This window comes from Terrabacter koreensis (assembly GCF_054783315.1).
Genome location: NZ_BAAGQU010000013.1, coordinates 1 through 56,315 on the forward strand (window position 1 = coordinate 1; position 56,315 = coordinate 56,315).

Here is a 56,315-nt window from a genome sequence, read left to right on the forward strand (position 1 = left end):
TCGGCGATGACCGTGCCGGGCATGTCCGGATGCTCGATCAGCAACTGCCTCACCAACGGCTCGAACGGTGTGAACGCCGTCGATACGGCCGGCCGCTCGTACTTCGGTGGCCGGTCCGACGCCACCGCCCGCGCCACCGTCGCCCGACCAATCCCCAGGTCCCGCGCGACCTGACGCTGCGGCACACCATCGGCGACCAGCCGCCGGAGCAGAGCCCAATCCTCCACTGAGATCACCCATCCAATCTGTCTGGGTGGCCTCGTTTTCGACCGTCGCTATGGCCTCATTTTCGAGCGTCGTCGACAGAGCTTGCGGGTCGTGCTTGATGGTCTGGCGGTGTGGGCCGTGCTGGGGCACTCGACCGCCTTGTATCGCTGCTCGGCCACGCTCATCTCCTTCATCAGGAGAGCGTCAATGGTCAGCCGACGCAGCTGTCAACCATCACCCGAAACACTGTCGGGCATCAGGCGAAGCCCGAAGGTCAAGCATCAGGCGAAGTCATACGACGTGTGGTGCCCCCGGCAGGATTCGAACCTGCGACACCCGCTTTAGGAGAGCGGTGCTCTATCCCCTGAGCTACGAGGGCGGGGCATGGCTGAAACCTCGATGGAAACCTCGTCGCAGCTGTAAACCTTGATGCAACCAGGCCCTGCCGGGCCGACCAACGGGAGACAGGCTACTGGACCGCGGCTGGCGGCCGGCGCGTGGCTGCCCACGGCGCGGCGGAGCGGACCATCGGCGGCAGCGCGTTTCAGCCATACTCCACGGGCGGGGCATGGCCGAAACCTTCGCTGAAACCTCGCCGGAAGGGTTGTCGTAAACCTCGCTGCCGCGAGGCCCTGCCGGGCCGGCCGCGCTGAGGCAACCTCCGGCGGGTTCCTGCGATGTGTTGGTGGCGGCGCTGGCATGCGAGAGGCTTCAGGTATGCCCACACGCACGTTCAGAGCAGTGATGGAGAACGGCGACACCTATGACGACCCTTCCGAGGACGTCCTCCTCTTGCTACTCGAGGACCTGGCTGCGGGTGACGGGTCGTGGGTCATCGTCGAGAAGGTCGTGGACGCGTCAGGTCAGACGTACGCGCAGGCGCTCCGGCTTTCCGACGGGTCGTTCCAGGTCGAGCGGCGGCGCGGCAGCGCCGACACGCACGAGGTGGCTGCCGCGCAGCCTCTACGAGAAGCGCACGAACTGCTGACCCGGTGGGCGTTTGCGCTGTAGCCGATCGGAGCCCCTGGCCGACGCTCCGTGTGTCCCGGTCGGTCACTGGTCCAATGTCGCCGGCGCCCACCGCTGCTGGTCCCGATGACCGCTGGGCGGCATGAGCATGCGAAGGCTTAGCTGCCTGACTGGTCGAGGATCATGAGCTTCTCAGGGTTGGGCATGGGTACGAATCCGACGCGGGCATAGACGTCGTGGGCGTCGAGTGTCGAGAGCAGCACCCGCTTCAGACCCAGGGGCCGGAGCCTGGCAACGACGGCCTCCGACAATCGGGTGCCCAGCCCTTGGCCGCGGTGGTCGCGGTCGACGTACACGTCGCAAAGCCAGGCGAAGGTTGCATGGTCGGTCGCGACGCGTGCATACGCCACTTGAGTTCCGTCGCGGGTGAACGCCCCGAAGTTCAACGAGTTGCGCGCCGCCGTCTCGACGGTCTCGCGGGTACGCCCGAGTGCCCAGAAAGCATCGGTGGACAGCCACTGATGAACACGATCGAGGTCCATGCGGGCGAGGTCGGAGTCGATCTCGTAGTCAGTGCTGCGGTGGGCGCTCACATCGCTATTTTGTCAGCCGCCTGTGCCGAGGTGCCTTACCTGGGTTGCCTCCAAGGCGGCCATGAGGTTCCTGAGCGTGGCAGGGTCGGGCGTTCGCCGGCAGTGCGGCGACAGGGGACGGCCGCCTTGACCAGGTCGGGTCGCCCGGCTCGTTGTAGCCCGGTTTGGGCGTTCAACGGTCCCAGAGGAGGACCTCCAGCGCGGCGACCAGACGGGAGCGCAGAGGCGCCTGTTCCTGGGCGAGTTCGATGAGGTCCTCGTTGCTCTTGGCGAGCCTCTCGAGCAGGGCGCCTGCCTCGTCCTCGTCGCGGATCATGGTCATGGCCAGTCTGCTGGCCGGGTCGGTCAGGTCATGCGGGGGGACCGGGTGGCGCGGCAACGCCGCGAGGAGCAGAAGGACTCGCTGCTCGGCGCGCGAGATCGTCGGCCACAGGGCCAAGAGGTCCTCGGAGGCGTCGGTGACGGTCACGCGCACCGCCTCGTGGTACGGCTCGGGGCGGTACCCGTACGCGCGCGCCTCGTCCAACGCGGCGGCTGCGAGGAACAAGGTGTAAAGGAGGTCCAGGCGTCGCTTCGGAGAGAGTTGAGGTGCCGCGGCCAGATGGGCGACGAGCCGTAATGCGGGCGCGGTGGAGCTGTAGCTGCTGCCCTGGTGAGTCACGGAGCCGACAAGGTCGTCCAGGTGCTTGCTCCACTGGTCGTTGTTGGCTGCAAGCCCGGTCAGCATCCGGGGGACGTCGGCGGCGTTGCCGTAGGCGTGCTCGAGCCGAGCCCAGTTCACGTCCTCGACGCCGGCCAGCCTCACCGGCTCCCCGGGCCCGTCCAGCAGGTCCTCGTCCACGGCGTCCGACTCGTGCCGCTCACGGTCGCCGGCCCGGGCCGGGCTCCCCGCCAAGGCTGTCAACCGGCGCTCGTGCACGGTGACGTCGTCGAGCTCGTGGACGAGGCCGACCCGCGTGAACGACCGCATGAGCGTTGCGGTGTGCCCGGTGCCGCTGCCAGAGGAGCGGCCCCCGAACCGTTGAGCCAGCATCCGCACCGCATGGTCCTCCTGCGCCTGCCACCAGCGTTCGTCGTCGTCGGGGAGGGGCCCGGTCGCGATGGAGGTGACGTCTCAGTGGCCCTGCTCGCGCGGTCGCATCGTCGGCTTGCCGAACCAGAAACTGGACGGGTCACGGAGCGCCCAGTCGACCTCCCGGACGGCGACCAGGGCGTGCCCACGGGCGGCGAGCTCGTCGGCCACGGCGCGTGCCGAAGCCTCCTCAGGGACGGTCACCGTGTACGTCTGGGCCAGGTGCGGCTGGTGCGGCATGAGCGTCGGTCACGACCAGTGGTTGGTGGGTGCGGCTTTGAGCCGGATTGCGGGAACCTCTGGCGATGGTGGCCACTCATGGACGGCGAACTGGTATCGGCCCTCTCCAACCACGAGGAAGTCGACATGGACCGCCAGCGGATTGCCGCTCGCGTCACGTGTCACGTACAGCGGGTACTCACCGTCGTCGCTGGGACTCATGACCCCGATGACGTTCTCCCCGTGCGCGGCCCACGGGAGCGTCGCATCGAGGACACCCTGCGGGTGCTGACCGGCCATGGTGGTCCACGCCTCGAATTCCGGGGACTCGGGCGGCAGGATCTGGCCGGCAGCGGCGAGGGCGTCGACGAGGCCCACTCCACCTCCGTATGTCGTGACGCCGTGCAACGTTGCGTCGACCCAGGTTCCGGGCGCCGGCTCGACGCTGACGGGCTCGCCGTCGGCCAGCACGAGGGATAGGTAGGCGGCATCACTGAACTCTGTGTCGTCATCCGAAGGATAGGTGGCCTGAGTGAGGATGACTGGGTAGACGCCAGGCTCGACCTGCACCTCGAGTGGACTGTCCAACGACGCAAACGGGTCGACCGCCCCCAGCCTGCCCGAGGGCACGGCCAGCGTCCCGATCTGCGTGGGGACCAGGTCGACCAGCTGGCCCTCGTCCCCAACGGCTCGCCCGGGCCTGGCGCCGAAGAACTCAGCCAGGCTCAGCGCGGTCTCGTGCACAAAGGGAGGTTAGCGGCTCGGATCCAGCGAGGTTCATCAAGCGATCGGGTTGCGGCACTTGCGCGGATGTCGCTTACGACGTGGAAAGACCCAGCTCGTCGAGCTGTTCGCGGACTCTCTCGTAGTCGGCGTCGGGGTTGAGTGCGGAGAGGGTCGAGGGGTCGAGCGGGTGTGACTGGCACACGGCGCTGAGGGCTGCTTCGCTGGGGCTCATCTCGAGGTGGTTCTGGGCGAAGCGCGCGTACGCGTCAGGGCTGTCCTCGAGGATCAGATGAAAGAGCTCCTCGGCTCCGTCAGGGTCCGGATCGTCCGCCGGCGGGGCGGCGTTCCCGGTATGCCAAGTCCGTCCGTCCGTGGACCAGAAGGCTGCGGTTGCCATGAGAACGTCAGCGAGCTGGAAGCGAGCGTCCCGGGTCAGGAGTTCGAACTGGGTTGGCATGCCGTCAAGGAGTCCCGGCCACGGCGAGACAGGTGTGAGTGTGAAGGGGTTCATCGCGGACTCGTGCGCGAATCCCCAGCCGAAGACTGCCTCGTCGGTGAAGGCGATGAAGTAGCGATCGCCTGAACCGTTGTCCATGCTGGCCAGTGCCACACCAGAGGGGTCGTGCGGATCGAAGCGGAAGTAGCGGTCTTCGGGGTCGTCTTCCGGGCTCATCGCGACGTCAAGGACGGCAAGGGCCAAGGACAGCTCGCGCAGGCGGTCTGGAGATGGAAGTCGTTCACGCAGGACGGCCATGGTCACGCGCGTCAGAGTGACACATTCGCTCGTTCAGATACGCGCACGACGGAAGTCCTCGGCGCGGCATCATGGAATGTCCCCACGACCGCGAGCGCTTCTGCACGAGTCGCCGATGAACGCCGTTACCATCCACGCGTGCAGGGGAACAGTTGGTAGCCATCAAATGGCGCGCAAATCCGCCCATCGAAGACCCAATCCCGTTTACCAAGGAGCGGGTGACGGCATGGGGCGCTGTCATCGCAACACTCACCGTGGTGGTCATCACCTCGCTACGGGCCTTCGAAGTCCCACTGTCAGAGAATGTGCACTTGTTGGTTGTCGCTGCGGCGCCCCCGTCCTGGCTGGCTCTGGGCCGCGGGGTCTACGCGTCGGCGTTGGCTCGTCTGGACATGGCACAGATTCGGCGGACCGGCAGGAGTGATTTAGTTACCGACGTTGTGGTCTGCGCGCTGGCAGGTATTGGTTGCGTGGTGCTCGCCATCGTCGGCGATTCGTGGTTGTGGCTGGGGTGCGCCCTGTTTGTGGCAATCGCAACCGATCAAGCGCGATTCCTACGAGCAAGCCGCGTCTCGTAGGACCGCGCGGGTCAAGGCCGGACCTCCTGCGGCGGATCCGGACGTTCCGCGTCGAGGGAGCTATGTCGGCTGCACTTGAACGCTTACGACGCGGTAACCGCGCTCGTCGCTCGCGTCCGGAGCGACTATGCACACATAAGGGCGGTCGCTCACGTCGCCACTGCCAGCTGTGCGGACGGTGGCCACTGCGGATACCCGTAGCCCTCCGTCAGCGAGTTCCTCGACCGACACTTGGGTCTTTTCCCACGACTGCCCGGACGTCAGCCCGAGCTGCGATTCGACTGGCAGTGAGCACTTGGCTACTGCGCGTTGCGTGTCCCCTGTTGTGTCAGCACACGCACTCAGCGCGAGCACAGCCAGTACCAGCGGCAGGCCCCCTGCAGTCCTCATGGGCGCGAAACTACCGGGGCCGGCACCGCCCTGCCGAGTCAAGCCCCAAGGATGGCAGATTGGGACGTTGGTCTTCGGTTGTCAGGACTGGCAGTCCACGGCGACCACGCGGGGGCCCGAACCGAAGCTGCCCTCGTCAACCGGCACGGTGGCGAACTTGATGGGTACCACCTGCGACCGAGAGGGGTGCCGTTCGGTCGGCGGCAGCAAGCAGTCGGGCCATCCTCCGTCGTGGCTCTCTCCTCGAGCGTCCACCCAGCGCGGGACGCCATCGCGTGCGCCGAAGGTCCAGTCCTCCTCGCCGTTAGAGGTGGCGGTGAACTGCGGGGAGGTCTCAGTGCCTCCGAGGGTCGCGGTGCCCTCGTGCCAGGTGACGTCATCGCCCGTGGCGCGTCCGAGTGCGAATGAGCCGCTGCCCAGGAGGGCAACGGCCAGGATGAGGCCGACGGTCCGGCGTGCGTGCATGGAGTTCTCCCTGTCTGCGTCAGCAAGTTCTACCGGACCGGCTGTAGTTGCGCCCGGTGGCGCTCGGAGAGCGGCAAAGTCGGACCTCATTCGTCGAGCGGCATGCCAGCGGTCTCGATTCAGCGTGGCGTAAGCCCATCGCATCGATGCGAGCGCGCCGTTAAGGGCGCCACCCGGGTTCGCGTCGCGATCGCCGGGGACCGAGCCGCGATGCGGTGGCCTACGGACGGCCGACGGGGTGCTCGGGCGCTCCACGCGTTCTGGCGCTTCGAGGGTGGGGGCACCCCTGTGCCCGGCCGCCAAGGCTGAATCGGCTGAGCCGCTGGGCCAACTTTCCCGGGACGCTCAACGCCATTGCCACGTCGGCCTGCTCGCTGCAGCCGTGGAGGTGTCGACCGTGAACAGAGAGCCGTGCGCGAGTCCGCATTACGCCTTTTCGTGACGATATGCTCCCCGCTGATGGTCAACGTGGCACGTTGCCATCCGTTCGTCCATATGAGTGAGGGAGCGCGCCCGCCTCTTCACAGCCAATCACAGGGGAGTAGCACATGAAGTTCGTCTCAAAGTTCGCCACCGTGGCCGTGGCCGCGGCCACGGCGTCCGTAGCGGTGGTGACGATGGCAGCGCCGGCCAATGCAGCAGACCACACCTTGTTCTCGGCGAGTGGGAAGGCATACGGCTGGTACGACGATTCGAACAATCGAATCGTTATCTGCGACATGGCCAGCGGGGACGGCGACGGGGCGAACGCCTCGATCCAGGGGGGTGGATGGGCCTGGGGTGGCAACATCGTTTACAACGGCTGCGTGTCAGAAGGTGGGATCGCCGATGGTGTGAGCGTCAGGATGACGGTCTGCGATTGGGTGTGGTCACCGGCAATGCAGATGCGGACGACCACGGGCTGTAGGAACGACTGGTTCACGTCCTGACCGGCCTCGCGCAGTTCTCGGGATCGGAGATCTGCTACGTCCGATGATCGGCACGTTCGACGAGCGGCACAACCCGATGCCCGTTCGACGAGCGGCAATAGCGGACGCCTACATGTCGGCCTGCGTGCGAGCTTGGTGTTGCGTCGGCGGAGGAGGTTGCGGCACGAGGGGCGACCGATCTCCAGCGTCGTCTGGGCCCTTTGGACGCGGCGAAAGGATCTCCCAGCCGCCGTGGTACCACATCCAGGAGTGAGCGAACCGGTCCACGAACGGTGTCCGGAACCAGATGCGGACCCAGAGCGGCACTTGATCCAAGCGGGCTGTGAGCCCATACGGTGGCGTCCAGTTCCAGGCAGGCCGCATGCCAGCGGGTGGCACCCACGAGCCTGGCGACATCTCCACGCCGTCGGTCATCCCATCACTCTCGCATCCCATCGGCGGCAGAGGCGAACGATGCACCCTGCCTACTTCTTCGGCTCTTCTCAGCGAGTTCGGGCGTTCGTCGGTCGGGACGTGGCCTCGAGGAGCACCGACGTTCCCGTTTGCGGGGCCGGCTGACCCGGGGCGCTGACGTACGCGACTACCCTGCCGGGTGAGGGGCGCAGGAGCCCGGTGCGGGCAAACTCCAAGACCGTTGCAGCAGAGGGCCCTTGGACGTACATCGTCAACTGCCCGTTCTCGACGAAGGGGCCATACACGGCCACTCCCGAAGGCAAGCCCCCGGCCCCGGCGCGACTGAGGGTCTGTGGCAGCTCCCGCCACCACGCGACCACAGGGTCCTCCGTGCCGTGGGCCCCCAAGATGAGTCGGACCTCGACCTGGTCCGGCCCGACAGGCACGCGCTGCTCGAGGAGTGGTGGGGGCAGGCCTTCTCCGGTGATGGTCCACGTGTCTGAGCTGCAGGCACCTTCGCGACGCGCGACCACGGTGCCCTGCAGGTCGCGAGCCACCAGCCGGTCCCGCTCGCACTGGTGGCTACTGCTCGCCATCCAGTAGCCCTTCGTGCCCCACACGAGGGAACCCCGACGCCCCACCACGCCCGGGGGTGTCTCGGAGTCGGCGTACTCGATGAGCAGCGGGCGGCCGCTTTCGTTGGAAACCTTGAGATACGGATACGGCTCCTGCAGCGAGTGGAAGAGCAGGATCATCAGTGCGAGGTAGCCGGCGACGCCCACGCCGATGACGATGAGCGCGATGCGCAGTGCTTTGCCGACCACGGCCCCAGTCCGGCCCATGACGCCCCCTGTCCTTGCGCCGCCACGCTAGTGGGGACCCCGGGCCGAGCCGGCCAAATCACGCGACAGTGTTCGGCGATCGTGTCGTGCCGGCTGCTGGTTGCGTCGGCCCATCCAACGCCGCGACGCGTTGAAACCGTAGCCGCAACGCCCTTCCTCGTGTGCCGGTCCTTTAGCGCTCATCGGCACGAGAGGAAGAGTGCTTCCGCGTTCCATGAGCCATGGAGCTCGACCGAGCCCACGGGCACGCGCGACACACTGACGCATGGTGCCTCCGGCGCATCGTCAGCCGGGGGCATGACCGGATCCGCCGGCGGCGAGCACTCCGTCGCGGGTGACCTCCAGGTTCGGGAAGGCTCGAAGGTCTGCGTCGGTGAGGTCGCGCGGTCCGTCGACATCGGAGCGGAAGGTGATGCGCGTCCCTGTCCGGCCCCGGTACGGGACCGAGGTCAGCTCGTCGTCGGGGATGCCGAAGCGGTACGTCTGCGACCAGGAGGAGCCGCCGCGATGGTTGTCGTGAACGAGTTCCTCACTCAGGGCCGAGACGGTCGACATGCCGCGTCGGGGGAGGCCGTCCGGAAGCCTCGGCGCTTGGACCACGTCGTTGAAGCGCACGTCCGCGGTCGCCATGACCGGCTTGCGCACGACGGCGCCGTCGCTGTCGGTGCGCGTGTCCGTGCCGCGCCCGTCGTCGTCGATGGTGACGGTTCCGTCGGATCGAACGGTCACCGTCACGGTGCCGATGTGGCCCAGACTGGCGGCCTCGTCCTGCGCGTACGCCAGCACTTCGAGCATCAGATGCCGACGGCCACCGGCGGCCTGGCCCCGACCGAGCTGGCGGCGGACGTGTTCCAGGTGGACACGGTCCACGTCGGCGGCCCAGCGGTGGGTGGTGGTGGTCCAGGTGGTCCGATCGGTCATGTCCCGAACCTAACGGGATCTCGAGGATGAGCTGTGGTCGCGGGATCGGCGGAGAGGTGTGCCGGGCGATCAGGGGCTGGAGAACGTCATCGCACGGTCGGTGAAGGCCCAGTCCAGGCCGTCGTCGCCCTCGCCGTCGAAGTCGGGATCTCGTCGCAGGCCGACCTTGGCCGCGACTCTCTGGCTGGCCCGGTTCGAGGGGCGGATGCGGGCGACGACGATCTCGCCGGGGAGCGACTCCTGGGCCCAGCCCACCACAGCGGCCGCGGCTTCCGTGGCGTAACCCCGCCCCCAGGTCGAGGGAGGGAAGCGGTACATCAGGTTGAGGAAGCGTTCCTCGTGGATCGTCGTCCAGCGCACACCGCAGTTGCCGACGAGCCGTCCCGTCTCCTCTTCGAAGACGCCACAGTTGCCGAACCCGTGCTGTTCCCAGTGACGCAGCCACCGCCGCACCAGCGAGTCGACGTCGTCCAGCTGCGTCACCCGGTCCGACGGGTTGTGGCGGACGACCGACGGATTCGACAGGATCTCGAGGATCTCCGCGGCATCATGCTCCTCCGGCCGCCGCAGCGACAGCCGAGCGGTCGTCAGGCGAGGGGGCTGCTGGGGCACCTCGGCAATGTACTCGGCATCCTCAGGCGCCCGTGCGGCCGTCGACCCCCTCGCGGAGCAGGTCCGCGTGACCGCAGTGCTGCGCGTACTCCGTGATCATCCGCAGCACGAGCCAGCGCAGATCGACGTCTTCGTACCAGTCGAGCGGCCGTGCCGTGTCGTCGAGGTCGTGGGCGGCGACGATCTCGCGCGACACTGCGCACTCGGCGCGCCAGGTCTTCAGGTCCTCGGTGAAGTCGGCGTCGGCGGGCGGGTCGAAGTCGAGGTCAGGCTGGTCCTCGGTGAAGAAGAGGAACGGCACGTCGCGGCGCTCGAAGTTCTGCTGGAACCACCAGCGCTCGACACCGGCCAGGTGTCGCACGAGGCCGTGCAGCGACATCGTCGAGGGCGGCATGGATCGCGTCCGCGCCTGCTCGGGAGTGAGTCCGCGGCACTTCATCTCCACGGTGGCCCGGTAGTACTCGAGGTATGCCGTGAGCGCCGCGCGCTCGTCCGCCACGCGGGGGATGCGCGGCCGGTCGTCGTCGGCCCAGACCGGCGCGAAGTCCTCGTCGGACAGGCCTGACTCCGACCGCGTCCCGTGCGCCTCAGGGGTTTGCGTCATGCGGGTCACTCTGCCAGCGCACGGTCGCGAGAGCCTGCCCAGCGGCGGCGTGGATCGGCCCGCGCCGGCCGCGCTCCACGGGAGCTGGCGCGCTTCTGGCAAGATCCCGCGGAGCGATCGGGTTGTGGGAGAAGGGACACGCGACGGTGCGAGTACTGCGATGGGTGTTGCCGGGCGGGGTGCTGGCCGCTGCTGCGGTGTCGGTGGCGCAGGGCAAGGCGTGGGGCTACCTCTGCGGCGCGCTCGCGCTGCTCGCTATCGGGGGCCCTTGGTACGCAAGGAGGTTCGCAAACAACGACAGCGCGCTCCGTCTGTACTCCATCCTCTTCTGCGCCGGCCTCCTTGCCGCGGCCGCGACCTTCGCGGTGCTTGCCGTCACGTCCGAGCCGGACCGCCGGGGCGCCTTCGTCGGGCTCGCGATCATCTGGCTGGCGATGGCGGGTGGTGCCATCGGTCTCATGGTGGCGCTGGGGCGTCGGAAGCGCCGGTCTGGGGACGTGGTGACGAGCCGATCGTCGTCGGAGGGCCCGCGGTGACACCGGACCGGCTCGTCCCGGCACGATCTCGCAACGAGGTCTTCGACCGGCTCTACGAGGACGGCCGTGCGGCGGTGCTCGCCGGGACCCATCGCCAGGACGCACCGCCCGAGGACGGCGGTCGCTGGCCCGTGACCGTCGTCGCCATCCCGCCCCGGCCCACGCGCGAGACGCTGGAGGGGTGGATGACGCAGGCCCGCGCGTTCGCCGGTCCCGGGCACTTCCTCACGGGCCGCACCGACGCGAGCCACGTGACCATCCGCGCCCTCGAGGCCTACCGCGAGGGCGCCCACCCTGCCGAGGCGCGCTCGGAAGCGTGGGCATCGGCCATGACGGACGCGGCACGCGACACGGCGCCGCTGCGGCTGCACCTCACCGGAGTGACCCTCGCGGCGGGCTCCGTCATGGCGCAGCTGGAGCCCGCGGCCACCCCTTTCCGGCAAGCCGATTCGCAGCCACAGCTCACATAGCACGCATGCTGCGCATAAGCAAGTCGCCCTCTTGACGTGCTCTCGGGCGGCCCTCGACTCTGGGAGTTCCACGGGGCCCACCCGGGCCCCGACGAGGAGGTCCTAATGGACGAGAAGGTCATGAACCGCCGGCGAGTTCTGGTCGGCGCGGGGGCCGCGGGTGCCGTGGCCGTCGGCAGCGTGACGGGTGCGTCGTCGGCGTCGGCGAGCGGGAGCAGCGGTGCTGCCCCGAGCGGGAGCTGGGTGATCAACCGAAGGGACGACGCCCCGAGCACCGACCGAGCGAAGACGGTCGTCAGCTTCGCGGCCGGCCGGGTCATCGTCGTGCACGACATCTCCCCGGCCGGTCCTCCCGGGACGGGGACCTGGGCCTCCTTGGGCGGCGGTGCGTTCAAGGCGACGTTCTGGTTCGGCCAGCCCGGACCCGGCGGGCCCGGCAGCCCGGGGATCACCATCCGCGTGCGCGTGCGCGGCAAGGCCCGCAGGTACACGATCTCCGGCACCTACCGGTTCTCGGTCTTCGACCCTTCGGGCGCCGTGGTGCAGAGCGGCACCGGCTCCTTCAGCGGCCACCCGATCGAGGCCTGACCGCGCTCTTCCCGACGACACCCACCGACCGTAGGGGGCGGGGCCACGCGGACCCCGAGCACGTATGCCGTCCGGCCGGGAAGCGATTCCGCCGTGCGGGTCTGTCGATGGCAGGCCCGCACGGCTTCGTTGGTTAGCCTGCTGGAATGACGGACGCCCCCAGGACCGACCCTGCCCTCCAGGCCGAGTCGTCGGGCGATCCCCGCGCTGACCGTGTGGCGGCGGCGGTGCGCACGTGGCAGCGCACGCTCGTCGACCTCGGCGGCCGCAACACCCTGCTCTGGTATCGCGACCTGCCCTCGGGAACGCTCGACCTCACGACCGCCCACCCGGGCGGCGTCTCGATGCTGCTCGCCGGCCGGCGCACGCGCCTGTCCGACCTCGTGCGTGAGCCGGTCGCCTTCGACGAGGCGCGCCGCCGGGCTCGCGCCATCCGGTCCAAGGCCCTCGAGCTGCGCGAGGAGCGCGGCATCGCGGCGGGCTTCGTCGCCATCGGCATGGCGACGTGGTCGGTGCCCCGTGCGGCCCGCCCACCGGCGGCCCCCGTGCTGCTGCGGTCGTGCGTGCTTCGGCCCACCGGCGCGGCGCAGGAGGACTTCGAGCTCGACCTCGGGCCCGAGGTCGAGCTGAACCCGGTGCTGCGCGAGTACCTCCGCTCCGAGCAGGGCATCGAGATCGACGGCGACGCGCTCGCCGACCTCGCCACCGTCGGCAACGGCTTCGACCCCTACCCGGTGTATGCCGCCCTCGGCCACGAGTGCGCGGCCGTGCCCGAGTTCGCGATCGCGCCGCGGCTCGTGCTCGGCACCTTCTCCTACGCCAAGCTCCCGATGGTCGCCGACCTCGCCCTGCAGGGCGCCGGCCTCGCCGACCACGACGTCGTGGCGGCACTCGCCGGTGACGAGTCGGCGCTCGGTGCGGTGCGGCTGCGCGTGCCCGAGAGCGAGCCCGACCCGGACCCCGAGCACGAGCACCTCGTCCTCGACGCGGACTCGTCGCAGCATGCGGCCATCGACGCCGTACGCGCCGGCGCCCACCTCGTCATCAAGGGCCCTCCCGGCACGGGCAAGTCGCAGACCATCGTCAACCTCATCGCGTCGCTCGCTGCCGAGGGCAAGTCGACGCTCTTCGTCGCCGAGAAGCGTGCGGCCATCGACGCGGTGCTCAGCCGTCTCGACCGGCTCGGCCTCGGAGACCTCGTGCTCGACGCGTACGACGGCCCGACGAACAAGCGAGCCACGGCGCAGCAGTTCGCGCGGAGCCTCGACGCCGCGGTCGACAACGACGGTCCGGTCAGCGACCGCACCACCGCGACGCTGCGCGAGCGGCGCGCCCGCCTCCAGGCGCACGTGCAGGCGCTGCACGCCGTGCGCGACCCGTGGGGCGTGTCCGCGCACGAGGCGCAGGAGGCCCTCGTCGAGCTCGGCACCCGCACGCCGGCGCCGACGAGCCACGTGCGCATCGGGGGTCGCGAGCTCGCCGGCCTCAGCCGCACCCGGGCCGTCGAGCTCGGTCGGCGCCTCCGCGACGCCGCCGGCCTCGGCGCGTGGACGCGCGACGGCGACGACCCGTGGTACGCCGCGCGCATCCTCACCGCCGACGACGCCTCCAAGGCGCTCGACATCACGACCCGTCACAGCACGAGCGGGCTCGACGACGCCGCTCGTCAGCTGAACGCGATCCTCTCGGAATCGCATGTGCCGGAGGCGAACTCGCTCGAGGACTGGAAGGCTGCGTTCGCGACGATGGCCGACGTCCGCGAGACCCTCGAGGTGTTCCGGCCAGAGGTCTTCGACATCCCGCTCAAGGAGCACATCGCGGCGACGGCGACGCGCGACTGGCGCGACAACCGCGACATCGAGATGGGCTGGCTCGAGCGTTGGCGCATCCGCCAGCAGACCAAGCGGCTGCTGCGTCCTGGCCGCCCGCCGGCCAACCTCCACGAGGAGCTCGTGTCGGCGAGCGAGCAGCGCGAGCACTGGTTCGCGCTCGTGGGCGGCGGCGGCCGCCCCGAGATCTCGCCCCGGCTCGACGAGGGCCTGGCCCTGCTCGGCAGCCTGACCACCGATCTCGAGTGGCTCGACGAGCGGCTCCAGCCCGGACCCGGCGGGCAGACCCTGACCTCGCTGCCGCTCGCCGAGCTGCGCGAGCGGCTGGTCGCGCTGGCGGCCCGCCCCGACCGCATCGCCGTCCTGCCGCAGGTGACGTCGGTCCTCGACGAGGTGCGCGCCACCGGCTTGGGAGCCCTGGTCGACGACCTCGCGCGTCGTGGCACGCCCACCGAACAGGTGACGGCGGAGGTCGAGCACGTCTGGTGGGCCTCGCTCGCCCAGGAGATCACGGTGCGCGACCCCGCCTACGGCGCGCACGACGGGGCCGGCCTGCGCCGGGACGTCGCCGAGTTCGCCGAGGCCGACCGTGACCACCAGAAGGCGACGGTCGAACGGGTGCGCTCGGCGGTGGCCCGCAACGTGCGGGAGGTCCTCGCCGACCACCCCGCCCACGAGGCCCTCGTGCGGGCCGAGGCCGGCAAGGCCCGCCGTCACAGGCCGCTGCGCGACCTCATGCCGCACGCGGCCACGACTCTCACCGCGATCAAGCCCTGCTGGGCGATGAGCCCGCTCGTCGTCGCGTCCACCCTGCCCCCCGGGCGCTGGTTCGACGTCGTGATCTTCGACGAGGCCTCGCAGGTGCAGCCGGCCCAGGCGATCTCGGCGATCTCTCGTGCGCGTCAGGTCGTCGTGGCCGGCGACGAGCGTCAGCTGCCGCCGACGAACTTCTTCACCGTCGTCTCCGACGACGAGTCCGACAGCCCCGCCGGTGTGGACGAGGCCCTGACCGAGGGTTTCGAGTCCGTCCTCGACGTGCTGGCCGCGACCCTCCCCACCCGGAACCTGACCTGGCACTACCGCAGCCGCGACGAGCGCCTCATCGCGTTCGCCAACCAGTCGATGTACGACGGGCGGCTCACGACGTTCCCCGGCACGTCCATCGACTCGGCGGTCACCTTCGAACCGGTCGACGGCCAGGCGGAGGTGCAACCGGGCGTCGACGCCATCGAGACGACCGAGGCTGAGGTCGCCCGCGTCGTCGAGCTCGTCCTCGAGCACGCCCGCACCCGGCCCACGGAGTCCCTCGGGGTCATCGCCCTCGGGATCAAGCACGCCGACCGGCTCGAGGACGCCGTCACCGAGGCCCTCAGGGGTGCGCCCGACGTCTCGCGGTTCTTCGACGAGGCGCGCGAGGAGCGCTTCTTCGTCAAGAACCTCGAGCGGGTCCAGGGCGACGAGCGTGACGCCATCATCCTCTCGATCGGCTACGGCAAGACCCCGCACGGCCGGGTGCTGCACCGCTTCGGGCCGCTCAACAACGAGGGCGGCGAGCGACGTCTCAACGTCGCGATCACGCGTGCCCGCTCGCGCATGACCGTGGTGTCGGCCCTGCGCGCCGGCGACCTCGACCCGAGCCGCCTCAAGGCCCGCGGGGCGACGATGCTGCGCGACTTCCTCGCGTACGCCGAGAGTCGCGGTGTCGCCTCCGACGACGGCACGCTCTTCGCGACCGCCCCCATGACGAGCGACCCGCTGCGCAGCGACCTGGCCAGGCGGCTGCGCCGCGAGGGGCTCACCGTGCACGAGGACTACGGCACGGCGAGCCACCGCATCGACATCGCGATCGAGGACCCCTACCACCGGGGTCGCGCGCTGGTCGCCGTCGAGACGGACGGCGACCGGTATGCCGCCCTGCGCAGCACGCGCGACCGTGACCGTCTGCGGCCCGAACAGCTCGCCCGCCTCGGCTGGGTGCACGAGCGCGTCTGGACCACCGACCTCTTCCGAGACCCCGCCCGCGAGATCGCCCGGCTGCTCACCGTCGCCCGCACCACGTCACCGCCTCCTGCACCGGAGGCGGAGGCTGAGGAAGCGGCGCAGCAGCCGGACGTCCACCAGAACGGCGCGAGCACCTCGGGCGACCCGGCCGCACCCACCCCGGACACGGGCGCTCAGGGCGCGACCGCGACCCCGGGCGGCGGCGAGATCAGCGACGGCACTCCCGGCGGCGGCACTCGCGGCGACACTCGCGGTGACGACGCAGCCGCGCCGGCCCGCCCGAAGCGCAAGCGCCGTCGCGTGTTCCGCAAGGGCACGGCCGACACCGGGACCGACGGCGACGGTGACGGTGACGAGCCCGGTGCCGGGCTGCGACACAGCAGCGACGAGCTGGACCTCGGCTGGGGTGAACGTCCGTCCGGCTCCGGCGTCGGCGACCGCTGGCTCGAGGAGCAGCGGCCGCCGCACTACGAGTGAGGTGGCCGGCCCCAGAATGCGGCTAGGTCGGGCTGGGGCCCTCGCGGTCGTGGAATGTTGTACGATCTCGCGGCGTTGTGGGCGGCATGAACACGACGACTCCCTTCTCGCTGCGACTCTCGTGGGCCGAGGGTCTGTTCGAGCGAGGTGACTTCCTCGCCGCTGCCACCGCGCTCGCCGAGCTCGTCGACGAGATCGACTCCGCGCAGCTGGCCTCCTCGTCCGAGGGGGTGCTGCACTCGGTGACCGACCTGCGGCTCCTGCTGGCGCGCGCCTACTTCAAGTCCGCCCAGCTCGGGCGCGCGGAGGTCACGCTGGCCCGCGTCATCGAGGAGGCCCCGACCGACGCGTACGCCCACCTGCTGCTCGGCCGCACCCTCCAGCGCGCCGGCCGCCACGACGAGGCGGCCCGACCGCTGGCGCTGGCCGAGATCTTCGGTGGCTACGAGCGCCCGAAGGCCTACGGGACGAACGCTCCTGGGCCGGCTGACCACCCGAGCCCCGCGGCTTCGACGACTGCCTGACCTGCCCCCAGCCGTCCCCACGCCATCGAGTGCCCACTTCCCGACGAGTCGGGAAGTGGGCACTCGTCTGTTTGTGCGCGTCGCGTGCTCAGTTCCTCCGGGCTGGTGCGTGTGGGGAAGTGGGCCCTCGACGTGGCGTTGGTCCCGTGACGGTGTGACCCCGGGGTCAGCGTGCCCGGAGGGCGTCGCGGATCTCCTGCAGGAGGATGACCTCCTCCGAGGGTGCCTCGGGCTCGGGCTCGACGCCGGCCTTGCGTCGCTCGGCCAGGTGGTTCATGGGAACGACGACCATGAAGTAGACGGCTGCCGCCACGATGAGGAAGCTCACCAGCGCGGTGAGGAAGTTGCCGACGGACACGCCGCCGGGCTTGAAGGAGGAGAAGTCCGGCTGGCCGCCGAGCTTGCCGATGAGGTCCATGATGATCTTCACGAAGGCGTCGACGACCTTGCCGAACGCCGTGCCGATGACGACCGCGACCGCGAGGTCGATGACGTTTCCTCGCATGAGGAAGTCCTTGAAGCCCTTGATCATTCGCTTGTCCTGTCTCTCGTGACCCCCGAGGATCAGGCAGTTCGCCCATCAGGGAGACGAGCACCGGGCCGTCGCTGGGCGCGACCTCGACCCTCGTCTGCGTGGGGTTGCCAGGGGTTCCAGTGTGTCGGTGGAGGTTGCACACGGGTCGGCTGTGGCTCGTGTGTCGTGCCGGACGTCTCGAACCCTACTGCGTCGCAGGGCCGGTGCGGTGGATGGCGAGCACCAGGCTCTGGCCGGCCTCGAGGGCGCCGAGTCCGCGTGCCACGTCGGCGGCCTGCTGCGGCGCGAGGGCCAGGGTGAGCCGCGGCGGGGCCGCGACGCCGAGCCCCGTCGTCTCTGCGGAGTCGTGCACGGCCAGCACCACGACGTCGGTGGCGACCTGCGTGCCGGTGCCGGTGGCGTAGAGGTCGACACGGTTGCCGGGCCGCACCCCGACGGAGCTCGCGTCGACGACGGGCACGCTGAGCGCCACGTGGTCGGGCGGCTGCCCGGCGAGCAGGTCGCCGCCGAGGAGGCGCTCGGGCGTCAGCACCTCCCTCGTGGCGAGAGGCCCGGCGGCCATGCGGCCGACGGCGGCTTCGGGGGAGGTGAGCGCCGTCGCCGGCCGTTGGCTGCCCGGCCGGTTGACGACCTCGACGTCGTCGGCCGAGACGACCTCACCGGAAGCGACGTCCCGGAGCACGACCAGCGTCGGGGCCCCGACGCCGTCGGCCGGCGCGGGGCGCAGGGCTCCGATGGTGACCAGGGCCGCGGCCCCGGCCAGGACGGCTGCGAGCCCCCGGCGCCACCGCGACCGACGAGCACCGCGACGCCGCGGCCCGTCGGGCCACTGTGAGCGAGACCCGGAGCGGGGTCGATGCAGGCCGGACATCAGGGCAGCGTGAGCGGCAGCTCCAGCCCGTCGAGGCTGCGCCGGCACGGGCAGGTCGCGGACTCGTCCGGCTCGTAGGCCGGCATCTGGCCGATGGCGTCGCGCAGGATGGCACCGAGGCGCTCGACGTTGGTCGCGAAGACGCGCAGCACCTCCTCGTGCGTGACCGCCTCGCCACCCTCGACGCCGGCGTCGTGGTCGGTGACCATCGCGATGGTCGTGAAGCACATCGCCAGCTCACGGGCCAGGGCCGCCTCGGGCATCGCCGTCATGCCGACGATGCCGAAGCCCGCCTGCTGGTGCATCGCCGACTCGGCACGCGAGGAGAAGCGGGGACCGTTGATGACGACGAGGGTGCCGTCGGGCACGACCTGCAGGTCGGACAGGCGGGCGGCAGCGATGGCGACCTGGCGCCCGTTGGGGCAGTAGGGGTCGGCGAAACCGACGTGGACGACGGGCCCCTCCTGCTCGTAGATGGTGTGGGGGCGGCCCCAGGTGCGGTCGACGACCTGGTCGGGCACGACGATCGTGCCGGGCCCGTGCTCGGGCCGCAGCGACCCGACCGCGCAGGGCGAGAGGATCTGGCGCACCCCCACGGCGCGCAGGGCCCAGAGGTTGGCCCGGTAGTTGACCTTGTGGGGCGCGAAGCGGTGCCCCTTGCCGTGCCGGGCGACGAACGCGACCGAGCGGCCCTCGACCTCGCCGACGACGAGCGGGTCGCTCGGGCGCCCGAACGGGGTGTCGACGTCGACCGTCTCGTAGTCGTCGAGGAACTCGTAGAGACCCGAGCCGCCGATGACACCGATCTCGGCGCGCTGGCCGGCGGGGTCGGGCATCGTCGGGAGAGGCACCTGGTCAGTCATCATGCGGCGAGCCTAGGGGTGCCGCCGGCAGGCCGGCGCGACCCACGCCAACGGGTGGGGACAACGCCCCGTGACGTTAGGAGGCTGTGGACAACGAGGACGACGAGGACGACGTGCTGGCGCTGCCCGACGTCGAGGAGGAGCCGCCGGAGCCGTTCGACGAGCCGCCGCTCGAGGACGTCGACGAGCCGCCCGAGGGGCTGCCCGAGGTGTCGGAGGAGCTCGAGGACGAGGCGCTCGCGGTGTCCTTCTTGTCGCCACCGGACGGGGTCGACGCTCCCGAGCCCTTGGACGAGCCCTTCGCAGCCGCCCGCGAGTCGGTCTTGTAGAAGCCGGAGCCCTTGAACGCGATGCCGACCGGGTGGATCACCTTGCGCAGCCGGGGCTCGCCGCAGCTCGGGCACACGGTCAGCGCATCGTCGGTGAACGACTGGCGGATGTCGAACGCGTGGCCGCACTCTTGGCAGGCGTAGGAGTAGGTGGGCACAGGTGAACCTCGGACGTCGGATGGGGAATGAACCGCAGGCCAGTCTACGGCCAGCCGGCGAGGCGTCCGCCGCGGCTGATCTCGCGGATGCGGCGCTCCGTGCGCTGCTTGACCTTCGAGGTCGTCACGACGAGCAGCCGGTCGCCGTGCCGGATCGTCGTGTGCGGCTCGGGCACGAAGCCTTCGCCGCCCCGCACGACGAGGGTGACGTTGGCGCCCTTGGGGAGGCGGAGCTCGAAGACGGCGACGCCGTGCAGCCGTGACTCGGCGCCGACCGTCACCTGGATGACGTCGGCACCGATCTCCATGAGTGAGGTCGACTCCAGGTCGACGTCGACCGAGTGCACCTGCTCGGTGAGGCCGAGCCGCTTCGCGACCCACGGCAGCGTCGGGCCCTGAACGACGGTGAAGACGACGACGAGCATGAAGACGAGGTCGAAGATCCACTCGGTGTCGGGCGTCCCGGTGACGAGGGGCACCGTGGCGAGCACGACGGGCACCGCCCCACGCAGACCGGCCCACGAGAGGAACGCCTGCTCGCGCCAGGGCACCCGGAACCACGACACCGACACGACGACCGAGAGCGGCCGGGCGACCAGCAGCAGCACGAGCCCGATGACGAGGGCCTTGACGAACATCTCGTCGAGGCGCCGCGGGTCGGCCAGCAGGCCGAGCAGCACGAAGAGCCCGATCTGCGCGATCCAGCCCATCGCGTTGCCGAAGCTCTGGAAGGCCACGCGGTTCGGCAGGCCCATGTTGCCGAGCACGAGCGCGGCGAGGTACGTCGCGAGGAAGCCGGACACGTGGACGGCGGCGCCGACGGCATACGCGAGGACGGTGAGCGACACGACCCCGATGGAGAAGAGGGCGGACGACGCGCCCGCCACCCGGCGCAGCAACTGCCCGCCGGCCCACCCCACGACGCCACCCACGAGCGCGCCACCCGCGAGCTCGACCACGGTGTGGAAGAGCAGCACCCACCAGGGATCGCTGGTCCCTCCCGGCAAGCCCTGCGAGGCGAACGCGACGACGAGGATGACGACCGGGGCGTCGTTGAAGCCGGACTCGGCCTCGAGCATGCCCGAGATGCGGCGGGGGAGCGCGACGTTGCGCAGCACGGCGAAGACGGCGGCGGCGTCGGTCGAGGAGACGATGGCCCCGATGAGCAGCGAGATGGTCCACGACAGGGGCAGGAAGGTGTGGGCCGCGACGGCGACCACGAGCACCGAGACGACCACCCCGACCGTCGAGAGCACGGCAGCGGGGGCCACCGACCGCTTGATGTTGCTCCACGACGTCGTCAGGCCACCCTCGGCGAGGATGAGCACGAGGGCCGCGTAGCCGAGCACGCGCGTCGTCGACGCGTCGTCGAACTGGATGCCGGCGCCGGCGTTGCCCAGCGCGAGACCGATGCCGAGGTAGATGAGGAGCGAGGGCAGACCCGAACGCACCGACAGGCGGACGGCGGCGACGGCCACGAGGAGCACCAGCGAGCCGATGAGGAGCACACGCGTCAGGTCGTCGAGGGTCATGCTCGACGACGTGATGGACGCGAGTGCGGGCAACGGCAGCTCCTGAGGTGTGGGGCAATCCAACCATCCCGACGTGCGCGCCCGGGCACGTGTCCGCGGCAGTCGACGCCTGACGTGACGGCTCGGCAACGATGCGGCGCGGCGCCCTCCGGGCGTGGGCCGCGCCCCTCGGCGGTGGCCTAGGCTCGTTCGCGTGTCACGGTTGAAGCGCGCTCGTCAGATCGTCCTGCTCGTCGTCGTCCTCCTCGTCATGGCGGTGGTCGGGACGAGCATCGTGGCGATCTCCGTGGTGCGACAGTCGTTCCCTGAGACGGCCGGCGAGCTGCAGATCGAGGGCCTGACCAGCGCGGTCTCCGTCAGCCGCGACGACCGCGGCATCCCGTCGATCTACGCCGACAACGCCAACGACCTCTTCCGCGCGCAGGGCTTCGTCAGCGCCCAGGACCGCTTCTTCGAGATGGACCTGCGCCGGCACGTGACGGCCGGCCGGCTCGCCGAGCTCGTCGGCAGCTCGGCCGTCGACACCGACAAGGTGATCCGCACGATGGGATGGCGTCGCGTCGCCGAGCAGGAGCTGCCCAAGCTCGCGCCCGAGACGCGGCAGTACCTCCAGGCGTACGCCGACGGTGTCAACGCGTACATCAAGCAGGCCGGCTCTCCGGAGAAGATGTCGCTCGAGTACACCGTGCTCTCGCGGCGCAACCCGAACTACCGCGTCGAGCCGTGGACCCCCGTCGACTCGCTCGCGTGGCTCAAGGCGATGGCCTGGGACCTGCGCGGCGACTACCGCGACGAGCTCGCCCGCGCCCAGCTGTCGCGGACCACGCGCTCGCTCAAGCAGATCAACCTGCTCTACCCGCCCTACCCGGTCGACCGGAACCTGCCGATCCTCTCGCCCCAGGACTGGCAGCCGGCGGCCGAGGCCGACCAGGCAGCCAGCGCCGAGCCTGCCGCGCTCCGGCAGTTCCGCTCCGCCGACGGCAGCACGGCCGTCGCGTCGGCGCTCGCGTCGATCGAGGCCGTGCCGGCCCTGCTCGGGCGCGGCGACGGCATCGGCTCCAACTCGTGGGTCGTCTCCGGCAGCCGCACGACCACCGGCAAGCCGCTGCTCGCCAACGACCCCCACCTGGCCCTCTCCATCCCCGGCATCTGGGGGCAGGTCAACCTCCAGTGCCGCACGGTGAGCGCTGCGTGCCCGTTCCGGGTCTCGGGCTTCACCTTCTCGGGCCTGCCCGGCGTCGTCATCGGCCACAACGACAAGGTCGCCTGGGGCATGACGAACCTCGGCCCCGACGTCACCGACTTCTTCCTCGAGCAGGTCACCGGCGACTCGTACCTGCGCGACGGCAGCAACGAGCCGCTCGTCCAGCGCAAGGAGGTCATCAAGGTCGCGGGCGGGGCCGATGTCCCCATCACCGTGCGCTCGACCGTGCACGGGCCGGTCCTGTCCGACGTCGTGCCGGCCATCGACACCGCGGGCGACCGCAGCGTCGTGCGTGGGGCCGCCCAGTCCAACAGGTATGCCGTGTCGCTGGCCTGGACGGCGCTGACCCCGGGCACGACGGCCGACGCGATCTTCGCGCTCAACAAGGCCGGCAGCTGGTCCGACTTCCGCAAGGCGGCCGCGCTCTTCTCGGTGCCGTCGCAGAACCTTGTCTACGCCGACACCGCGGGCCACATCGGCTACCAGGCGCCGGGCAAGATCCCCGTCCGCCGCTCCTCGACCCCGGGCGCGCCGCCCGGCTTCTGGCCGGCGCCCGGCTGGGACTCGCAGTGGGACTGGAAGGGCTACGTGCCCTTCGACGACCTGCCGCAGACGTTCGACCCGGCCGAGGGCTTCATCGTCACCGCCAACCAGGCCGTCACGGCGAGCCAGACCCCGTTCCTCACCTCGGAGTGGGACTACGGCTTCCGGGCCCAGCGCATCCGCACCCTGCTGGCGGCGGCGCCGAAGGTCTCGCCCGAGACGATGACGCAGATCCAGGGCGACAGCCGCAACACGTACGCGTCGGGCCTCGTCGAGCGGCTGCTCGCCGTCCAGGTCGACGACTTCACGGCCCAGGCCCAGCGGCTGCTGCGTGACTGGGACGGCGGCCAGCCCAGCGACAAGTCCCGTGACTCCGCCTCCGCCGCGTACTACAACGCGGTGTGGAAGTACCTCCTCGAGCTGACCTTCGACGAGCTGCCGCCCGACATCGCCCCGGACGGCGGCAGCCGGTGGATGGTCGTCATGGAGCAGCTGCTCAAGGACCCCAAGAACGACTGGTGGGACGACAAGACGACGCCGGGTGTCACCGAGGGCTCGGGCGAGATCCTCAAGCGCGCCCTCGTCGAGGCCCGGCTCGACCTGGCCCGTGAGCTCGGCAAGGTGCCGGCGACGTGGCGCTGGGGCCGGCTGCACCAGCTCGACCTCAAGCACCAGGTGATGGGCGCCGAGGGCGTGCCGTCCGTGGTGCAGAGCCTCTTCAACCGTGAGGACATCGAGCTCGGCGGCGGCAACTCCATCGTCAACGCCAACTCGTGGAACGCCTCGAAGCCGGGCTACGACGTCACCAACGGGCCGTCGATGCGCATGGTCGTCGACCTCGGCAACCTCGACGCGTCACGCTGGGTCAACTCGACCGGGCAGTCCGGGCACACCTACGACGACCACTACGCCGACCAGGTGGACGCGTGGGCGGCCAACGAGACCTTCCCGTGGCCGTTCAACCAGAACGCCGTACGCGACGCCTCCGCCGACGAGCTCACCCTCGTCCCGCTGAAGCCGGCGACGACGCCCTAGCGCAGGCGGACGACGCGACCCGTCGTCGTCACGTAGCCGTCGACCGGTACGTCGTGGTCATCGCTCGGCAGGTCGGCCTCGCTCTGCTCGCCCTCGTGCAGCAGGGTGATGACGGGCGCCGCGGAGTCGCGGTGCAGCAGGGCGCGGTCGTAGCAGCCACCGCCCTGGCCGAGGCGGGTGCCGTGCGCGTCGACGGACAGGCCGGGAGTGACGACGAGGTCGCACGTCGCGAGGGCGTCGGTGCCGAGCCAGCCGTCCCGTGCGGCATACGCGTCGGTGTCGGTGTCGGTGTCGGTGTCGGTGTCGGTGGCGGTGTCGGTGGCGGTACCGGTGTCGGCGGCCGCGGCGAGACGGCTGGGCCGGCTCACGGTCGCGCGGTCGCCCGACGCGCCGCGGACGGCATACCTCCACTGGAGCGACCAGTCGTCGAGGACCACGGGCACGATGACCTCGTGCCCGGCGTCGAGCAGCTCCTTGACGAGGCGTCCGGTGGGCGGCTCGTCGGGCAGCGACTCGTAGACGGCCACCCGGGACGGGTCGGGGACGAAGCGTAGCACCGCCTCGGCGAGGGCGGCCGCCGACGCCTCGCGGTCCATCGAGGCGGCGAGCCCACGCCGGCGGGCTCGTGCGGCGTGACGGAGGTCACGCTTGTCGGGAGCGCTCACGGGGTCCACATTTGCCGCACTCGGCTGCGCCACATACGGCCCATCGTAAGGTGATGGCCATGAGTGACCAGGGGCTCCAGGCGTCCGTCGCACTGATGCGCGAACGGGGCCTCGGTCCCGAGGCGATCAAGGTGTTCGAGCACTACTACCTGCAGCTGCAGGGCGGCGCCCAGGGCACGATCCCCGAGGACTCCATCGAGCCCCTCGGCGAGGTGCAGACCCTGCGCGAGGTCAGGGTCTCCGACGAGGAGGCGCGCGAGGCGCTGTCGCGCACGGCCGTCATCAAGCTCAACGGCGGCCTCGGCACCGGGATGGGCATGACCGGTGCGAAGTCGGCCCTCGAGGTCAAGGACGGCCTGACCTTCCTCGACATCATCGCCCTGCAGGTGCTCGCGCTGCGCAAGCGGTGGGACGTCGAGCTGCCGCTCGTGCTGATGAACAGCTTCCGCACGTCGGAGGAGTCGCTCAAGATCCTCTCGAAGTACGCCGACCTGCCCGTCGAGGGTCTCCCGCTGGACTTCATCCAGAACGCCGAGCCGAAGCTGCGCCCCGACGACCTCATGCCGGTCGAGTGGCCCGCCGACCCCGAGCTCGAGTGGTGCCCGCCGGGTCACGGTGACGTCTACGTCTCCCTCGTGACCTCCGGGGTGCTCGACGCCCTGCTGGAGAAGGGGATCCGCTACGCGTTCCTCTCCAACTCCGACAACCTGGGCGCCACGTGCGACCCCGACGTCGCCGCGTGGATGGTCGAGCACGGTCTGCCGTACGTCGCCGAGGTCTGCAAGCGCACCAAGAGTGACCGCAAGGGCGGTCACCTGGCGGTGCGCAAGGCCGACGGGCGCATCGTGCTGCGCGACACCGCCCAGGTGGCCGAGGGCGACGAGCGGCACTTCCGCGACATCAAGCGGCACAACACCTTCAACGCCAACAACGTGTGGATCGACCTGCGGGTGCTGCGTGAGCGGATGACCGCCAAGGAGGGCGTGCTCGGGCTGCCCATCATCGTCAACCGCAAGAACGTCGACCCTGCCGACCCGTCCTCGCCCGAGGTCATCCAGATGGAGTCGGCGATGGGCACGGCGATCGAGGTCTTCGAGGGCTCGGAGGCGCTGCTGGTGCCGCGCACGCGGTTCCGTCCGGTCAAGACGACCAACGACCTGCTGGTCATCCGCTCCGACTTCTTCTCGCTCGACGACGAGTACCACGTCGTGGCGGCCGTCGACGGGCCCGAGCCGTTCGTCGACCTCGACTCCGCCTACCGCTTCGTGCCCGGCTTCGAGAAGCGCTTCCCCAACGGCGTGCCCTCGATGCGCGACTGCACGAGCCTGCGCGTCATCGGCGACCCGGTCTTCGGCCGCAACGTCAGGTGCGTCGGCGAGGTGCTCATCGACGGCTACCGGCGCGTGCTCGATGACGCCGTTCTGGGCGAGCTGCCCACTCCGGCAACGGTGCCCGTCGAGACGCCCGGCGACGTGCGCACGGTCGACGAGCACCTCAAGGCGATCCTGTCGACCCTCGAGCCGTCCCCGACCGAGTGGACCCCGCTCACCGAGGCCCTCGGCCTGGTCGTGGCTCGCGACGTGCGCGCCAAGGTCGACCTGCCGCACTTCGACAACTCGTCGATGGACGGGTATGCCGTCCGCGCCGAGTCGCTCGCGGGTGCGTCCGACGCTCCGGTCCGGCTGCGCATCGTCGGCGAGGTCGCTGCGGGAGACGCCCCCACCTTCTCGGTGGGCCCGGGCGAGGCGGCGCGCATCATGACGGGTGCACCGATGCCCGAGGGCGCCGACGCCGTCATCGCGGTCGAGGACACCGACGGCGCGGCGACCGGAGAGGTCGAGTGCCGCGTCGCGGTCGATGCCGGTCGCTACGTGCGGCCGCGCGGCGAGGACGTCGCCTCGGGGTCGGTCGTCGTCTCGGCCGGCGAGGTGGTCGGGGCGCGCACGATCGCACTGCTGGCCGCGTGCGGCTACGCGGAGGTCGAGGTGCACCGTCGCCCGCACGTCGTCGTCCTCTCGACCGGTGCGGAGCTCGTCGAGCCCGGAAAACCGTTGCAGCCCGGCCAGATCCACGACTCCAACTCGTCCATGCTGTGGGCTGCCGCCGTGGGTGCGGGGGCCTCGGCCGAGATCCGCGCCGCAGTCGGCGACTCCGACGACGAGCTCGTCAAGGCGCTCGACGAGGTGGTCGGCGAGGCCGATGTCGTCATCACGAGCGGCGGCGTCTCGATGGGCGCCTACGACGTCGTCAAGAGCGCTCTCCAGGGTGAGGGCATCGAGTTCGTCAAGGTGGCCATGCAGCCCGGCAAGCCGCAGGGCTTCGGACTGCTCACCGGCCCGAACGGGCGTCGGGTGCCGCTCTTCGCGCTGCCCGGCAACCCGGTGTCGTCGTTCGTCTCGTTCGAGGTGTTCGTTCGTCCGGCGCTGCGACGCCTGATGCGGCTCAACCCCGAGAAGCGCCGCCTGCGGCCCGCCACCCTGATCTCGGGGGTCGAGTCGTACGGCGGGCGGCGTCAGTTCGGGCGCGCCGTCGTCTCGCGGTCCGCCGAGGGCACGCTGGTTGCCGTGCCGGTCGCCGGGCAGGGGTCGCACTTCGTCGCCGACCTCGCGAAGGCCAACGCCCTCTTCGTCGTGCCCGAGGACGTCACCGAGCTCGTCGCCGGTGAGGTCGTCGACGTGCTCGTGCTCGACCGGGACGCCTGATGAGCACGCCGGGGACGAGCCCGAGCGGCCTTTCGGACCCCAACGAGCCTGCCGGCCCCACTGCACCGGCTCACCCGCCAGACGTGACAGATCCGTCGCTCACCCACGTGCGCGCCGACGGCACCGCCCACATGGTCGACGTCTCCGCCAAGGCGGTCACCGCCCGTGAGGCGAGCGCCGCCGGGCGCGTGCTGCTGAGTGCCGACGCCGTCGCGGCGCTGAGGTCGGGCACCGTGCCGAAGGGCGATGCGCTCGCGGTGGCCCGCATCGCCGGCATACAGGCGGTCAAGCGCACCCCCGAGCTGATCCCGCTGGCACACCCGATCGCGGTCCACGGCGTCGAGGTCGACGTCACGGTCTCCGACGACGGCGCCGACATCTCGGCGACGGTGCGCACGGCCGACCGCACCGGCATCGAGATGGAGGCGCTGACGGCGGTGTCCGTCGCGGCGCTCGCCCTCATCGACATGGTCAAGGCGGTCGACAAGCACGCCCGCATCACCGACGTGCGCGTCACCGCGAAATCGGGGGGACGGTCGGGGGACTGGCGTGAGTGACGGTTTCGGCGCCGGGCGCAGCGCGGTCGTGGTCGTGGCGTCGACCCGGGCGGCGGCCGGCGCCTACGAGGACAAGTCGGGGCCGGTCGTCGTCGAGCGTTTGCGGGCCTGGGGCTTCGAGGTCGGTGACCCGGTGGTCGTGCCCGACGGCGACGAGCTCGGTCGCGCGCTTCGCGTGGCCCTCGCCGGCGAGCCGGCGCTCGTCCTCACCAGCGGCGGCACGGGTCTGACGCCCACCGACGTGACGCCGGAGCAGACCGCCCCGCTGCTCGACCGGCTCGTTCCCGGTGTCGCGGAAGCGATGCGGGCGGCGGGCGTGGCCAAGGGCGTGCCCACGGCGATGCTCTCGAGGGGGCTCGTCGGCCTGGCCGGCCACACGTTCGTCGCCAACCTCCCCGGCTCACGCGGCGGGGTGACCGACGCGCTCGACGTGCTCGAGCCGGTGCTCGGGCACGCCCTCGACCAGGTCCCGGGCAGCGACCACTGATGGCGCTTGCGACGTCCGCGGTCTGCACGACGGGTCTCGTCCTCCTGCCGACGGCGGGGCCGGCATGAGGATGCCGTGGCGTCCGCACCGCGACGGCCGGGCCCAGTGGCCCGTCGTCCTGCGTGACGCCTCGGCCGACCCGCCGCTGGTGCTGCGACCTCTGCGCCTCGACGACGAGCGTGACTGGCAGCGGGTGCGCCGCGACAACGCCGCTCACGTGCAGCCCTGGGAGCCGACCCTGCCCCCGGGTGCGCCGGCGCGGCCGCCGGTGTCGTTCCGCCAGTTCGTGCGCGACCTCGACGCCGAGGCCCGCGCCGACCGCGCGATGCCGTGGTGCATCGAGGTCGGCGGCCGCATCGTCGGGCAGGTGCACCTCTTCGGGATCGTCCGCGCGGCGCAGCAGTCCGGCGCTGCCGGCTACTGGCTCGACGAGTCGGTGACCGGGCGGGGGATCGCCACCCGCGCGCTGGCCCTGGCCGTCGACCATGCCCTCGGCGCGGGTGGCCTGCACCGGGTCGAGGTCAACATCCGGCTCGACAACGAGAAGTCGCTGCGGGTGGTGGAGCGGCTCGGTCTGCGCGACGAGGGCGTACGCCGGCGGTTCCTCCACATCGACGGAGCGTGGCGCGACCACCGGTCGTTCGCCGTGACGACCGAGGACCTCGAGGGAGCGACCCTCATGACACGCCTGTCACAGGTGTAACACCAGCCTCTTGCGCGACACGCCTCGAATGTGCGGGGTGTGCGTCGAGGCGCGTCCTACCGTGGGTCACGTGCCAGTCAGCAGCCTCATCTTCGTCGTCATCGTGGCGATCTGGGCTGCCTATCTCATCCAGCACTGGGCGCGCCGCCGCGAGGACGCCGCCGCCACGCGTTCCGTCGACGGGTTCTCCGAGGCCATGCGCGTCCTCGAGAAGCGTCCCGCCCTGCCCACGACCGAGCTGAGCACCCCCCGGCCCCACTCGTATGCCGTCAAGCCCGCCCGCGTGGGCGGCCCGACGGTCGACGTGAAGCGGGCCGTTCCCGCCGGCTCCTCGCGCCGCCACTCGCCCCTCGTGGCACGCCGCACCGACGAGCAGGTCCACGCGACCGAGCTCGCCGAGGTGACGTCGGCGCCGTCGAGCCGCACCGACCACGACATCGCTCCCTACGCCACCGAGGTGGACCGCATGCACGAGTCAGCGCGCCAGTCGAGCACTCCCGGGCCTCGCCGTCGGCCCGTCAGTGCTCCGGCACCTGCTCGAGTTCCGATGGGGCAGAGGCGAGTTCGCGCCGTGCTGCTCCTCGTGGCGCTGTTGTGGGTTCCGACCTCGATCGTCCTCACCGTCACCGGGCTGCTGATGTGGATCTCGATCCCGTTCGCCGTGCTCACCGTCGCCGCCGTGCTCGTGTGGCTGCGGGCCGAGGCACAGGCCGACACGCTGCGCACCGCCCGGCCCGAGGCGCGCGACGGGCGCGAGGCCCGCGGCCGTCGTCGCCGCCGCGAGCGCCGTCACGACGACTACGACTGGACCGCGACGCACGTTCCCGTCCTGTCGAGCGAGGACACCCAGGTCATCCGCAGCTCGGCCTCCGCCGTGGCTGTCGGCGTCGAGCAGATGGTGACCGTGCAGACCACGTCGGCCGACGCGCCGGCGGCACACGCTCAGGCTCCGGCCCCGGTCGAGCCGGGCGTCTTCGACGTGCAGGCTCCGGTCGCGAACGAGGTGGCCGCTGAGTCCGAGCCGGAGGCCACGCCCGAGGGCAGCTGGAGCCCCGTGCCCGTGCCGAAGCCCACCTACGCGCTCAAGGCGAAGGCCGAGCCGCGCTTCACCGAGGGCGGCATCCCCGCCGACGTCTTCGACACCCCGGAGTTCGCCGACGAGGCCGAGGAGCTCGACGACCGGGCTCTCTTCGCCCGTCGCGCCGTCTCGCAGTAGGGCTGACCGGCTCACACCTCGCCCACGTACAAACCCCGCCCCGGCGGACGTGTCGCGGTCTGTGCCGGGGACGGCCGGGCCGCCGGTCCCGGGGCCGGGGCCGGCCCGGGGCCCCGGGACGGTCAGGCGTTGGCTGGGGCGCTGCCGTCGTCGGCGGACTCGGAGAGCTCTCGGTCGAGCTGCTGGGGGCTCTCGTCGCTGAAGAGGTGCTTGCCGACCGCGTTGAGCACCGCCGCGAACGGGACGGCCACGAGCGCCCCCACGATGCCCGCGATGATCGACCCGGTCGCGATGGCGAGGATGACGGCGAGCGGGTGCACGCTGACGGCCTTGCCGAGCAGGAACGGCTGAAGCACGTGCGACTCGAGCTGCTGCACGCCGATGACGACGGCCAGCATGATGAGCGCGACCCCCGGGCCGTGCGCGACGAGCGCGAGAAGCACCGCGACGGCTCCGGACAGCAGGGCGCCGACGATGGGGATGAACGCCAGCAGGAACACGAGGATGCCGATGGCGAAGGCGAACGGCACCTTGAGGATCGCGGCGCCGGCGGCGATGCCGATCGCGTCGACGAACGCGACGATCATCGTGGCCCGCACGAAGGCGGACAGCTGGTGCCAGGCGATGATCCCGGACGAGTCGACGCGCGGGCGGGTGGCGCGCGGGAAGAGCCGCACGACCCAGCCCCAGATGCGCGGCCCCTCGTAGAGGAAGAAGAAGAGCGAGAAGAGCGCGATGAACAGCCCGGCGATGAAGTGCGTGGCCGTCAGGCCGACCGAGGTAGCGGTGTCTCCGAGGTTGCCCGACTGGCTGACCTTGTCGCGGACCGTGTTGAAGTACTCGTCGAACTGGGCGTCGGTGATCTTGAACGTCGTGCGCACCCAGTCGCGGATGCGCTCGAGCCCGGTGGCGACCTGGGACGTCAGGTCGGAGAAGCCGCTGCTGAACTGCGACCCGACGAGGGTGAACAGGGCGCTGACGAGGATGAGCATGCCGAGGACGGTGAGTCCTGCGGCGCCGCCGGGCTTGAGCCGACGGGCCTGCAGCCACAGGGCGACCGGTCGCAGCAGCGCGGTGAGCAGGATGGCGATGGCCACCGGCACGATGATCTCGGAGACGGCTCGCACCGCCTGCGACAGCACGTAGAGGGCGGCGCCGATGAGGAGGATGCGCCAGGCCCAGTCGGCTGCGATGCGCATGCCGGGCGGCACCTCGGCCGCCTCGATGCCTGGCAGCTCGGGCGCGAAGGGCGGCGCCACCTCGTCGGCAGGGGGGTTTGCGGGGGCCGGGGGCTCGGGCGTCCGGACGGAGGGGGCGTCAGCCGCTTTGTCGGTCACGGAGCCACCGTATGCCGCCGCGAGCCGCTTCCGGGGGACCGACCCCTTCTCCTCCCCGCCCAAAACGGCACTCAAGGCATCACGATCTGGCATCGAGCGGCAGCCTCGCTGCGCGACGGGCGCGGGACTGGCGACACTCGGCAGGTGACCATCCCGTGGCCGAAGGCGCCGCCGCTGCCACCTCCGCCGCGCCGTCACCGTGACGTCGGCTGGTGGGTGGCTGCGGTGCTGATCGGGCTGACGGGCGCGACCGTTGCCGCGCTCGTGACGATCTTTGCGGTGGGGCTGTGGGTCTATGCGACCCACGACCGGATCGAGCTGATCGACCGTCCGGAGGTCATGGAGGTCGTGGACGCCGGGTGCACCAGGCTGCGGGCGGACCTGGCGGCGAACCCTGTCGATCGTGCGCTGCAGGCGCCGCAGCGGGCCGCTGCGATCGCGGCGCAGGACAGGGCCATCCGCACGTTCGTGGACGGCGTGAGGGGCGCTCTCGACCCGCGGGTGCGCGCGGATGACGTCCCCGTCGACGAGTGGCTCGACGACTGGACGCGGCTCGTCGACGCTCGCGAGAAGGTCGCCGAGGCGCTCGCCCGCGGGGCGACGGCGAGGATGGTGGTCCCCCGCGGCGGGGCTCTGCCGATCACCGAGCGCATGGCGTCGGTGGGGCTCGACTGTGCGGACCTCACCGCGCTGGTTCGGCTCCCCTGACCACCCGCCTCCGCGATCCCGGTGGCGTCTGCGGCTGCGTACGCTCGGGGGATGAGTGACACCTCTGCGGCCGACCGTCCCACGCTTGCCGTCACCGGCTCGACGGGCTGGCTCGGTGGCCTCGTCGCCCGCGACCTCGCGGCGAAGGGCGTGCCCCAGCGGTTGCTCGTCCGCGACGTCGGCCGCGCGCCCGACCTCGCGGGAGCGCTGCCGGTCCGGGCCGCGTACGCCGACCGGGCCGCTTCGGAGGCGGCGCTGGCAGGGGTGGAGACCCTCCTCATGGTGTCGGCGGCGGAGAACGAGCACCGTCTCGCCGAGCACCGCGCGTTCGTCGACGCCGCCGCGGCTGCGGGTGTGCGGCACGTCGTGTACGTGTCGTTCTTCGGGGCGGCGCCGGATGCGACCTTCACGCTGGCGCGAGACCACGCAGCGACCGAGCAGCACCTGAAGGACTCCGGCGTGGCGTGGACCTTCCTGCGCGACAACCTCTACCTCGAGTTCGTCGACCAGATGGTCGGCGAGGACGGCGTCATCCGTGGGCCGGCGGGCAACGGGCGGGTCGCCGTCGTGGCGCACGAGGACATCGCGCGGGTCGCGACGGCGGTGCTCCTCGACCCGTCCGCGCACGCCGGCGAGACCTACAGCCTCACCGGTCCCGAGGCGTTGACCTTCTCCGAGATGGCGGCCGTCGTCGGCGAGGTCACCGGCCGTGACGTGAGCTTCCACGACGAGACGGTCGAGGAGGCATACGCGTCGCGCGCGGTCTACGGGGTTCCGGACTGGCAGGTCGACGCGTGGGTGTCGACCTACATGGCCGCCGCGAAGGGCGAGCTCGACGGCGTGACCGACGACGTCGAGCGCCTCACCGGCCGGCCGCCGCTCTCGCTGCGCGCCTACCTCGAGTCGCGGCGCTAGCCGACCAGCGCAGCGGTCTGGCGGGCGATGGCCAGCTCCTCGTTGGTCGGCACGACGGCGACGACCACGCGCGAACCGTCGGGCGAGATGACCCGCGCCTGCTTCGAGCGGGCACCGTTGCGGGCCCGGTCGATCGAGATGCCCAGACCCTCGAGCCCCTCGGTCACGGCCGCGCGCAGGGCGACGCTGTTCTCGCCGATGCCTGCGGTGAAGACGAGCACGTCGATGCCGCCGAGGATCGCGAGGTACGCGCCGACGTAGTGCTTGAGCCGGTGCACGACGACGTCGAACGCGAGGCGGGCGTCTGCGTCGCCGTCGGCGAGGCGCTGCTCGAGCTCGCGGAAGTCGTTGACACCACTGAGCCCCAGCACCCCCGACTTCTTGTTGAGCAGGGTGTCGATCTCGTCGAGCGAGAGGCTCGCTTCACGGCCGAGGTACGCGTGCAGGCCGGGGTCGACGTCGCCGGAGCGAGTGCCCATGACGAGTCCCTGCAGCGGGGTCAGGCCCATGGACGTGTCGACCGCGACGCCGCCGCGCACCGCAGAGGCCGAGCAGCCGTTGCCGAGGTGCAGGATGACCTGCCGCAGCTCGCCGACCGGCCGGTCGAGCAGGTCGGCGGCGGCCTGCGACACCCACTGGTGCGAGGTGCCGTGGAAGCCGTAGCGACGGATCGCGTGCTTCTGCGCGAGGTCGCGGGGCACGGCATACGTCGACGCCGCCGGCGGGAGCGAGGAGAAGAAGGCGGTGTCGAAGACGGCGACGTGCGGCACGTCGAAGTGCGCGCGGGCTGCCTCGATGCCCGTGACGGCGGCTGGGTTGTGCAGTGGCGCAAGGGCGCTCAGCTCGCGCACCCGGTCGAGCACGGCATCGTCGATGACGACCGGCTCGGAGAAGCCGGGCCCGCCGTGCACGACCCGGTGGCCCACGGCGCGCAGCCGGACGCTCCCGAGGTCGATGCCGTCGCCCCGCAGCTCGTCGGTCATCCGCTCCAGCGCCGCCGAGTGGTCGGCGACGTCGCTGCCGGACTCGCCGATGCGCTCGATCGTGCCGCCCGCCTGCTTCTCGCCGCTCTCGGGCACGACGAGCTGGTACTTCAGCGACGACGAGCCGGCGTTGAGGACGAGGACCGGCTGGGGGCCGCTCGACGCATCGGACGGGTGAGTGTTGTGGTTCTCGCTCAACGGGCTGCTCCCTGCTGGGCCTGGACCGCCGTGATGGCGACGGTGTTGACGATGTCGTCGACCAGGGCGCCTCTCGACAGGTCGTTGACCGGCTTGCGCAGGCCCTGCAGCACCGGGCCGATGGCGACGGCGTGAGCGCTGCGCTGCACCGCCTTGTAGGTGTTGTTGCCCGTGTTGAGGTCGGGGAAGACGAACACGGTGGCGTGGCCGGCCACCGGGGAGTCGGGCATCTTCGCGCGGCCGACGTCGGGGTCGATGGCGGCGTCGTACTGGATCGGTCCGGCGAGCGCGAGGTCGGGGGCTCGCTCGGTGACGAGCTCCGTTGCGGCCCTGACCTTCTCGACGTCGGCGCCGGACCCGCTGGCTCCGGTGGAGTACGACAGCATCGCGACGCGGGGCGCGATGCCGAACTGCTGCGCCGTCTGCGCCGACGAGACCGCGATGTCGGCGAGCTGCTCGGCGCTCGGGTCGGGAATGACGGCGCAGTCGCCGTAGACGAGCACGCGGTCGGCGAGGCACATGAGGAAGACGCTCGACACCGTCTTGACGCCCTCGGCCGTCTTGACGAACTCGAGGGCCGGCCGGATGGTGTGGGCCGTCGTGTTCACGGCACCCGAGACCATGCCGTCGGCGAGGCCGAGGTGCACCATCATGGTGCCGAAGTAGGAGATGTCGGTGACGACCTCGCGCGCCCGCTCGACGGTCATGCCCTTGTGCGCCCGCGCGGCGGCATACTCCTCGGCGAAGCGCTCGACCAGCTCGGGGTCGTGCGGCGAGACCACCGCTGCCGCGTCGAGGTCGAGGCCGAGACTCGAGCCGCGGGCCCGCACCTTCGTCTCGTCGCCGAGGAGCGTGAGGTCGGCGACGCCGCGCCGCAGCAGGATGTCGGCGGCCTCGAGGATGCGGTCGTCCTGGCTCTCGGGGAGCACGATGTGCCGACGGTCGGACCGCGCCCGCTCCATGAGCTGGAACTCGAACATCAGTGGCGTGCGCACCTCTGAGGCCGACACGTCGATGGCGGCGAGCAGCGCTGTGGCGTCGATGCTCTCGGAGAAGAGGCGCCGCGCCGACTCGATCTTGTTGCGCGACCCCTTGGTCATCGGCCCGCGCACCTGCATGAGGCGCTCGGCCGTGCGGAAGGTGCCGTCGTCGGTGAGGGCGATGGGCAGGTCCTGCTGCACGCCGGCCGAGAGTCGCGCGATCGTCTCGGGGATCGGGTAGCCGCCCGTGAGGATGATGCCGGCCAGGGTCGGGAAGGTGCCCGACTGGTGCGCCAGGAGGAGGCCCGGGATGAGGTCGCTGCGGTCGCTCGGGGCGATGATCGTGACGTCGGGCCCGATGCGTGCCAGCACGTTGGGCAGGCTCATCGCGGCGACGACGAGGCCGAGGCTGTCGCGGTCCATCCACGACTCACTGCCGAGGACGAGCCGGGCGTCGATGGCCTCGGCGAGCGCGCGGAAGCTCGGCGCCGACAGCAGCGCGTTCTCGGGGATGGCGCCGGTGACGGGAAAAGGCAACGACGACAGGACGTTTCGCACCTCGTCGAGATCGTCGGGCTCGACTCGGTTGGCGACGACGGCCACCGTCTGGGCGTGGTGGGCGCGCAGCTCGGCGACCGCTCCGTCGGCGGCCACGCGGATCTGGTCGGGCGTGCGGCCGCGACCGTGCACGACGAGCACGACGGCCGACCCGAGGTTCGCAGCGACCCTGGCGTTGAACGACAGCTCGGTGCCGGTGGAGACGTCGGTGTAGTCGGAGCCGACGACCACGACGACGGCGAAGCGGGCGCTCAGGGCGCCGAACTTCTCGACGATGACGTGCAGCGCCTCGTCGGGGTCGTCGTGCGCCTGGGCGTAGGTGACGCCGATGGCCTCCTCATAGGTCTGGTCGACGCCGGGTTGGCTGACGAGCATCTCGACGATGTGGTCGACCTCGTCGTCCGGGCCGCTGCCGCCGAGCGTGGTCAGCGGGCGGAAGAGGCCGACCGAACCGACCTCGCGGAGGAGGGCGTCGAGCAGGCCCAGGGCCACCGCGGACTTGCCCGTCAGACCCTCCGGGGAGGTGACGTAGACGCTTCGGCTCACGACACGAACCTAGCGAACGGTTCCCGATGCCGGGTCGGGACCGCCGACGCGGCGCGACACGGTGAAGGTCGGCGGCCGGCGCAGCGACTGCCCGACGACGCAGTAGCGCTCGGTCGCGGTGGCGAGCCGCTCGAGGGTCGCGTCGTCGGCGTCGGTCGTCACCTCTGCCACGACGCGGGGCCCGATGACGCCGACGGGCGCCTCCCGGTCGATGCCGAGCGTGCCGCGCGCGTCGAAGGTGGCCTCGGCGCGGACCGTCACGTCGCGCAGGTCGACGCCGAAGGCGGTGGCGACGGCGTGGAGCGTGACGCCGGCACACGCGGCGAGCGCCTCCATCAGCATGTCGCCCGAGCACGCGTCGGCTCCGTCGCCGCCGGTGGCGCGGTGCAGGCCCGCGCGCACGGGACCGGCCCAGGTGCTCACCTCGACGGTGGGCGGCTCGTCGAACCTCGCGCTCGCCGACACCGAGGTCAGCGCGCTGTCGGGGTCGTCGCGGTAGCGCTGCTTGAGCGGTGTCTGCGCCGCGCGCAGCTCGTCACGGTTCACCGGCACGCCCTGAGGTGTGCGTGCCGGGCGGGGCAGGGTGTCATCGTGGCCTCCGGGCTCGTCGGACGCGGTCACCGACAACGTATGCCGTCAGGTGCCGTCCGCGCCCGACGTGCGAGGCCGCGTCACCGGTCCTCGCGCTCCGCGGGACCGCGCGCGATGCCGAGGCGATCGAGCAGGCGCAGGGCGTCGTGGGGTGCGTGACCCTTGGCGTCGTTGTCGAAGTAGACGTGCACGTCGTGCCCCTCGTCGAGCCAGCCACGGCACGTGCGTGCCCACCGGTCGAGCGACGCGTCGGTGTAGCCGCTCGCGTAGAGCTCGGTCTCGCCGTGCAGCCGCACGTAGCGGAAGTCGCTCGTGGCGTCCCGCATCACGGGCCACTTCCCGGCGCTGTCGGCGACGACGAGCGCCACCCCGTGCTCCGTGCACAGGGCACGGGCGGCGTCCGAGTCGAAGCTCTCGTGGCGTGGCTCGAGCGCGTGGCGCAGGGGCACGTCCGCCTCGACCTCGGTGAGACTGCGGCCCTCTTTGACCTTGTCGTCGTGCTTCGAAGCGAGGTGGGCCGCCGCGCCCGTGGTGCGCGGGAGCAGCTCGAAGAACGACGCCAGCCGGTCGGGCTCGAAGTGCAGCCGCTCCGGCAGCTGCCACAAGACCGGACCGAGCTGCTCACCGAGGGCGAGCACCCCGCTGGCGAAGAAGTTCGCGAGTGGGGTCTCGACGTCACGCAGCGCCTTGAGGTGCGTGATGAAGCGACCGCCCTTGACGGCGAAGACGACGTCAGGCGGAGCGGCGGCCCGCCAGGCGGCATACGAGCTCGGGCGTTGGAGGGAGTAGAACGACCCGTTCACCTCGATCGACGTCATCCGCTCGGCGGCATACGCCAGCTCGAGGCGCTGGGGGAGCCCCTTCGGGTAGAAGTCGCCGCGCCAGGAGGGGTAGCGCCACCCGGAGACGCCGACGAGTGCACGGGGCATGGATCCCCCTTACCCACAGCGCCTCCGGAGCGGGCTAGATCCAGCGACGACCCTTGAAGACGCCGTAGAGGGCGGCGCTGACGACGCCCATCATGCCGAGCGCGAACGGGTAGCCGAAACGCCAGTGCAGCTCGGGCATGGCGTCGAAGTTCATCCCGTAGACCGTTCCGATGAGGGTCGGCGCGAAGAGGATGGCGGCCCACGCCGAGATCTTCTTGACCTCCTCGTTCTGGTCCATGCTCGCCTCGGTGAGGGTCTTCATCTCCTCGTTCTGCTTCTGCGCGACGAGCGTGGCGTTGACCGTGAGGATGTCGCGGAGCAGGTGGCGGAAGCCGTCGACCTGCTCGCGCACCGCGGTGAGGTGGTCCTCGACGTCGCGGAGGTAGCGGCGCAGCTCCTCGTCGGTGCCGTACTTCTCGAAGCCGGCCGAGAGCGACTGGATGACCGTCGCGAGCGGGCGGACGGCACGCTCGAACTCGATGACCTCGCGGCTCAGCTCGTAGATGCGTCGCGAGACCGCCGGGTCGCCGCGGAACACCTCGGTCTCGATCTCGTCGATGTCGTTGTGCAGCCCACGGACGACCGGCAGGTAGCCGTCGACGACCCGGTCGAGGATCGCGTAGAGCACGGCCTCGGGGCCGCGGGCGAGCAGCTCGGGGTCGCTCTCGAGGCGTCGCCGTACGGCCGAGAGGTCAGGGGCCTCGCTGTGGCGCACCGTGATCGCGAAGTCCGGACCCACGAAGACGTGCACCTCGCCGAACTCGACCTGCTCCGTCGCGTCGACGTAGCGCGCGGCCCGCAGCACGACGAAGAGCGTGTCTCCGTAGCGCTCGATCTTGGGTCGCTGGTGCGCCACGATCGCGTCCTCCACGGCGAGCTCGTGCAGGTCGAACTCGTTTGCGAGAGCGGCGACTTCGTCCTGCGTGGGTCGGTAGAGCCCGATCCAGCCGACTGCGCCGTCCCGCTCACGGAGGGTGCGGAACGTCTCTGCGAGGGTCGCGGGGGAGTCGGTGCGTCGGCCGTCGACGTAGACGGCGCTGTCGACGACGCTGGCGCCCTCGCGGTGCTGGCGCCTGGTCGACGCGTGCTCCACCGGGTGCCCGGTGTGCGGTGCGTGGTCGGACGGGGCGGGTCGGCGGACGCGACCGGCCAGGCTGCGGATGGGGTTGCGGGTGGTGGTGCGGGTGGTGGTGCGGGTGCGCTCGGACATGACGACCTCCCGTGGGCGGGACGAAGGGGCGGCGGACGGCGTCGTGAGAGCCGCCGCGAGCCCTGCCGCACGTCGTGTCGTGCGGGTCTCGAGCGGTCAGCCCTCGTCGGTCGTATGACTGGGAGGCTCTCCGCACATGGGGACCCACCTCCTGCCGTCGCCGCGACGTGCCCGTATGCCGTCGCCCCGGGGAGTCTAGCCGCGACGGGCGGGTGCCGGGCGGGCGTTCCCACCCCGTCGGACACCTCGTCACGCCGTCCGTCGGTCAGCGACGCCGGCGTCGGGCCTCCGACTCGAGGCTGCGGACCCGGCTCTCGAGGCCGAGCACCTTCTCGATGCCCGCGAGGTTGAGGCCCTCGTCGAGGAGCTGGCCGATGCGACGCAGCCGCACGAGGTCGCTGTCGCTGTAGCGGCGGGTGCCGCCGGCGGTCCGCGACGGCCGGAGCAGGCCGCGGGCCTCGTAGAGCCGGAGGTTCTGCACCCCCATGCCGACGAGGTCGGCGGCGACGGTGATGCCGTAGAGGCCGCGCTCGGGGTCGTTCTCGCTGGTGGCTGCCGGGGTCATCGATCCTCGAATCGGGCCTTGCATCGGCGTGCCGCCGGTGCTACAACAAATCTATCGCACACACCACAGATCTGTTGGTGGATCCATGGCGGCTCACGACGTGATGGAGGTGACGACGATGGAGCACCCGTTCGGGCTCGGGACGGTCGACGACCTGGCTCTCGACGTCGACGCGGCCTTCGCCGACATCGTGCTCGCCGACGACGACCTCGTCGACCTGGAGTTCGAGGCGCTCGTCAGTGCCGAGTTCGGCGACCCGACCGACCGTGGTGGCGTCCCGCACGACGACCCCGGAGACGGGCGGACGCGACCGGGACCCCGCGACGCCCTCGATCCGGCTGTCCACCCCGCTGCGACGATCGCCGCGGCCAGACGCCGCAACCGGCAGCGCAGCCCTCCGGAGCCGTGACCTCGTGTTCTCGTAACCGGAGGCGGCCCCGCTGGACGGCGGGTCCGCCGTCACACCAGAAGGAGGTGACGAACGGCCGCCGGGGTCACGGACGGACGCCCGGTTGTCTCTTCGCCATGAGATTCGGGCCGCCCCTGCTTCCGATGGGAAGCAAGGGCGGCCCGCCGTCGTGAGTGGAGCCTCAGAGCTGCTGGGCTCCGCCGTCGACGAAGATCTCTGCGCCGGTCATGAAGCTGCTCTGGTCTCCGGCCAGGAAGAGGGCGACGTTCGCGATCTCCTCCGGCTGACCCATCCGGCCCATCGGGACGGTGGACGCGAGGGTGTCGAGCAGTGCCTTCGTGTCGTCGGGCGTGGGCGCCAGCCCCTCGACGCCCGGCGTCTGCGTCGGACCGGGGATGACCGTGTTGACGCGGATCTTGCGCCCGACCAGCTCGGCAGCCCACGTCCTTGCGAACGAGCGGATGGCGGCCTTGGACGCAGCGTAGACGCCGAAAGCGGGCGTGCCGGCGGTGGCGGCGGTCGACCCGACGAGCACGATGGCGGCGCCGTCGTTGAGCACCGGCAGGGCCTTCTGGACGGTGAAGAGGGTGCCACCCACGTTGCCGTTGAAGGTGTCTGCGAAGTGCTCCGGCGTGATCGCGCCGAGGGGCGCGAACTCACCGCCACCGGCGTTCGCCATGATCACGTCCAGGCCACCGCCGTGCTCCCGGATGACCTCGACGAGCTGGTCGAGGTCCTCGTGCTTGCTGACGTCGCCGCGCACCGCGGTGACGTTGTCGCCCATCGACGCGGCCGCCGCATCCAGCGCCTCCTGCCGTCGACCCGTGATGAAGACGTGCGCGCCCTCGGCGGCGAACCGGCGGGCCGTGGCCAGGCCGATGCCGGAGGTGGCCCCTGTGACGAGCGCGTTCTTGCCGTTGAGCTGTCCCATGATGATCGTCTCTCCTGTTTGTGTATCGATTGGTACAGAAAGAACCTACGCCGGTCCGTTGCGTTTGGCAAATCTGTACCGATCGGTTGCAAACTGGTAGGGTGGCGCGCGGAAGGGGTGAGGTCCTTGAGTCCACGAGGCAGGCCCAGAGGGTTCGATGCCGACAGCGCGCTCGACGCGGCGGTCGAGGTGTTCTGGCGCCACGGCTACGAGGGGGCGTCGCTCGACGACCTCACTCGTGCGATGGGGATCAACCGGCCGAGCATGTATGCCGCGTTCGGCAACAAGGAGCAGCTGTTCCGCGCGGCGGTGGCGCGCTACGCCGAGGTCGACATGGCGTACGCGCGAGAGGCGCTTGCTGAGGAGACTGCGGCCGAGGTCGCGGCCTCGCTCCTGCGGCGGAACGTGGAGTCCGTCACCCGTCCCGGCCGGCCGCCCGGGTGCCTCACCGTGCAGGGAGGAACGGCCTGCGGCGCCGACAACGAGGCCGTCGCCGAGTTCCTCGCGGCCAGTCGGCTCGCGGGTGAGCGGCAGCTCGCAGAGCGGTTTGCGCGTGCGGTCACCGACGGGGACCTGCCGGCCGACGCCGACCCCGACGCGCTGGCTCGGTTCGTCATGATGGTGGCGGAGGGCAACGCGGTCCACGCGGCGGCCGGGGTGGGACCGGAGCAGCTCCTGGCTGCGACCGAGATCGCCCTGTCAGCCTTCGTCGCGCGCGACGCCGGCGCCCGCACCTGACCATCGTGGCGTCTGGTCACGCAGGTGGTCGAAGGGGCTCGACGACACCCGAGGCGACTGGGGCGTCTCATCTGTTGTGCTGACAGCAGCCCGGGTCGGGGAGACACTCGGAGCATGGCTCGCCGCACTCTGCGCTGCGTGATCCTCGGCCACAAGTGGATGTACCAGCGCGCGTCCAGCAAGAGCGTCCGCCGGACCTGTCAACGGTGTCGTGAGTTCGACATCGTCGAGCAGGAGATCGGTCGCGACCCCGCCGACGACAGGTGGAAGCAGGTCGGCGGCGGCACCAGCATGGGCGGCTTCGGCGTGTGACGTCGCCGAAGCGTCGGGTGGTGGCGATGGCCTTTCCCGGCCGGACCCGCTGATCCACGGCTCACTACGGGGCGCGCTGGTCCACTTCGGCACCCCAGCGTCCGAGCGCGACGATCGCCTCTCGCAGTGCGAGCCCGCGCTCGGTCAGCGCGTACGCACGTGTGTTGTGCCGAAGAGGAAGTCGGGACAGCACGCCGGCCGCTTCGAGCTCGCGCAGGCGAGTTGCGAGCATGTTCGTCGGCGCTCCGAGGTCGCGCTGCAGGTCGCCGTAGCGCTGCGGCCCTTCGAGCAGGCGTTCCACGATGAGTAGGGCCCACCGGCTGCCGACGATCTCGAGTGCCGCGGCGAGGTCGGTCACTCGCTCGGATCGGTGTTCGGCTTCATCCAGAACGGCGAGTAGTGGTAGCCGTCGAGGTCATCGAACTGGCGCTGGTACATGAAGGGGTAGTCGTCGGTGTCGCCGATCCGTCCGCCCGCGGCGCCGGCTCGCTCGAGGAGCTCGTCGACTGCCTCGCGGCTGCCGAGGTCGAAGGAAACCGTGACCTTCGACGGGGTGTCAGGTCCGCCGACCAGGTCCTCGACGCCTCCGACGTTCGCGTACATCTCGCGGCTGCCGAGCATGACGTACTGCTCAGGCGCGATCGCGAAGCACGACACGTTGTGATCGGACATCTCGGTGTTGAGGGTCCAACCAAGGGCTGTGTAGAAGTCGGTCGCGCGCTCGACGCTTTCGACCGGGCAGGTGATGAAGAGGCTCATGTCGGCATACTTGCAAAATGCAAGTGAGCCCGTCAAGGCCCACCAACAGCAGAGAGACCGGACGAAAAGCGTGTCCGGTCTCTCTGCCGTCGGTGGAGCTGAGGGGACTCGAACCCCGGACCTTCTCATTGCGAACAGGTGCAGGGTCGTTGTCGTGCTCGTCCTGGTGCGGTGCATGCGTTTTCTCGGCGCCCTTGGCGGGTGGGCGTTTTGGGGTGCGGGGGACACCGGGGGGACACGACTCGAGCACGCGAGTTTGCGCAGTGACGGGAAGGCTTCGCGCTGGGTGGCGCCGCCCAGAAGGCGCTTGCTTGACTCCCGCGCGGGCTGTAGTGGGCAAGTCGCGCTCGGGTCCCCGCGCTTTTCTGCGCCGGAGGCGCAGCTTGAGGCCGGATGTTGCGGGGCGACGAACGTGGCTGTGGCCGGTAGGCGGTCCGCACTGTCAGCGTCGGGTGAAAACTGACCCCTGATCGACGGGTGAAAACGGACCCCTTCCGTGAGCCTGTGGAGGGTGATCAGCGTGGAGGACTGGGCGGAGATTCGGCGGTTGCACCGGTCGAGCAGATGCCGATCAAGGCGATCGCTCGGCGGCTGAGGATCTCGAGGAACGCGGTGCGGCGGGCGTTGGCTAGGGACAGCCCGCCCCGGTACGAGCGGCCTGCCAAGGGCTCGTGCGTGGACCTGGTGGAGTCAGAGGTCATCGAGCTGTTGCAGGCGTGTCCGACGATGCCGGCCACGGTCATCGCGGAGCGGATCGGGTGGCAGCGGTCGCTGACGGTGCTCAAGGACCGGGTGCGGCAGCTGCGGCCGTTGTACCTGCCGCCGGACCCAGCGACGCGGACGGCGTATGTCGCTGGGGAGCGGGTGCAATGCGACCTGTGGTTCCCGCCGGTCGATGTCCCGCTCGGGTTCGGGCAGGTCGGGCGCCCGCCGGTGCTGGTGATGGCGGCGGGCTACTCCCGGATGCTGTTCGCGGTGATGATCGCCTCGCGTCAGGCGGCCGACCTGATCGCGGGGCACTGGCTGTTGCTCAGTGAGCACCTGCAGGCGGTGCCGCGGGAGCTGGTGTGGGACAACGAGTCCGCGGTCGGGTCCTGGCGTGCCGGCACGCCCCGGCTGACCGAGGAGTTCGAGGCCTTCCGCGGCATCCTGGGCTGCGGCGTGCACCAGTGCCGTCCGCGCGACCCGGAGGCCAAGGGCATCGTCGAGCGGGCCAACCAGTACCTGGAGACCTCGTTCCTGCCCGGGCGCACGTTCACCGGCCCGCGCGACTTCAACGACCAGCTGCACGCGTGGCTGCCGGTCGCGAACACCCGGATCGTGCGCCGGATCGGGTGCGCCCCCACGGCACGGTGGCACACCGACCAGGTCGCGATGCTGTCCCTGCCCCCGGTGGCGCCGATGCTGGGATGGCGCCATCAGCTCCGGTTGGGCCGGGACCACTACGTGCGTTTCGCCGGCAACGACTACTCGGTGGACCCGGTCGCCGTCGGCCGCACCGTTCAGGTCGTCGCCGGCCTGGACACGGTGACCGTCACCCTCGCCGGGCGCCCGGTCGCCGCGCACGAGCGGTGCTGGGCCACGCACCAGACGATCACCGACCCGGACCACCACGCCGCCGCACTGGTGATGGCCCGGGCCGTCGCGCGTCGACCGACCCCGCCGGCGCAGGAGAGCGTCGAGCAGCGGGACCTGTCCGTGTACGACACCGCCTTCGGGATCAGCGACGGATACGAGGACAGCACGCCAGCCAGCCTCGCAACCATCGACGGGACCATCGACGGGCAGGTGGCCTGATGCCGCCGGCCAAGACCTCCCGGACCGCGCGCGACGTGGAAGCCGAGCTGGCGTTCCTGACCCGCGCGTTGAAGGCGCCGTCGCTGCGCGAGGCCATCCCGCGGCTCGCCGACCGGGCCCGAACCGACGCGTGGACCTTCGAGGAGTTCCTCGCCGCATGCCTGCAACGCGAGGTCGCCGCCCGCGAGTCCCACGGCGGCGAGGGACGGATCCGCGCCGCCCGGTTCCCCGCCCGGAAAGCCTTGGAGGAGTTCGACTTCGACCACGCCCGCGGCCTGTCCCGGGACGTCATCGCACACCTGGGCACCCTCGACTTCGTCACCGCCAAAGAGAACATCGTCTTCCTCGGCCCGCCCGGCACCGGCAAAACCCACCTCGCCACCGGCATCGCGATGCGCGCCTGCCAAGCCGGGCACCGGGTCTTGTTCGCGACCGCGTCCGAATGGGTCGACCGGCTCGCCGGAGCCCACCACGACGGCCGGCTGCAGGACGAGCTACGACGCCTCGGCCGCTACCCGCTGCTCGTCGTCGACGAGGTCGGCTACATCCCCTTCGAGCCCGAGGCCGCGAACCTGTTCTTCCAGCTCGTGTCCTCCCGCTACGAACGAGCCTCGCTGATCGTCACCAGCAACAAGCCCTTCGGCCGGTGGGGCGAGGTCTTCGGCGACGACGTCGTGGCCGCCGCGATGATCGACCGGCTCGTCCACCACGCCGACGTCGTCAACCTCAAAGGCGACTCCTACAGGCTCAAGAACCGCGACCTCGGCCGCGTCCCCACACCCCTGGGAGCCGAGGAGTGACCATGACCAAACAACCAGAGGAGGGGTCCGTTTTCACCCGTCGCGAAGGGGTCCGATTTCAGCCGCCGTTGACACGCACTCGCACGTTTCGCCGCGGAAGCGTCGCACGAGAGTTTGCAACAGGTCCGCGCGATCGTTCTTCTGCTCCCAGCTGGGTGGCCTGCACGTCCATGCTGCCTGGAGGTTCCGGCGCCCCAATCTCCTTGAAAGCCTTGACACCCAACTGCGCATACTCGATTATCGATAATCAGTTGGCCGCCCAACGTGGAGCGCCCGGGTCAAGGAGGACCTCATGAGTACTGCGATCGCCACCTTCTTCGGGGATGACGAGTTCCCCGTCACCTTCGAGGACGGGCAGCGCGAGCTGCTCTGGGTGCACGACGACTTGCACATCCCCAACCCGGTGTCGCCCATGTACGCGGACATCGGCGGCTGGTGGCTCAAGTGCGACTACATGTTCCGCCGCTTCGGCACGCCGTTCGCATCCGACTGGATCTCCAAGGTCATCAACGGCTACGTGTACACCGCAGCCATCCCGGCAGAGACCGGCCTCAAGGCCGAGGCGTCCGAGTACGGCGCCCGGTACACGCCGCGGACGCCGCTGGACGAGAAGTACGCCGCCGAGATCGGTGGCTACCTCGGCTGGACCCTTCCGACGTACGCCGAGAACTTCCTCGGCTGGTGGCGCGACCGCCTCGTCCCCGAGATCAAGCGCAACTTCGAGCGCCTCGACACCTACGACTACAACGCCGCAGAGCTCGTCGACCTCGCGATCCTGCTCGAGGACGCCATCGACATCCACGACCGCCACTGGTCGATCCACTGGGTCCTCAACTTCAGCCAGTTCTCCTCCACCCTCAACCTCAACACGGTCATCGCCGAGGCCAAGGGCGAGGGCGACCACTCTGCGCTGATGGGCCGGCTGCAGTCCTCCACCGAGAACCGCAACTGGGACTCCATCGAGGAGCTGTGGAAGATCAAGGAGCAGGTGAAGAAGGACAGCGGCGCCATCGCCGAGGCCTTCACCCAAGGCACGACCGGCGCCGACGTCATCAAGGCGCTGCAGACCACCCCGGAGGGCAAGGACTTCCTCGCCACCGTCATCGAGGGCTACCAGGCCGAGTACGGCTTCAAGTCGATGTGGGCCCACGAGTTCTCCTTCCGCACCTGGCGCGAGGACCCGACCCCCGTCGTCGAGGCGGTCCGCGGCTACCTCGAGGCCGACTACGACTACCCGGCCGAGATCGCCGCCGTCGCCAAGGACCTCGAGGCCGCCAAGACCGAGTGCCTCGAGGGCGTCACCGGTGAAATCCGCGACCGCCTTGAGGCCGCGCTCAACTTGAGCCTGCGGATGAACCCACTCACCCCGGACCACCACTTCTACATCGACCAGGGCACCAACGCCCGGGTGCGCCTCGTGCTCATCGCCATCGGCCGCAAGCTCGTCGAGGACGGCAAGATCGGCGACCCCGAGGACGTCATGTACCTCAAGTACAACGAGCTGCGCACCCTCATGGCCGGGTCCAACTCCTTCGACGCCGAGGACCTCATCGGTGACCGCCGCGACGAGCGCGAGGCCGCCTACGAGCTGCGACCGCGTGACTGGGTGGGCACCGCCACGGAGGAGAACCTCGCCTTCCCGTACCTGTCCCTGTGGGCCTTCCCGGAGAAGGTGTACCGCGAGCCGTCGACTGTCGAGGGAGAGATCCACGGCCTCGGTGCTTCCACCGGTGTCGTCGAGGGCAAGGCCCGCCTCGTCCTGTCGCCGGAGCAGTTCTCCCAGGTCGAGCGCGACGAGATCGTCGTGTGCCGCATGACCAGCCCGGCCTGGGTGGTGCTCTTCACGAAGATCGCCGGCCTGGTCACGGACGCCGGTGGCATGGCCTCGCACCCGGCCGTCGTCTCCCGCGAGTTCGGCATCCCGGCCGTCGTCGGCACCTCGGACGCCACCCGGCAGATCAAGACCGGCGACCGTGTCCGCGTCAACGGCGCCACCGGCGTCGTCGAGGTGCTCTCGTGACGCTGTCGCGATCCGTTCTGCGCGAGCAGATCAAGGAAGTCATCATCCAGCGCATCCTGGACGGCACGTATGCCCCGGGCGACCGCGTCGTCGAGCTGGCGCTCGTGCAGGAACTCGGCGTCAGCCAGGCCCCTGTACGGGAGGCCCTACGCGACCTGGAGGCCATGCGGTTCATCGAGTCCGAGCCCTACCGTGGCGCACGTGTCCGCCAAGTCACCCACAAGGAGCTGACCGAGACCTACCCGGTCCGCGCTGCCCTTGAGGAGCTGGCCGGACACATGGCCGCACCCGGGGTGGACAACAACGTTCTGAGGATGCTGGAGAGCGAAATCCAGAACATGCTCGAGGCTGCCCGCCGTAAGGACCAGCACGGACTGCTGGTGCACGACGCCCGCTTCCACGAGCTCATCGTCGAACAGGCCGGCAACTCCGTCCTGCTCGACTCCTGGTCCGGCCTGCGCATCGAGGCGTACACCCTCGTCTCGGTGGTCAAGTCCAACCTCGACCTGGTCGCGATCGCGAACACCCACCTGCCGATTCTCGACGCCCTCCGCCAGCGTGACGGCGACCTCGCCGGAAAGGTCATGCGGGCACACATCGAACATTTCGGAAACACGCTGTTTGGAGGCGACCCCGATGCCTGAGGCCCCCCCCGTCCTGCCGTTCACCGACGAGCGATGCCGCGACGTCGACCTCACCGGCGGCAAGGGCGCCAGCCTCGCCTCGATGACCGCCAACGGCCTGCCGGTCCCGCCGGGATTCGTCATCACCTCGGCGGCCTTCACCGACGCCGTCGACGGCGAGGCACTCCTGGCTCACCTGAAGAACCGCGACCTCGAGGCCGCCCGCGCCGTCGTCGCCGCGACCCAGCCGCCGCGGGAGCAGATCCGCGAGGCCTACGAGCAGCTCCCAGCCGGCTGCTCCGTCGCGGTCCGGTCCTCGGCCTGCGCCGAGGACAGCAGCGATGCCTCCTACGCCGGCCAGCAGGAGACCTACCTGTTCGTCGAGTCCTTCGACGAGGTCATGGACAAGGTTGTCGAGTGCTGGCTCTCGTTCTTCTCAGAGCGCGCCCTGTTCTACCGCGAGCACAAGGGCGACCTCGACGACATCCAGATGGCTGTCGTCGTCCAGCAGATGGTCGACGCGACCAAGGCCGGCGTCATGTTCACCGTCGACCCGGTCAACCACCGCCGCGACCGCGTCGTCATCGAGGCCGCCTTCGGCATCGGCGAGAACGTCGTCTCCGGCGAAGTCACCCCCGACTACTACACGCTGGACCGCAAGGGTGCCCTGAAGAAGGCCAAGGTCGTCGCCGAGCAGGTCATGGCCGAGAGCGAGCTCGCCGACCTCGTGAAGCTCGGCCTGCACCTCGCCGAGCTCAACGGCGGCCCCCAGGACATCGAGTGGGCCTACGACGACACCGGGCTCTACATGCTGCAGTCCCGACCCGTCACCACCATGTAGCCACGCCGCCCGGTCCGTCCGGTGTGAACACCCCCGTCACACCGGCCGGACCAGGCGTCAGCCGAACCACTGCGCACAAGCACCACATCGAGGAAGGAGCGGCCCGACCATGACATGGATCCAGCCGACCAGCGTGGACGCTGTCGTGCGTGCACGCGCCGAGAACCCCGAGGCCATCATCGTCGCGGGCGGCACCTTCCTCGGCATCCTCGTCCGGGCCGGGATGCTCGAGGCCGACGACTGGATCTCCCTGCAAGACGTGCGCGAGCTGACGCGACTGCAGTCCCCTGGGGACCTGTCCATCGGCGCCATGGTGCGACATCGGCGGCTGGAGCTCGACGAGGACGTCCGCGGGATCTGGCCCGGCATCGCCGCCGCGTTCCGCGCCGTGGCCAGCCCGCGCGTCCGCAACGTCGCCACCGTCGGGGGAGTCCTCGCCGACGCCGACTACGCCTCCGACCCGCCCTCCATGCTCGTCGCCTCGCGCGCCGTCGCGGAGATCGCGAGCGTCCGCGGCAGCCGTCGGGTGCCCATCGAGGAGCTCATCACCGGGCACTACAGCACCTGCCTCGAGGAGGACGAGCTGATCACCCGAGTCATCGTCCCGCGGCCACAAGGGGCCGCCGTCTACCGCAAGCTGCGAACCCGGTCACAAGAGGACCGGCCCTCCTCGTCGGTCGCCGCCGTCGTCCACCAGGGCACGGTTCGAGTCGTGGTCGGAGCCGTGAGCGACCGCCCGCACCACTTCGCCGACCTCTGCGCCACCTGGCGACCCGGCAACGAGGACTCCGCCCGGGAGATCGGCGCCGGGTACGCGGAACGGATCGAGTACATCGACGACAACCGCGGCTCCGCGGCCTACCGGCGACGTGTCGTGGCCGTCGAGGTCCGCCGAGCCCTGATGCAGGTGAGCTCATGAACACCTCGACCGCGCGCGCCCGCCGCGACCAGGACAACAACGAGGGCACGGGTAACGCACGACTGCGACCCGGTGAAACCTCCGCCGTGCAAGGCGTCAACCCGCGCATCACCGCCGGCATCCGCTACGCCGTCGACGGCGGAATCCCGGGCGAGTGGCACCTGCGCATCATCCGCTCCTCGGTGCCCGCGGGCCGGGTCACCGGCTTCCAGACCGCCCTTCTGGACGACGAGATCATCTTCCTGACCCCCGACGACGTGGACGCCGCCGGCCTGCCCGCATTCGGATGCCAGATCGCCGACCAGACCGTCCTGACCCGGGAGCCGAAGTTCGTCGGTGACGCGATTGCCGCCGTCCTTGCCCCCACCCTGGCCGCTGCCCGGATCGCGGCATCGCTCGTCGAGGTCAGCTACGAACGCGCCCCGGCCGTCTTCGACGAGATGGCCGCAATCGCCCCGGACGCGTTGCTCGTCCACCGTTCGCACGCGACCTCCGAGTCGGACTCCGCTTACTTCGACATGCGCCCGCAGGACGGCACCAACGTGTGCCACCGGTTCCGGATCCGCACCGCAGCCCTGCAGGGCCGGCAGGAACCGAACGTCATCACCGAGCTCGACGATTCCGACACGGCCCTGGCCGACGCGTTCGCGCAGGCGGACGTCATCATCGACGAGGTCTTCCACACCCCGGCCGCGGCCCACGTGCCGATGGAACCGCACGCCACCAACGCCCAGTGGGTCGAGGGCCGCCTGGAAGTCGTCACCGGCACCCAGACCCCGTTCAACATGCGCCAGGACCTCGCGCACATCTTCGGGCTGGCTGCCGACGACGTGCGGATCGTCGTTCCCCCGATGGGTGGCGCCTTCGGCGCCAAGACGTTCATCCGCACTGAAGCCATCACCGCCCTCGCCGCACGCGTCAGCGGCCGCCCGGTGCGCTGCGTCCTGGACCGCGACGAGGTGTTCAACGAGGTCACCCGTCACCCCTCGACGGTCCGCATCCGCTTGGGCGCCAAGGCTGACGGCACCTTCGTTGCCAAACGCATCTGGGCGTATGTCAACACGGGCGCCTACGCCGACTGCGGCCCCGGTGTCGCGCAGAAGATGGGCTATGCCGGAGTCGGGCCCTACCGCTTCGAGCACGTCGCCGTCGACTCCTACTGCATCTACACCAACCTGCCACCCGGTGGTGCCTTCCGCGGCTACGGCGCGATGCAGTCCGTCTGGGCCTCCGAGCGTGCCGTCGACCTGCTGGCCGACCGACTCGGCATCGACGCCGTCGAGCTGCGCCGGCAGAACCTGCTGCGCGAGGGCGACACCTTCTGCACCGGCGAGGTGATGCACGACAGTCACTTCGAGGAGCTGCTCGACGACGCCGCCTCGGCCGTCGGCTGGGAAAAGGACGGCGACCGCGCCGGCAAGGGCGTGGCCATCATGCTCAAGGGGATGCAGACGCCCTCGAAGGCGGAGGCACGCATCCAGCTGCTGCCCGACGGACGGTACGAGGTCCAGGCCGGTACCGCCGACATGGGCCAGGGCGCCTCGGAGATGCTGACCCGCCTGGCCGCCGAGTACCTCAAGTGCGACGTCGACCAGATCGTCGTGTGCACCCCGGACACCGACCGCGTCCCCTACGACACCCGCACCACCTCCAGCCGGTCGACCCACATGATGAGCCGGGCACTTGCCGACGCCGCGCAGGACCTGCTCCAGCACGGCACCGTCGGCCACGGGTACGTCTCCAACGACGGCGGACTCGACCCCGAGACCGGCCAGGGCGTCGCCTCCTCTCACTGGCACCAAGGCTCTGCCGCCGCCAGCCTGGACGTCGACGAGGAGACTGGCGTCATCACCCTCCGGACCCTGTACGCCTCCTCCTACGCCGGCAAGGTCGTCAACCCACACGGCGCAGACCTGCAGAACGAGGGGTCGATGATCCTCGGACTCGGCTCAGCGCTCTTCGAGGAGCTCCAGTTCAGCGACGGGCAGATGACCAACCCGAACCTGTCGGACTACAACATCGCCTCCGCCCTCGACGTCGTGTCGATCAGTCACAAGGTCATGCAGATCCCCGGCGCCGAAGTTCACGGCCTCGGCGAGACCGCCGTCCCGCCGGTTCCCCCGGCCATCGGCAACGCCGTCGCGTCCTTCGGGTACCACGTGACCCGGCTGCCCATGACACCCGAACGCGTCCTGGCCGCGGCCCCCAGCCACGAGCAGGCCAGTCCCCCGGTCGGCCACATCCAAGGAGAGGAGGGCGCATGAACCTCGCCCTACGCGTCAACGGACGCACCATCCACGCTGACGTCGAGCCCGAGACCATGCTCGTCGACGTCCTTCGCGAGCACGCCGGCCTGACCGGCCCGCGCGTCACCTGCGGCGTCGGCCTCTGCGGCACCTGCACCGTCCTGATGGACGAGCAGCCCGTGTCCGCGTGCATCCTCATGGCCCCGCTCGCGCAGGGCAAGGAGATCACCACCATCGAGGGCATTCCCGAGGACGACGCGGTCGTCCGCTGCTTCGACCGCCATCACGCCTTCCAGTGCGGCTTCTGCATCCCCGGGATGGTGCTGACCGGACGGGCGATGGTGGCCGAAGGCCATGCCGCAGACCGCGAGGAGATCCGTGAGGGGCTCGGGGGCAACCTGTGCCGCTGCGGCTGCTACCTGAAGATCATCGACGCCATCGAGGAGGCCGCCCAGTGAAGTACGTGACCTACGCCCCCAGCGCCGACACCGCGGCACCGACCGGCCGAGTCGCCTACCTCGACGGTGAAGACGTCATCGACGTCGGCTTCGACGGCGACATGGTCGCCTTCATCGAGGCCGGCGCGCCCCATGGCACGACCACGCTGGCAGGCCGAGCAGATTCCGTGCGACTGCTCGCCCCGCTGCGTCCGCGGACGATCCGCGACTTCTTGGCCTTCGAGGGCCACCTCAAGAGCGCCTTCGCCCGCCTCGGCAAAGCGATCCCGGACGAGTGGTACTCCGTGCCCGCCTACTACAAAGGCCTGCCCGACACCGTCATCGGCCCGGGCGATGAGATCCCATGGCCCGCGTACACCGACAAGCTCGACCACGAGCTCGAGCTCGCCGCGATCATCGGGCGCCGCGGCAAGGACATCACCGAGGCCAACGCCCTGGAGCACGTCTTCGGGTACACGATCTGGAACGACATGTCCGCCAGGGACACCCAGACCCGCGAGCTGCCGGTCGGCATGGGCCCGTGCAAGGCCAAGGACTGGGACGGCTCCAACGTCCTTGGGCCGTGCATCGTCACCGCTGACGAGATCGACCCGCACGACGTCGACCTGGAGGTGCGGGTCAACGGCGAGCGGTGGGGCGGGGACAACACCGCGGCCATGCACCACTCGTTCGAGTCGATGATCGCCTACGCGTCCCAGGGACTGACCCTGCGAGCCGGGGAGCTCCTCGGCTCCGGGACCGCCACCGGTGGCTCGGGACTCGAGCTGGACCGCTGGCTGCGACCCGGCGACCTCATCGAGATGGAAGCCAGCGGCATCGGCGTCCTGATCAACACCGTGGGCCCACGGCCGGACTGAGCAGGCCCGCCCCCAGAAACCGCACCACCGGACAGACCCCAAGAAAAGCAAGGAGAAGTTCATGGCATTCGTCGTGGCAGCAACGTGGTTGGCCAAGGAAGGCGAGGAGAAGCGGGTCGAGGAGACCATCGTCAAGATGACCCCGCTCTCGCGCGCCGAGGAGGGCAACCTCTTCTACCAGGCCCAGGTCAACCCCGAGGACCCCCGCACGTTCTTCCTCTACGAGCAGTACGTCGACGAGGCCGCCTACGAGGCCCACAAGGCGACCCCGCACTTCCAGGAGAACGTCTTCGGCTACATCATCGAGTACCTCGAGGAGCGCTCGGTGAAGACCTACACGACCATCGACGCCTGACCGTCTGACCCATGCCAGACACGACAGTCCTGCTCCTGCGTCACGGAGAGGTGGCCTCGCACCGCGGCGACGTCCCCGTGACGCGGGACGGGCTGCTGCACGCTGAACGCGTCGGCAGCGCCCTCGCTGACCGCTTTGGGCAACCCATCACCCTGCTCTACGGCGGGACCCGCCGCACCCGCGAGACCGCTGAGGCGATCGGCCGCGGCATAGGGGACCGGTTCCGCGTGAAGGGGCCCGTGGACAACTTCGCCCTCAGGAACCCGGACATGTACGCCGCCGGCTCGCGCGTCAACATGGTCAGCTCCGCCGAGACCCTGGCCGAACAGGTACCCGACATGACGGCCGAGCAGGCCGACGCCAACCCGTGGTGGGCGCACTTCTTTTCCGCGGGCGACCGGATCGGCTGGTGGCTAGCCCAGACGGATCCGCCGGGTGAGACCTCATCTGACCTGGCGATCCGCCTCAGCCGGTTCGTCCTCAGCATCGCCGACCCAGGCCCGCTGGCCGGGCGCCTGATCGTCGGAGTCACACACTCGCCCCTGCTGCGATCTCTGCTACTGGCTCACACGGGCCGCGACCCCGGTGAACCGGGCTACGTCACGGGCGCCCACGTCACCGTGGGCGGCGACCGAACCCTGCACGTCAACGCCATCGACCTGCTCGCCGCAACACGCTGACACCTCCCGCCTCCACCCACCTACCTCTCTCACGCACCCAAGGACCTCGACATGGAACTCGTGCACGACTTCACGGTCCCCGTCCCCGCCGACCAGGCGTTCGCCCTACTGGTCGACGTCCAGAAGATCGCCCCCTGCCTGCCCGGCGCCGCCGTCACATCGGTCGACGGCGACGCCTTCGAGGGTGGCATGAAGATCAAGCTCGGACCGATGTCGATGACCTTCAAGGGCGAGGGCGTCCTGGAGAAGTTCCCCCAGGAGCGACGTGTCGTCCTTCAGGCACAAGGCCGCGACGCCAAGGGCAACGGCGGAGCACAGGCCAGCGTGACCGCGTCGCTGCACGAGCGCGGGGACGCCACGGAGGTGCACGTGATCACCGACCTGAGGGTCAGCGGCAAGGCTGCCCAGTTCGGCGGCGGGGTCATGAAGGACGTCAGCAACCGCATGCTGGGGACCTTCGCCGCCAACCTCGCGCAGCTCATCGCCTCCGGGGCCGCGGTCGCCGACGGTGCACAGCCCGCCCGGGCGGCACAGGCCGCCACGCCCGCCGGGGCCCTGGACGCCGGATCGTCCCCCGGACCGTCCACTGCAGTTGGGGCCCGACAGTCTGCCGCCGCCCCAGCGCCCTTCGTGCCCGCCGGCGACGACGGGCTCGACGCGATGTCCCTGCTTCTCGGATCGAGCGCAGCCAAGGCCGTCCTCGTCCCGACCGGAGCCGCCCTGGTGGGCGTGGTCATCGGCTACCTGTACGGCAAGAACCGCACGCTGGAAAGGATCGTTCGTCGTGTCCTCTGACCCGATCATCACCATCAACCCGGCCACCGGGGAACCGCTGGAGCAGTTCACCCCGATGACGGCCGCCGACCTGGACGCCGTCGTCGCCGCGGTCGCGAACGCGCAGCAGCCGTGGGCAGCCACGCAGGTGTACGCGCGCGCCGGCCTCCTGCGGGCGGTCGCCGAGCAGCTGCGCGGCCAAGCCGACGAGCTCGCCCTGCTGGCCACCCGCGAGATGGGCAAGCCGATCACCGAGGCGCGAGCCGAGGTCGAGAAGTGCGCCTGGGTCTGCGACTACTACGCCGACACCGCCCCCCTCGTGCTCGCCGACGAGGAGGTGCAGGCGGCCGGGTCGCGCAGCCTGATCCGGCACGAGCCGCTCGGGGTAGTGCTGGCGATCATGCCGTGGAACTTCCCGTTCTGGCAGGTGTTCCGGTTCGCGGCCCCGACCCTGATGGCCGGCAACACCGCTCTGCTCAAGCACTCCCCGAACGTGACCGGCACCGCGTTGGCCATCGAGGCGTTGCTGGTCAAGGCCGGCATCCCCAACGACGTCTTCCGGACCCTGGTCATCGCCGAGCCGGAGGTGCCCACCGCAGTTGCCGATCTCATCGCAGACGACCGCGTGGCCGCGGTGACGTTGACCGGTAGCAACCGCGCCGGTGCGCACGTCGCGGCCGCCGCCGGGCAGGCCGCGAAGAAGAGCGTTCTCGAGCTGGGCGGCTCGGACCCGTTCGTCGTGCTGGCCGACGCCGACCTCGACGAGGTGGTGCCCAAGGCCGTCTCGGCCCGGTTCCTCAACACCGGCCAGTCGTGCCTATGCGCGAAACGGTTCATCGTCCACGAGTCGCTCGTCGAGGAATTCGGGCGCCGGTTCGCCGAGGCCGTCTCGCAGCTGCATATCGGTGACCCGACCGAGGAAGGTACCCGTATCGGCCCGCTGGCCCGACCCGACCTGGTGGACAACTTGGACCGGCAGATCGCGGGCTCGGTCGAGGCCGGAGCCACAGTCCTGACGGGCGGCGTCCGGCTGGAGCACGGCGCGTCGTGGTACGCCCCGACGGTCCTGACCGCGGTGACACCGACCATGCCCGTCATGGCGGAGGAGACGTTCGGGCCCGCAGCCGCCGTCATCGGCTTCGGCTCGGACGAGGAGGCGATCGAACTGGCGAACGCG

57 protein-coding genes, 1 tRNA gene and 1 pseudogene (1 of these 59 running past the window's edge) are annotated in these 56,315 nt (G+C 70.5%); 32 read left to right on the plus strand and 27 right to left on the minus strand.

What is annotated here, in order from left to right:
* A partial coding sequence (locus ACYVNR_RS20650; protein ID WP_461050705.1) for a helix-turn-helix domain-containing protein occupies positions 1-236 on the minus strand: 236 nt, incomplete at its 3' end.
* Between the two features lie 274 nt (positions 237-510).
* Positions 511-586: transfer RNA gene (locus tag ACYVNR_RS20655), tRNA-Arg, on the minus strand.
* Positions 587-924: 338 nt separating this feature from the next.
* Here ACYVNR_RS20655 and ACYVNR_RS20660 point away from each other — a divergent pair.
* Positions 925-1,218 carry a hypothetical protein gene (locus tag ACYVNR_RS20660; RefSeq protein ID WP_045186844.1) on the plus strand — a complete coding sequence of 98 codons (294 nt, stop codon included), beginning with the start codon at positions 925-927 and terminating at the stop codon, positions 1,216-1,218.
* Between the two features lie 116 nt (positions 1,219-1,334).
* Here the strand turns inward: ACYVNR_RS20660 and ACYVNR_RS20665 are convergent, their stop codons facing one another.
* The 5 genes from ACYVNR_RS20665 to ACYVNR_RS20685 all read right to left on the minus strand — a co-directional run bounded on the left by ACYVNR_RS20665 (position 1,335) and on the right by ACYVNR_RS20685 (position 4,546).
* Complete coding sequence (locus tag ACYVNR_RS20665; protein ID WP_458801527.1) at positions 1,335-1,769, minus strand: GNAT family N-acetyltransferase; 435 nt, start codon at positions 1,767-1,769, stop codon at positions 1,335-1,337.
* 172 nt (positions 1,770-1,941) lie between these two features.
* Positions 1,942-2,610: a hypothetical protein gene (locus ACYVNR_RS20670; RefSeq protein WP_461050708.1), complete on the minus strand. Its 669-nt coding sequence runs from the start codon at positions 2,608-2,610 to the stop codon at positions 1,942-1,944.
* Positions 2,611-2,883: 273 nt separating this feature from the next.
* Positions 2,884-3,045 carry a hypothetical protein gene (locus tag ACYVNR_RS20675; RefSeq protein WP_461050710.1) on the minus strand — a complete coding sequence of 54 codons (162 nt, stop codon included), beginning with the start codon at positions 3,043-3,045 and terminating at the stop codon, positions 2,884-2,886.
* A gap of 45 nt (positions 3,046-3,090) precedes the next feature.
* Positions 3,091-3,804, minus strand: coding sequence for a DUF4241 domain-containing protein (locus tag ACYVNR_RS20680; RefSeq protein WP_461050712.1), 714 nt, complete (start codon positions 3,802-3,804; stop codon positions 3,091-3,093).
* A 73-nt stretch (positions 3,805-3,877) separates the two neighbouring features.
* Positions 3,878-4,546: a hypothetical protein gene (locus tag ACYVNR_RS20685; protein ID WP_461050714.1), complete on the minus strand. Its 669-nt coding sequence runs from the start codon at positions 4,544-4,546 to the stop codon at positions 3,878-3,880.
* Positions 4,547-4,692: 146 nt separating this feature from the next.
* On the opposite strand from ACYVNR_RS20685, the gene ACYVNR_RS20690 reads away from it, so the two are divergent.
* A complete protein-coding gene (locus ACYVNR_RS20690) occupies positions 4,693-5,118 on the plus strand; it encodes a hypothetical protein (protein WP_461050716.1) in 426 nt (141 codons plus the stop codon).
* A gap of 1,403 nt (positions 5,119-6,521) precedes the next feature.
* A complete protein-coding gene (locus tag ACYVNR_RS20695) occupies positions 6,522-6,902 on the plus strand; it encodes a hypothetical protein (protein WP_461050718.1) in 381 nt (126 codons plus the stop codon).
* 482 nt (positions 6,903-7,384) lie between these two features.
* Here the strand turns inward: ACYVNR_RS20695 and ACYVNR_RS20700 are convergent, their stop codons facing one another.
* The 4 genes from ACYVNR_RS20700 to ACYVNR_RS20715 all read right to left on the minus strand — a co-directional run bounded on the left by ACYVNR_RS20700 (position 7,385) and on the right by ACYVNR_RS20715 (position 10,274).
* A complete protein-coding gene (locus tag ACYVNR_RS20700) occupies positions 7,385-8,119 on the minus strand; it encodes a hypothetical protein (protein ID WP_461050720.1) in 735 nt (244 codons plus the stop codon).
* Positions 8,120-8,422: 303 nt separating this feature from the next.
* The gene (locus ACYVNR_RS20705; RefSeq protein WP_461050722.1) at positions 8,423-9,058 is read right to left on the minus strand and encodes an ATP-binding protein; all 636 of its coding nucleotides are present in this window, start codon (positions 9,056-9,058) and stop codon (positions 8,423-8,425) included.
* A 69-nt stretch (positions 9,059-9,127) separates the two neighbouring features.
* Positions 9,128-9,670 (minus strand): GNAT family N-acetyltransferase, encoded by a 543-nt coding sequence (locus tag ACYVNR_RS20710; RefSeq protein ID WP_461050724.1) that lies wholly within the window; start codon positions 9,668-9,670, stop codon positions 9,128-9,130.
* A gap of 22 nt (positions 9,671-9,692) precedes the next feature.
* The gene (locus tag ACYVNR_RS20715) at positions 9,693-10,274 is read right to left on the minus strand and encodes a DinB family protein (protein WP_461050726.1); all 582 of its coding nucleotides are present in this window, start codon (positions 10,272-10,274) and stop codon (positions 9,693-9,695) included.
* A gap of 146 nt (positions 10,275-10,420) precedes the next feature.
* Here ACYVNR_RS20715 and ACYVNR_RS20720 point away from each other — a divergent pair, with 146 nt between their 5' ends.
* From ACYVNR_RS20720 to ACYVNR_RS20740, 5 genes are all read left to right on the plus strand, one after another.
* Positions 10,421-10,810 carry a hypothetical protein gene (locus ACYVNR_RS20720; protein ID WP_461050728.1) on the plus strand — a complete coding sequence of 130 codons (390 nt, stop codon included), beginning with the start codon at positions 10,421-10,423 and terminating at the stop codon, positions 10,808-10,810.
* Positions 10,807-11,280, plus strand: coding sequence for a hypothetical protein (locus tag ACYVNR_RS20725; protein ID WP_461050730.1), 474 nt, complete (start codon positions 10,807-10,809; stop codon positions 11,278-11,280). Before ACYVNR_RS20720 ends, ACYVNR_RS20725 begins: the two co-directional genes overlap by 4 nt.
* Before the next feature lie 105 nt (positions 11,281-11,385).
* Entirely contained in the window at positions 11,386-11,868 is a 483-nt protein-coding gene (locus tag ACYVNR_RS20730; RefSeq protein WP_045186814.1) for a hypothetical protein, read from the plus strand.
* A 146-nt stretch (positions 11,869-12,014) separates the two neighbouring features.
* Entirely contained in the window at positions 12,015-16,175 is a 4,161-nt protein-coding gene (locus ACYVNR_RS20735) for an AAA domain-containing protein (RefSeq protein WP_461050733.1), read from the plus strand.
* 86 nt (positions 16,176-16,261) lie between these two features.
* Complete coding sequence (locus tag ACYVNR_RS20740; RefSeq protein WP_461050735.1) at positions 16,262-16,699, plus strand: tetratricopeptide repeat protein; 438 nt, start codon at positions 16,262-16,264, stop codon at positions 16,697-16,699.
* Between the two features lie 166 nt (positions 16,700-16,865).
* Here the strand turns inward: ACYVNR_RS20740 and mscL are convergent, their stop codons facing one another.
* The 5 genes from mscL to ACYVNR_RS20765 form a co-directional block, all read right to left on the minus strand.
* Positions 16,866-17,231, minus strand: a complete 366-nt coding sequence (mscL, locus tag ACYVNR_RS20745; protein ID WP_045186806.1) for a large conductance mechanosensitive channel protein MscL — start codon at positions 17,229-17,231, stop codon at positions 16,866-16,868.
* Positions 17,232-17,418: 187 nt separating this feature from the next.
* On the minus strand, positions 17,419-18,105 hold the full coding sequence (locus ACYVNR_RS20750) for an SAF domain-containing protein (RefSeq protein ID WP_461050737.1): 687 nt from the start codon (positions 18,103-18,105) through the stop codon (positions 17,419-17,421).
* Positions 18,105-18,971 carry an S-methyl-5'-thioadenosine phosphorylase gene (locus tag ACYVNR_RS20755; protein WP_461050739.1) on the minus strand — a complete coding sequence of 289 codons (867 nt, stop codon included), beginning with the start codon at positions 18,969-18,971 and terminating at the stop codon, positions 18,105-18,107. The genes ACYVNR_RS20750 and ACYVNR_RS20755 overlap by 1 nt, the downstream gene beginning before the upstream one ends.
* Before the next feature lie 73 nt (positions 18,972-19,044).
* Positions 19,045-19,455, minus strand: coding sequence for an FmdB family zinc ribbon protein (locus tag ACYVNR_RS20760; protein WP_461050741.1), 411 nt, complete (start codon positions 19,453-19,455; stop codon positions 19,045-19,047).
* Between the two features lie 44 nt (positions 19,456-19,499).
* Positions 19,500-21,020 (minus strand): potassium/proton antiporter, encoded by a 1,521-nt coding sequence (locus ACYVNR_RS20765; protein WP_082080618.1) that lies wholly within the window; start codon positions 21,018-21,020, stop codon positions 19,500-19,502.
* A 217-nt stretch (positions 21,021-21,237) separates the two neighbouring features.
* On the opposite strand from ACYVNR_RS20765, the gene ACYVNR_RS20770 reads away from it, so the two are divergent.
* Entirely contained in the window at positions 21,238-23,769 is a 2,532-nt protein-coding gene (locus ACYVNR_RS20770) for a penicillin acylase family protein (RefSeq protein ID WP_461050800.1), read from the plus strand.
* On the opposite strand, the gene ACYVNR_RS20775 is transcribed toward ACYVNR_RS20770, so the two are convergent.
* Positions 23,766-24,434, minus strand: coding sequence for a 5-formyltetrahydrofolate cyclo-ligase (locus ACYVNR_RS20775; RefSeq protein ID WP_461050743.1), 669 nt, complete (start codon positions 24,432-24,434; stop codon positions 23,766-23,768). The genes ACYVNR_RS20770 and ACYVNR_RS20775 overlap by 4 nt on opposite strands.
* A gap of 59 nt (positions 24,435-24,493) precedes the next feature.
* On the opposite strand from ACYVNR_RS20775, the gene ACYVNR_RS20780 reads away from it, so the two are divergent.
* The 5 genes from ACYVNR_RS20780 (at position 24,494) to ACYVNR_RS20800 (ending at position 30,099) form a co-directional block, all read left to right on the plus strand.
* Entirely contained in the window at positions 24,494-27,136 is a 2,643-nt protein-coding gene (locus ACYVNR_RS20780; RefSeq protein ID WP_461050745.1) for a UTP--glucose-1-phosphate uridylyltransferase, read from the plus strand.
* Between the two features lie 83 nt (positions 27,137-27,219).
* The gene (gene moaC, locus ACYVNR_RS20785) at positions 27,220-27,693 is read left to right on the plus strand and encodes a cyclic pyranopterin monophosphate synthase MoaC (RefSeq protein ID WP_461050747.1); all 474 of its coding nucleotides are present in this window, start codon (positions 27,220-27,222) and stop codon (positions 27,691-27,693) included.
* The gene (locus ACYVNR_RS20790) at positions 27,686-28,180 is read left to right on the plus strand and encodes a MogA/MoaB family molybdenum cofactor biosynthesis protein (protein ID WP_461050749.1); all 495 of its coding nucleotides are present in this window, start codon (positions 27,686-27,688) and stop codon (positions 28,178-28,180) included. The genes moaC and ACYVNR_RS20790 overlap by 8 nt, the downstream gene beginning before the upstream one ends.
* A gap of 64 nt (positions 28,181-28,244) precedes the next feature.
* On the plus strand, positions 28,245-28,883 hold the full coding sequence (locus tag ACYVNR_RS20795) for a GNAT family N-acetyltransferase (RefSeq protein WP_458801564.1): 639 nt from the start codon (positions 28,245-28,247) through the stop codon (positions 28,881-28,883).
* A 70-nt stretch (positions 28,884-28,953) separates the two neighbouring features.
* On the plus strand, positions 28,954-30,099 hold the full coding sequence (locus ACYVNR_RS20800; protein ID WP_461050752.1) for a hypothetical protein: 1,146 nt from the start codon (positions 28,954-28,956) through the stop codon (positions 30,097-30,099).
* A gap of 122 nt (positions 30,100-30,221) precedes the next feature.
* Here the strand turns inward: ACYVNR_RS20800 and ACYVNR_RS20805 are convergent, their stop codons facing one another.
* Positions 30,222-31,436, minus strand: coding sequence for an AI-2E family transporter (locus ACYVNR_RS20805; RefSeq protein WP_461050754.1), 1,215 nt, complete (start codon positions 31,434-31,436; stop codon positions 30,222-30,224).
* 144 nt (positions 31,437-31,580) lie between these two features.
* Between ACYVNR_RS20805 and ACYVNR_RS20810 the strand changes: the two genes are divergently transcribed.
* Both ACYVNR_RS20810 and ACYVNR_RS20815 read left to right on the plus strand, forming a co-directional pair.
* Positions 31,581-32,144 carry a hypothetical protein gene (locus tag ACYVNR_RS20810; RefSeq protein WP_461050756.1) on the plus strand — a complete coding sequence of 188 codons (564 nt, stop codon included), beginning with the start codon at positions 31,581-31,583 and terminating at the stop codon, positions 32,142-32,144.
* Between the two features lie 51 nt (positions 32,145-32,195).
* Positions 32,196-33,059 carry an SDR family oxidoreductase gene (locus tag ACYVNR_RS20815; RefSeq protein ID WP_461050758.1) on the plus strand — a complete coding sequence of 288 codons (864 nt, stop codon included), beginning with the start codon at positions 32,196-32,198 and terminating at the stop codon, positions 33,057-33,059.
* Here the strand turns inward: ACYVNR_RS20815 and ACYVNR_RS20820 are convergent.
* The 6 genes from ACYVNR_RS20820 to ACYVNR_RS20845 all read right to left on the minus strand — a co-directional run bounded on the left by ACYVNR_RS20820 (position 33,056) and on the right by ACYVNR_RS20845 (position 39,619).
* Positions 33,056-34,240, minus strand: a complete 1,185-nt coding sequence (locus ACYVNR_RS20820) for an acetate/propionate family kinase (RefSeq protein WP_461050760.1) — start codon at positions 34,238-34,240, stop codon at positions 33,056-33,058. The genes ACYVNR_RS20815 and ACYVNR_RS20820 overlap by 4 nt on opposite strands.
* Positions 34,237-36,324, minus strand: a complete 2,088-nt coding sequence (gene pta / locus ACYVNR_RS20825) for a phosphate acetyltransferase (RefSeq protein WP_461050762.1) — start codon at positions 36,322-36,324, stop codon at positions 34,237-34,239. Before pta ends, ACYVNR_RS20820 begins: the two co-directional genes overlap by 4 nt.
* Positions 36,325-36,333: 9 nt before the next feature.
* Positions 36,334-36,870 carry an OsmC family protein gene (locus tag ACYVNR_RS20830; protein WP_461050764.1) on the minus strand — a complete coding sequence of 179 codons (537 nt, stop codon included), beginning with the start codon at positions 36,868-36,870 and terminating at the stop codon, positions 36,334-36,336.
* A gap of 125 nt (positions 36,871-36,995) precedes the next feature.
* Entirely contained in the window at positions 36,996-37,844 is an 849-nt protein-coding gene (locus ACYVNR_RS20835; RefSeq protein ID WP_458801579.1) for a DUF72 domain-containing protein, read from the minus strand.
* A 34-nt stretch (positions 37,845-37,878) separates the two neighbouring features.
* Positions 37,879-39,054: a magnesium and cobalt transport protein CorA gene (locus tag ACYVNR_RS20840; protein ID WP_045186777.1), complete on the minus strand. Its 1,176-nt coding sequence runs from the start codon at positions 39,052-39,054 to the stop codon at positions 37,879-37,881.
* A gap of 265 nt (positions 39,055-39,319) precedes the next feature.
* Complete coding sequence (locus tag ACYVNR_RS20845) at positions 39,320-39,619, minus strand: MerR family transcriptional regulator (RefSeq protein WP_045186774.1); 300 nt, start codon at positions 39,617-39,619, stop codon at positions 39,320-39,322.
* 85 nt (positions 39,620-39,704) lie between these two features.
* Here ACYVNR_RS20845 and ACYVNR_RS20850 point away from each other — a divergent pair, with 85 nt between their 5' ends.
* The gene (locus tag ACYVNR_RS20850; RefSeq protein WP_461050767.1) at positions 39,705-40,028 is read left to right on the plus strand and encodes a hypothetical protein; all 324 of its coding nucleotides are present in this window, start codon (positions 39,705-39,707) and stop codon (positions 40,026-40,028) included.
* 181 nt (positions 40,029-40,209) lie between these two features.
* Here the strand turns inward: ACYVNR_RS20850 and ACYVNR_RS20855 are convergent, their stop codons facing one another.
* Positions 40,210-40,959, minus strand: a complete 750-nt coding sequence (locus tag ACYVNR_RS20855; protein WP_461050769.1) for an SDR family oxidoreductase — start codon at positions 40,957-40,959, stop codon at positions 40,210-40,212.
* Between the two features lie 126 nt (positions 40,960-41,085).
* Between ACYVNR_RS20855 and ACYVNR_RS20860 the strand changes: the two genes are divergently transcribed.
* Both ACYVNR_RS20860 and ACYVNR_RS20865 read left to right on the plus strand, forming a co-directional pair.
* The gene (locus ACYVNR_RS20860) at positions 41,086-41,697 is read left to right on the plus strand and encodes a TetR/AcrR family transcriptional regulator (RefSeq protein ID WP_458801583.1); all 612 of its coding nucleotides are present in this window, start codon (positions 41,086-41,088) and stop codon (positions 41,695-41,697) included.
* Between the two features lie 114 nt (positions 41,698-41,811).
* Entirely contained in the window at positions 41,812-42,009 is a 198-nt protein-coding gene (locus tag ACYVNR_RS20865; RefSeq protein WP_458801584.1) for a DUF1660 family phage protein, read from the plus strand.
* A gap of 64 nt (positions 42,010-42,073) precedes the next feature.
* Here the strand turns inward: ACYVNR_RS20865 and ACYVNR_RS20870 are convergent, their stop codons facing one another.
* Together ACYVNR_RS20870 and ACYVNR_RS20875 are read right to left on the minus strand one after the other, a co-directional pair.
* On the minus strand, positions 42,074-42,367 hold the full coding sequence (locus ACYVNR_RS20870; protein WP_045186764.1) for a winged helix-turn-helix transcriptional regulator: 294 nt from the start codon (positions 42,365-42,367) through the stop codon (positions 42,074-42,076).
* Positions 42,364-42,768 carry a VOC family protein gene (locus ACYVNR_RS20875; RefSeq protein WP_045186760.1) on the minus strand — a complete coding sequence of 135 codons (405 nt, stop codon included), beginning with the start codon at positions 42,766-42,768 and terminating at the stop codon, positions 42,364-42,366. Before ACYVNR_RS20875 ends, ACYVNR_RS20870 begins: the two co-directional genes overlap by 4 nt.
* A gap of 511 nt (positions 42,769-43,279) precedes the next feature.
* Between ACYVNR_RS20875 and istA the strand changes: the two are divergent.
* The 13 genes and pseudogenes from istA to ACYVNR_RS20940 all read left to right on the plus strand — a co-directional run.
* Positions 43,280-44,565 (plus strand): annotated as a pseudogene (istA, locus tag ACYVNR_RS20880) (IS21 family transposase).
* Complete coding sequence (istB, locus tag ACYVNR_RS20885; protein WP_461050772.1) at positions 44,565-45,365, plus strand: IS21-like element helper ATPase IstB; 801 nt, start codon at positions 44,565-44,567, stop codon at positions 45,363-45,365. The pseudogene istA and the gene istB overlap by 1 nt, the downstream one beginning before the upstream one ends.
* 292 nt (positions 45,366-45,657) lie before the next feature.
* Complete coding sequence (locus tag ACYVNR_RS20890; RefSeq protein WP_045186757.1) at positions 45,658-47,385, plus strand: PEP-utilizing enzyme; 1,728 nt, start codon at positions 45,658-45,660, stop codon at positions 47,383-47,385.
* Positions 47,382-48,029, plus strand: a complete 648-nt coding sequence (locus tag ACYVNR_RS20895; RefSeq protein WP_045186754.1) for a GntR family transcriptional regulator — start codon at positions 47,382-47,384, stop codon at positions 48,027-48,029. Before ACYVNR_RS20890 ends, ACYVNR_RS20895 begins: the two co-directional genes overlap by 4 nt.
* Positions 48,022-48,849 carry a PEP/pyruvate-binding domain-containing protein gene (locus ACYVNR_RS20900; protein WP_461050775.1) on the plus strand — a complete coding sequence of 276 codons (828 nt, stop codon included), beginning with the start codon at positions 48,022-48,024 and terminating at the stop codon, positions 48,847-48,849. The genes ACYVNR_RS20895 and ACYVNR_RS20900 overlap by 8 nt, the downstream gene beginning before the upstream one ends.
* Before the next feature lie 109 nt (positions 48,850-48,958).
* On the plus strand, positions 48,959-49,768 hold the full coding sequence (locus ACYVNR_RS20905; protein ID WP_461050777.1) for an FAD binding domain-containing protein: 810 nt from the start codon (positions 48,959-48,961) through the stop codon (positions 49,766-49,768).
* Positions 49,765-52,032, plus strand: coding sequence for a xanthine dehydrogenase family protein molybdopterin-binding subunit (locus ACYVNR_RS20910; RefSeq protein WP_461050779.1), 2,268 nt, complete (start codon positions 49,765-49,767; stop codon positions 52,030-52,032). Before ACYVNR_RS20905 ends, ACYVNR_RS20910 begins: the two co-directional genes overlap by 4 nt.
* Positions 52,029-52,472 (plus strand): (2Fe-2S)-binding protein, encoded by a 444-nt coding sequence (locus ACYVNR_RS20915; protein ID WP_461050781.1) that lies wholly within the window; start codon positions 52,029-52,031, stop codon positions 52,470-52,472. The genes ACYVNR_RS20910 and ACYVNR_RS20915 overlap by 4 nt, the downstream gene beginning before the upstream one ends.
* A complete protein-coding gene (locus ACYVNR_RS20920; protein ID WP_461050783.1) occupies positions 52,469-53,329 on the plus strand; it encodes a fumarylacetoacetate hydrolase family protein in 861 nt (286 codons plus the stop codon). Before ACYVNR_RS20915 ends, ACYVNR_RS20920 begins: the two co-directional genes overlap by 4 nt.
* Before the next feature lie 61 nt (positions 53,330-53,390).
* Positions 53,391-53,684, plus strand: a complete 294-nt coding sequence (locus tag ACYVNR_RS20925) for a putative quinol monooxygenase (protein WP_045186737.1) — start codon at positions 53,391-53,393, stop codon at positions 53,682-53,684.
* Between the two features lie 11 nt (positions 53,685-53,695).
* Positions 53,696-54,364, plus strand: coding sequence for a phosphoglycerate mutase family protein (locus ACYVNR_RS20930; RefSeq protein ID WP_461050785.1), 669 nt, complete (start codon positions 53,696-53,698; stop codon positions 54,362-54,364).
* A gap of 51 nt (positions 54,365-54,415) precedes the next feature.
* Positions 54,416-55,159, plus strand: coding sequence for an SRPBCC family protein (locus ACYVNR_RS20935; RefSeq protein WP_461050787.1), 744 nt, complete (start codon positions 54,416-54,418; stop codon positions 55,157-55,159).
* Positions 55,149-56,315 carry the 5' portion of an NAD-dependent succinate-semialdehyde dehydrogenase gene (locus ACYVNR_RS20940; protein WP_461050789.1) on the plus strand. The gene runs 219 nt beyond the window's last position, so 1,167 of the gene's 1,386 nt are visible here — the first part of the coding sequence; its start codon is at positions 55,149-55,151; its stop codon lies beyond the right edge, outside the window. Before ACYVNR_RS20935 ends, ACYVNR_RS20940 begins: the two co-directional genes overlap by 11 nt.

What these genes read in the sequence shown, in the direction of transcription:
- ACYVNR_RS20660 (WP_045186844.1), top strand. Translation starts at nt 925, where the DNA reads ATGCCCACACGCACGTTCAGAGCAGTGATGGAGAACGGCGACACCTAT.
- ACYVNR_RS20695 (WP_461050718.1), top strand. Translation starts at nt 6,522, where the DNA reads ATGAAGTTCGTCTCAAAGTTCGCCACCGTGGCCGTGGCCGCGGCCACG.
- ACYVNR_RS20705 (WP_461050722.1), bottom strand. Translation starts at nt 9,058, where the DNA reads ATGACCGATCGGACCACCTGGACCACCACCACCCACCGCTGGGCCGCC.
- ACYVNR_RS20715 (WP_461050726.1), bottom strand. Translation starts at nt 10,274, where the DNA reads ATGACGCAAACCCCTGAGGCGCACGGGACGCGGTCGGAGTCAGGCCTG.
- ACYVNR_RS20730 (WP_045186814.1), top strand. Translation starts at nt 11,386, where the DNA reads ATGGACGAGAAGGTCATGAACCGCCGGCGAGTTCTGGTCGGCGCGGGG.
- ACYVNR_RS20735 (WP_461050733.1), top strand. Translation starts at nt 12,015, where the DNA reads ATGACGGACGCCCCCAGGACCGACCCTGCCCTCCAGGCCGAGTCGTCG.
- ACYVNR_RS20740 (WP_461050735.1), top strand. Translation starts at nt 16,262, where the DNA reads ATGAACACGACGACTCCCTTCTCGCTGCGACTCTCGTGGGCCGAGGGT.
- mscL (WP_045186806.1), bottom strand. Translation starts at nt 17,231, where the DNA reads ATGATCAAGGGCTTCAAGGACTTCCTCATGCGAGGAAACGTCATCGAC.
- ACYVNR_RS20750 (WP_461050737.1), bottom strand. Translation starts at nt 18,105, where the DNA reads ATGTCCGGCCTGCATCGACCCCGCTCCGGGTCTCGCTCACAGTGGCCC.
- ACYVNR_RS20755 (WP_461050739.1), bottom strand. Translation starts at nt 18,971, where the DNA reads ATGATGACTGACCAGGTGCCTCTCCCGACGATGCCCGACCCCGCCGGC.
- ACYVNR_RS20770 (WP_461050800.1), top strand. Translation starts at nt 21,238, where the DNA reads ATGGCGGTGGTCGGGACGAGCATCGTGGCGATCTCCGTGGTGCGACAG.
- ACYVNR_RS20780 (WP_461050745.1), top strand. Translation starts at nt 24,494, where the DNA reads ATGAGTGACCAGGGGCTCCAGGCGTCCGTCGCACTGATGCGCGAACGG.
- ACYVNR_RS20795 (WP_458801564.1), top strand. Translation starts at nt 28,245, where the DNA reads ATGAGGATGCCGTGGCGTCCGCACCGCGACGGCCGGGCCCAGTGGCCC.
- ACYVNR_RS20815 (WP_461050758.1), top strand. Translation starts at nt 32,196, where the DNA reads ATGAGTGACACCTCTGCGGCCGACCGTCCCACGCTTGCCGTCACCGGC.
- ACYVNR_RS20835 (WP_458801579.1), bottom strand. Translation starts at nt 37,844, where the DNA reads ATGCCCCGTGCACTCGTCGGCGTCTCCGGGTGGCGCTACCCCTCCTGG.
- ACYVNR_RS20840 (WP_045186777.1), bottom strand. Translation starts at nt 39,054, where the DNA reads ATGTCCGAGCGCACCCGCACCACCACCCGCACCACCACCCGCAACCCC.
- ACYVNR_RS20845 (WP_045186774.1), bottom strand. Translation starts at nt 39,619, where the DNA reads ATGACCCCGGCAGCCACCAGCGAGAACGACCCCGAGCGCGGCCTCTAC.
- ACYVNR_RS20850 (WP_461050767.1), top strand. Translation starts at nt 39,705, where the DNA reads ATGGCGGCTCACGACGTGATGGAGGTGACGACGATGGAGCACCCGTTC.
- ACYVNR_RS20855 (WP_461050769.1), bottom strand. Translation starts at nt 40,959, where the DNA reads ATGGGACAGCTCAACGGCAAGAACGCGCTCGTCACAGGGGCCACCTCC.
- ACYVNR_RS20865 (WP_458801584.1), top strand. Translation starts at nt 41,812, where the DNA reads ATGGCTCGCCGCACTCTGCGCTGCGTGATCCTCGGCCACAAGTGGATG.
- ACYVNR_RS20875 (WP_045186760.1), bottom strand. Translation starts at nt 42,768, where the DNA reads ATGAGCCTCTTCATCACCTGCCCGGTCGAAAGCGTCGAGCGCGCGACC.
- istB (WP_461050772.1), top strand. Translation starts at nt 44,565, where the DNA reads ATGCCGCCGGCCAAGACCTCCCGGACCGCGCGCGACGTGGAAGCCGAG.
- ACYVNR_RS20890 (WP_045186757.1), top strand. Translation starts at nt 45,658, where the DNA reads ATGAGTACTGCGATCGCCACCTTCTTCGGGGATGACGAGTTCCCCGTC.
- ACYVNR_RS20900 (WP_461050775.1), top strand. Translation starts at nt 48,022, where the DNA reads ATGCCTGAGGCCCCCCCCGTCCTGCCGTTCACCGACGAGCGATGCCGC.
- ACYVNR_RS20905 (WP_461050777.1), top strand. Translation starts at nt 48,959, where the DNA reads ATGACATGGATCCAGCCGACCAGCGTGGACGCTGTCGTGCGTGCACGC.
- ACYVNR_RS20910 (WP_461050779.1), top strand. Translation starts at nt 49,765, where the DNA reads ATGAACACCTCGACCGCGCGCGCCCGCCGCGACCAGGACAACAACGAG.
- ACYVNR_RS20915 (WP_461050781.1), top strand. Translation starts at nt 52,029, where the DNA reads ATGAACCTCGCCCTACGCGTCAACGGACGCACCATCCACGCTGACGTC.
- ACYVNR_RS20925 (WP_045186737.1), top strand. Translation starts at nt 53,391, where the DNA reads ATGGCATTCGTCGTGGCAGCAACGTGGTTGGCCAAGGAAGGCGAGGAG.
- ACYVNR_RS20930 (WP_461050785.1), top strand. Translation starts at nt 53,696, where the DNA reads ATGCCAGACACGACAGTCCTGCTCCTGCGTCACGGAGAGGTGGCCTCG.
- ACYVNR_RS20935 (WP_461050787.1), top strand. Translation starts at nt 54,416, where the DNA reads ATGGAACTCGTGCACGACTTCACGGTCCCCGTCCCCGCCGACCAGGCG.